This window comes from Pseudomonas endophytica (assembly GCF_001411475.1).
GTDB lineage: Bacteria > Pseudomonadota > Gammaproteobacteria > Pseudomonadales > Pseudomonadaceae > Aquipseudomonas > Aquipseudomonas endophytica.
The window spans coordinates 55,334-100,778 of the sequence record NZ_LLWH01000209.1; the positions used below are offsets into that span (position 1 = coordinate 55,334).

43 protein-coding genes (1 of these 43 only partly in view) are annotated in these 45,445 nt (G+C 54.6%); 26 read left to right on the top strand and 17 right to left on the bottom strand.

What is annotated here, in order from left to right:
- The 3 genes from AQS70_RS19590 to AQS70_RS19600 all read left to right on the top strand — a co-directional run.
- On the top strand, positions 1-356 hold the 3' end of the coding sequence (locus AQS70_RS19590; RefSeq protein ID WP_055104400.1) for an alpha/beta hydrolase. 499 nt of this gene lie to the left of the window's left edge; only the last 356 of its 855 coding nucleotides appear in the window; its start codon lies beyond the left edge, outside the window; its stop codon occupies positions 354-356.
- A 112-nt stretch (positions 357-468) separates the two neighbouring features.
- Positions 469-1,287: a DUF4892 domain-containing protein gene (locus tag AQS70_RS19595; protein ID WP_055104401.1), complete on the top strand. Its 819-nt coding sequence runs from the start codon at positions 469-471 to the stop codon at positions 1,285-1,287.
- Between the two features lie 119 nt (positions 1,288-1,406).
- The gene (locus tag AQS70_RS19600) at positions 1,407-2,456 is read left to right on the top strand and encodes an AI-2E family transporter (protein WP_055104402.1); all 1,050 of its coding nucleotides are present in this window, start codon (positions 1,407-1,409) and stop codon (positions 2,454-2,456) included.
- On the opposite strand, the gene AQS70_RS19605 is transcribed toward AQS70_RS19600, so the two are convergent.
- The 3 genes from AQS70_RS19605 to AQS70_RS19615 all read right to left on the bottom strand — a co-directional run bounded on the left by AQS70_RS19605 (position 2,453) and on the right by AQS70_RS19615 (position 3,911).
- Entirely contained in the window at positions 2,453-2,923 is a 471-nt protein-coding gene (locus AQS70_RS19605; protein WP_055104439.1) for an RNA methyltransferase, read from the bottom strand. The two genes, AQS70_RS19600 and AQS70_RS19605, sit on opposite strands and share 4 nt — an antisense overlap.
- A 130-nt stretch (positions 2,924-3,053) precedes the next feature.
- Entirely contained in the window at positions 3,054-3,428 is a 375-nt protein-coding gene (locus tag AQS70_RS19610; RefSeq protein WP_055104403.1) for a YajD family HNH nuclease, read from the bottom strand.
- A 201-nt stretch (positions 3,429-3,629) separates the two neighbouring features.
- Positions 3,630-3,911 carry a hypothetical protein gene (locus AQS70_RS19615; protein ID WP_055104404.1) on the bottom strand — a complete coding sequence of 94 codons (282 nt, stop codon included), beginning with the start codon at positions 3,909-3,911 and terminating at the stop codon, positions 3,630-3,632.
- 400 nt (positions 3,912-4,311) lie between these two features.
- Between AQS70_RS19615 and AQS70_RS19620 the strand changes: the two genes are divergently transcribed.
- Positions 4,312-4,608, top strand: a complete 297-nt coding sequence (locus tag AQS70_RS19620; RefSeq protein WP_055104405.1) for a hypothetical protein — start codon at positions 4,312-4,314, stop codon at positions 4,606-4,608.
- A gap of 33 nt (positions 4,609-4,641) precedes the next feature.
- On the opposite strand, the gene AQS70_RS19625 is transcribed toward AQS70_RS19620, so the two are convergent.
- Positions 4,642-6,687 carry a S9 family peptidase gene (locus AQS70_RS19625; RefSeq protein WP_055104406.1) on the bottom strand — a complete coding sequence of 682 codons (2,046 nt, stop codon included), beginning with the start codon at positions 6,685-6,687 and terminating at the stop codon, positions 4,642-4,644.
- Positions 6,688-6,787: 100 nt separating this feature from the next.
- Here AQS70_RS19625 and AQS70_RS19630 point away from each other — a divergent pair, with 100 nt between their 5' ends.
- The 6 genes from AQS70_RS19630 (at position 6,788) to AQS70_RS19655 (ending at position 11,157) form a co-directional block, all read left to right on the top strand.
- Complete coding sequence (locus AQS70_RS19630; protein ID WP_055104440.1) at positions 6,788-7,282, top strand: hypothetical protein; 495 nt, start codon at positions 6,788-6,790, stop codon at positions 7,280-7,282.
- A gap of 34 nt (positions 7,283-7,316) precedes the next feature.
- A complete protein-coding gene (locus tag AQS70_RS19635) occupies positions 7,317-8,093 on the top strand; it encodes a class II glutamine amidotransferase (RefSeq protein WP_055104407.1) in 777 nt (258 codons plus the stop codon).
- 12 nt (positions 8,094-8,105) lie between these two features.
- Positions 8,106-8,639 (top strand): DUF2937 family protein, encoded by a 534-nt coding sequence (locus AQS70_RS19640; RefSeq protein ID WP_055104408.1) that lies wholly within the window; start codon positions 8,106-8,108, stop codon positions 8,637-8,639.
- Positions 8,640-8,765: 126 nt separating this feature from the next.
- Positions 8,766-9,518: a 5-oxoprolinase subunit PxpA gene (locus AQS70_RS19645; protein ID WP_055104409.1), complete on the top strand. Its 753-nt coding sequence runs from the start codon at positions 8,766-8,768 to the stop codon at positions 9,516-9,518.
- On the top strand, positions 9,515-10,219 hold the full coding sequence (gene pxpB / locus AQS70_RS19650) for a 5-oxoprolinase subunit PxpB (RefSeq protein ID WP_055104410.1): 705 nt from the start codon (positions 9,515-9,517) through the stop codon (positions 10,217-10,219). The genes AQS70_RS19645 and pxpB overlap by 4 nt, the downstream gene beginning before the upstream one ends.
- Positions 10,216-11,157: a 5-oxoprolinase subunit C family protein gene (locus AQS70_RS19655; RefSeq protein ID WP_055104411.1), complete on the top strand. Its 942-nt coding sequence runs from the start codon at positions 10,216-10,218 to the stop codon at positions 11,155-11,157. Before pxpB ends, AQS70_RS19655 begins: the two co-directional genes overlap by 4 nt.
- Before the next feature lie 90 nt (positions 11,158-11,247).
- On the opposite strand, the gene AQS70_RS19660 is transcribed toward AQS70_RS19655, so the two are convergent.
- Both AQS70_RS19660 and AQS70_RS19665 read right to left on the bottom strand, forming a co-directional pair.
- A complete protein-coding gene (locus tag AQS70_RS19660; RefSeq protein ID WP_055104412.1) occupies positions 11,248-12,426 on the bottom strand; it encodes a vWA domain-containing protein in 1,179 nt (392 codons plus the stop codon).
- A 21-nt stretch (positions 12,427-12,447) separates the two neighbouring features.
- Positions 12,448-13,293 (bottom strand): AAA family ATPase, encoded by an 846-nt coding sequence (locus AQS70_RS19665; RefSeq protein WP_055104413.1) that lies wholly within the window; start codon positions 13,291-13,293, stop codon positions 12,448-12,450.
- Between the two features lie 203 nt (positions 13,294-13,496).
- Here AQS70_RS19665 and cysK point away from each other — a divergent pair, with 203 nt between their 5' ends.
- Both cysK and AQS70_RS19675 read left to right on the top strand, forming a co-directional pair.
- Positions 13,497-14,471: a cysteine synthase A gene (gene cysK, locus AQS70_RS19670; RefSeq protein ID WP_055104414.1), complete on the top strand. Its 975-nt coding sequence runs from the start codon at positions 13,497-13,499 to the stop codon at positions 14,469-14,471.
- Between the two features lie 237 nt (positions 14,472-14,708).
- Positions 14,709-15,647 (top strand): aspartyl/asparaginyl beta-hydroxylase domain-containing protein, encoded by a 939-nt coding sequence (locus AQS70_RS19675; RefSeq protein WP_055104415.1) that lies wholly within the window; start codon positions 14,709-14,711, stop codon positions 15,645-15,647.
- 161 nt (positions 15,648-15,808) lie between these two features.
- On the opposite strand, the gene AQS70_RS19680 is transcribed toward AQS70_RS19675, so the two are convergent.
- A complete protein-coding gene (locus AQS70_RS19680; protein ID WP_187331829.1) occupies positions 15,809-16,675 on the bottom strand; it encodes a DMT family transporter in 867 nt (288 codons plus the stop codon).
- A 516-nt stretch (positions 16,676-17,191) separates the two neighbouring features.
- Between AQS70_RS19680 and AQS70_RS19685 the strand changes: the two genes are divergently transcribed.
- From AQS70_RS19685 to AQS70_RS23455, 5 genes are all read left to right on the top strand, one after another.
- Complete coding sequence (locus AQS70_RS19685; protein ID WP_055104417.1) at positions 17,192-17,908, top strand: SDR family oxidoreductase; 717 nt, start codon at positions 17,192-17,194, stop codon at positions 17,906-17,908.
- 143 nt (positions 17,909-18,051) lie between these two features.
- Positions 18,052-21,963, top strand: coding sequence for an ATP-dependent RNA helicase HrpA (hrpA, locus tag AQS70_RS19690; RefSeq protein ID WP_055104418.1), 3,912 nt, complete (start codon positions 18,052-18,054; stop codon positions 21,961-21,963).
- A 188-nt stretch (positions 21,964-22,151) separates the two neighbouring features.
- The gene (locus tag AQS70_RS19695) at positions 22,152-23,273 is read left to right on the top strand and encodes a beta-ketoacyl-ACP synthase III (RefSeq protein WP_055104419.1); all 1,122 of its coding nucleotides are present in this window, start codon (positions 22,152-22,154) and stop codon (positions 23,271-23,273) included.
- A 130-nt stretch (positions 23,274-23,403) separates the two neighbouring features.
- Positions 23,404-24,015, top strand: a complete 612-nt coding sequence (locus AQS70_RS19700; protein ID WP_055104420.1) for an RNA polymerase sigma factor — start codon at positions 23,404-23,406, stop codon at positions 24,013-24,015.
- Positions 24,009-24,242 (top strand): anti-sigma factor family protein, encoded by a 234-nt coding sequence (locus AQS70_RS23455; RefSeq protein WP_082428161.1) that lies wholly within the window; start codon positions 24,009-24,011, stop codon positions 24,240-24,242. The genes AQS70_RS19700 and AQS70_RS23455 overlap by 7 nt, the downstream gene beginning before the upstream one ends.
- A 114-nt stretch (positions 24,243-24,356) precedes the next feature.
- On the opposite strand, the gene AQS70_RS19705 is transcribed toward AQS70_RS23455, so the two are convergent.
- Positions 24,357-25,649 carry a putative porin gene (locus tag AQS70_RS19705; protein ID WP_055104421.1) on the bottom strand — a complete coding sequence of 431 codons (1,293 nt, stop codon included), beginning with the start codon at positions 25,647-25,649 and terminating at the stop codon, positions 24,357-24,359.
- A 324-nt stretch (positions 25,650-25,973) separates the two neighbouring features.
- Between AQS70_RS19705 and AQS70_RS19710 the strand changes: the two genes are divergently transcribed.
- Complete coding sequence (locus AQS70_RS19710; protein ID WP_055104422.1) at positions 25,974-27,098, top strand: GNAT family N-acetyltransferase; 1,125 nt, start codon at positions 25,974-25,976, stop codon at positions 27,096-27,098.
- Positions 27,099-27,392: 294 nt separating this feature from the next.
- On the opposite strand, the gene AQS70_RS19715 is transcribed toward AQS70_RS19710, so the two are convergent.
- The 3 genes from AQS70_RS19715 to AQS70_RS19725 all read right to left on the bottom strand — a co-directional run bounded on the left by AQS70_RS19715 (position 27,393) and on the right by AQS70_RS19725 (position 30,953).
- Positions 27,393-29,225: an ABC transporter ATP-binding protein gene (locus AQS70_RS19715; protein WP_055104423.1), complete on the bottom strand. Its 1,833-nt coding sequence runs from the start codon at positions 29,223-29,225 to the stop codon at positions 27,393-27,395.
- Between the two features lie 84 nt (positions 29,226-29,309).
- Entirely contained in the window at positions 29,310-29,879 is a 570-nt protein-coding gene (locus AQS70_RS19720; protein WP_055104424.1) for a peptidylprolyl isomerase, read from the bottom strand.
- 150 nt (positions 29,880-30,029) lie between these two features.
- Entirely contained in the window at positions 30,030-30,953 is a 924-nt protein-coding gene (locus AQS70_RS19725; protein WP_055104425.1) for a LysR family transcriptional regulator, read from the bottom strand.
- A 474-nt stretch (positions 30,954-31,427) separates the two neighbouring features.
- Between AQS70_RS19725 and AQS70_RS19730 the strand changes: the two genes are divergently transcribed.
- Both AQS70_RS19730 and AQS70_RS19735 read left to right on the top strand, forming a co-directional pair.
- Entirely contained in the window at positions 31,428-32,288 is an 861-nt protein-coding gene (locus tag AQS70_RS19730; RefSeq protein WP_055104426.1) for a carboxylate/amino acid/amine transporter, read from the top strand.
- 40 nt (positions 32,289-32,328) lie between these two features.
- Complete coding sequence (locus AQS70_RS19735) at positions 32,329-32,892, top strand: RBBP9/YdeN family alpha/beta hydrolase (protein WP_055104427.1); 564 nt, start codon at positions 32,329-32,331, stop codon at positions 32,890-32,892.
- A 60-nt stretch (positions 32,893-32,952) separates the two neighbouring features.
- On the opposite strand, the gene AQS70_RS19740 is transcribed toward AQS70_RS19735, so the two are convergent.
- Positions 32,953-34,236 carry a mechanosensitive ion channel family protein gene (locus AQS70_RS19740; protein ID WP_055104428.1) on the bottom strand — a complete coding sequence of 428 codons (1,284 nt, stop codon included), beginning with the start codon at positions 34,234-34,236 and terminating at the stop codon, positions 32,953-32,955.
- A gap of 192 nt (positions 34,237-34,428) precedes the next feature.
- On the opposite strand from AQS70_RS19740, the gene AQS70_RS19745 reads away from it, so the two are divergent.
- A complete protein-coding gene (locus AQS70_RS19745) occupies positions 34,429-35,775 on the top strand; it encodes a DEAD/DEAH box helicase (protein ID WP_055104429.1) in 1,347 nt (448 codons plus the stop codon).
- Positions 35,776-36,261: 486 nt separating this feature from the next.
- Here AQS70_RS19745 and AQS70_RS19750 read toward each other — a convergent pair whose 3' ends face one another.
- Both AQS70_RS19750 and AQS70_RS19755 read right to left on the bottom strand, forming a co-directional pair.
- Entirely contained in the window at positions 36,262-36,984 is a 723-nt protein-coding gene (locus AQS70_RS19750; RefSeq protein WP_055104430.1) for a TorF family putative porin, read from the bottom strand.
- A 184-nt stretch (positions 36,985-37,168) separates the two neighbouring features.
- On the bottom strand, positions 37,169-37,348 hold the full coding sequence (locus tag AQS70_RS19755) for a hypothetical protein (protein ID WP_055104431.1): 180 nt from the start codon (positions 37,346-37,348) through the stop codon (positions 37,169-37,171).
- 344 nt (positions 37,349-37,692) lie between these two features.
- Here AQS70_RS19755 and AQS70_RS19760 point away from each other — a divergent pair, with 344 nt between their 5' ends.
- Positions 37,693-38,529, top strand: a complete 837-nt coding sequence (locus AQS70_RS19760; RefSeq protein WP_055104432.1) for a CvfB family protein — start codon at positions 37,693-37,695, stop codon at positions 38,527-38,529.
- 7 nt (positions 38,530-38,536) lie between these two features.
- Here AQS70_RS19760 and AQS70_RS19765 read toward each other — a convergent pair whose 3' ends face one another.
- Complete coding sequence (locus AQS70_RS19765) at positions 38,537-39,727, bottom strand: MFS transporter (RefSeq protein WP_055104433.1); 1,191 nt, start codon at positions 39,725-39,727, stop codon at positions 38,537-38,539.
- A 103-nt stretch (positions 39,728-39,830) separates the two neighbouring features.
- Between AQS70_RS19765 and ptrR the strand changes: the two genes are divergently transcribed.
- Both ptrR and AQS70_RS24230 read left to right on the top strand, forming a co-directional pair.
- Positions 39,831-40,733 (top strand): putrescine utilization regulator PtrR, encoded by a 903-nt coding sequence (gene ptrR / locus AQS70_RS19770; RefSeq protein WP_055104434.1) that lies wholly within the window; start codon positions 39,831-39,833, stop codon positions 40,731-40,733.
- 125 nt (positions 40,734-40,858) lie between these two features.
- Positions 40,859-40,984, top strand: coding sequence for a PA1414 family protein (locus tag AQS70_RS24230; protein ID WP_262200485.1), 126 nt, complete (start codon positions 40,859-40,861; stop codon positions 40,982-40,984).
- A 153-nt stretch (positions 40,985-41,137) separates the two neighbouring features.
- On the opposite strand, the gene AQS70_RS19775 is transcribed toward AQS70_RS24230, so the two are convergent.
- Positions 41,138-42,517: a sodium:solute symporter family protein gene (locus tag AQS70_RS19775; RefSeq protein ID WP_055104435.1), complete on the bottom strand. Its 1,380-nt coding sequence runs from the start codon at positions 42,515-42,517 to the stop codon at positions 41,138-41,140.
- Positions 42,518-42,707: 190 nt separating this feature from the next.
- Complete coding sequence (speB, locus tag AQS70_RS19780) at positions 42,708-43,658, bottom strand: agmatinase (RefSeq protein ID WP_055104436.1); 951 nt, start codon at positions 43,656-43,658, stop codon at positions 42,708-42,710.
- A gap of 178 nt (positions 43,659-43,836) precedes the next feature.
- Between speB and AQS70_RS19785 the strand changes: the two genes are divergently transcribed.
- The gene (locus AQS70_RS19785; RefSeq protein ID WP_055104437.1) at positions 43,837-44,730 is read left to right on the top strand and encodes a LysR family transcriptional regulator; all 894 of its coding nucleotides are present in this window, start codon (positions 43,837-43,839) and stop codon (positions 44,728-44,730) included.
- Positions 44,731-44,747: 17 nt separating this feature from the next.
- Positions 44,748-45,347: a tRNA-uridine aminocarboxypropyltransferase gene (locus AQS70_RS19790; RefSeq protein ID WP_055104438.1), complete on the top strand. Its 600-nt coding sequence runs from the start codon at positions 44,748-44,750 to the stop codon at positions 45,345-45,347.
- Positions 45,348-45,445: the final 98 nt, after the last annotated feature.

A 45,445-nucleotide genomic window follows, 5' to 3' on the forward strand; every position in this document is an offset into this window, starting at 1 on the left:
TTCAAGCGCGCATGAAGGGGCTGGTGGCCGTTAGCCGAGAAGCGGCTGAGTTACTCGCACAGCGCGGGTTGATGCCTGTGCCGGGGGGCTACAGCTGGCGCAGTGACAGCCGTTTGACGTTGCCGTCGCCGCTGCGCCTGAGTGATACGCAGGCCATGTCTTTTGTGCGTCAGATAAGCTGCCCGACGACTCTGGTGGTCGCTGAAGAGGGCATGCTGGCCAGTCATCCGCAACTGCTGGATCGTCTACCCTTTACTTTGAAACGGCTAGCAGGAGGGCATCATTTGCACCTGAATGACGAGGCTGGGGCAGCCCTTGTTGCAGACTGTTTCAATCGCTTCTTCGCCGCTCCTTGACTTGCGCAGGTCAACTGTCGAGGCTTGGCAAGTTGAAATGGGAGACAACTATCATGGATCACTACACCGCTGCGCCGTCTAAAGGTTATCCGGTCTCAATCGTGAGACGCCGATGAACATACCCAATCGTTTTATCTGGGCGCTGGGCCTGAGTTGCATTAGCTCGTGGGCATGGGCTGCCGATGTACCGGGCAGTCACGACCTGCAGGGTATACCTCGACTGGCCGACGCGCAGATTGTGGATTACAGCGTAAAGCCTGATATCGAACGCATTTACCCAATGGGCAGACTCCGTAAAATCAGTGGCCGCCTACGTTTCGAAGAGCAAGTCACCAGCCGTGGGCAGACCATGGCCATCACTTACGAACTGCCTGCTGAGCATTCAGGTTTTGAAGCATTAACCGCCGCTCGTGAGGCGTTGCAAGCGCAAGGCGCCGAATTACTGTTCTGGTGCGAAGGTCGAGATTGCGGCGAAAGCAGCTTATGGGCCAATGAAGTATTTGGAAACTCTAAGCTGGTGGGTGCCGATGATCGACAATCCTACTTGCTAATGCGTCGAGCCGCGCCAGATCACAACCAGTTGATCACCTTTTACGGTATCAACCGCGGTGGCCGTAAAGCGTATCTGCACGTCGAGCAACTTCAGGCGAATACCGATTTGGGCCAACTGCTCCCCACCTCGGCAACCTTACAACGTCAATTGAAAAGCGCAGGTGAGTTGGCCTTCCCTAAATTGACGGGCGAGCCGGATGCGCAATGGGTCACCTTAATCGCCAGGGCTTTGAACCTTGATGCTGCATCCAGAGTCAATTTGACCGGCACTGACGCATCCGCTTGGCGAGACGCATTGATCAAAAGTGGTGTTGGGGCTGCTCGTATAGAGCTGGGCACTAAACCCGCCCAAGGTTTGCATCTCAAGCTGTTGCGCTAAACTTTTTTAAGCGACGGCTACACTTAAGGTCTGTTGATGTCCATTGCGACTGCAATGAAACGTCAACAGACCTTAAGTTGTCATCTCATTTTTATCTCTATCTTTTCTGCGGAATCTACATGCTCAATAACGATCGCCTGTTGGTGCAGATCCTGTTGGTGGCGCTGTTCGGCGCCAGCCTATGGGTGATGGCTCCTTTTTGGTCGGCTCTGTTTTGGGGCGCGGTACTGGCTTACGCCAGTTGGCCCCTGATGCGACTCCTAACACGCTGGCTCAACGGTCGCGAATCGTTGGCCGCGAGTATCCTGACCTTGGGTTGGATGCTACTGGTGGCCGGGCCGCTGGTATGGCTGGGGTTTAACCTGGCAGATCACATACGCGATGCCACCACGTTTGTTAAAGATGTGCAGCTTGAAGGCTTGCCTGAGGCCCCGAGTTGGCTGGCAGGGATCCCTCTGGTCGGCGAGCGATTGGTCGGCATGTGGGACACCATAGATCAGCAAGGCGCTGCCCTGATTGTGGCGGCCAAGCCTTATCTGGGGCAGGTGGGCAACTGGTTGTTGGCCCGCAGTGCGCAGATCGGTGGCGGCGTACTTGAGCTGTCCCTGAGCATTGTCTTTGTATTCTTTTTCTATCGAGACGGTCCACGTCTGGCGACGTTTGTGCACAGCCTACTGGAGCGGCTGATTGGTGAGCGTGCTGATTACTATCAAGAGTTGGTCGCGGGCACCGTGCAACGGGTGGTCAACGGTGTAATTGGCACTGCAGCTGCGCAAGCGTTGTTGGCGTTGATCGGTTTTCTGATTGCCGGTGTGCCGGGTGCGTTGGTACTAGGGCTGGCCACCTTTCTGCTCAGCTTGATCCCCATGGGGCCGCCCTTGGTCTGGATCCCGGCCACCGCGTGGTTGGTCTGGAAGGGCGAATACGGTATGGCGATTTTCCTAGGCATTTGGGGCACGCTGATTATCAGCGGGGTCGATAACGTACTAAAGCCGTACTTGATCAGTCGAGGGGGCAATTTGCCGTTAGTGATTGTGCTGCTTGGGGTGTTTGGTGGGTTGATCGCTTTCGGTTTTATTGGTCTGTTTATTGGGCCGACCTTGCTTGCGATTGCTTACAGCCTGCTGGTCGATTGGAGTACCGGCCAGCAGCACGGTAAAAAGCCTTAACCGAACTTGGGGCCGGAGCGGGTGTTCTTACCCTTGGCCAGTCGGTCGTACAACACCACATTGACCGTGGCTGCGAGGTTCATGCAGCCAGTGGTCGGTATGTAGATCACATCCTCACACCAGTCCAGCACCTCTTTATCCAGAGAGCCGTCCTCGGGGCCGAAGATATAGATCGCGCGGTCTGGGTGAGTGTATTCAGGCAGAGAGCGTGCGCCCTCGACCAGCTCAACGGCGACCGGAATACAGCCTAGCGGAATAATTTTTTTAAGATCGTCGATACCAATCAGTGGAATATCCTGATGGATCTTCTTGGTATCGGTAATGAAATCGCGGGCGCGCTCATAACGTTTGCCGGTATAAAACACCGACGCCACGTTATAGCAACCAGCCGCACGCATCACCGAGCCGACGTTTTCCGGTGATTTTGGGTTATACAAACCTATGCAGCTGTACCGTTTATCTGCCACGTGCCAGTGCCTTTCAGAAAAAAGACGCGAGTATACCAGCACAGGCACCACTCCTTCGTCGGAGCTGCCGCCGCTGTAATTTTTTGCAGTTACGTTCAAAAAATGACAGCGTGGGCGCTGTATCGTTGACTTATTCGTCTTTCTTCATCAGCCCTGCTAGCGCCGCAAACGGGTTATGGGTTGCTTTGGCGGCTTTTGGGCTGCTGAGTGAGCTGTCCGAAAAGTACTGTTGGTCGGTGTAGCGCGAGTGTTCGTTATCGTGACAATACAAACACAGTAACTCCCAGTTGGAGCCATCCTGTGGGTTGTTGTCGTGGTTATGATCGCGGTGGTGAACCGTCAGCTCGCTCAGGCGCTTGCCCGAGAACTCACGGGTACAGCGACCACACACATGGGGGTACATTTTTAGGGCTTTATCGCGATAGCCCATTTCACGGTCACGCTGGGCATCGGCCAGAATGCGGTCCAGCTTAGCAGTGTGGGAGGGTGGGTTCGCTGAACTCATGGGGTCACCTGTTTCGGATGCTGAAGTGGAGCTTTATCGAGTGTTGGCAAGTTTAGCGCTGAATGGCGGGCGTTTCCTGATTTTCTGCTGTGTCGCCCCGACAACGTTAAAAATCCCAACACCTGATATTTGCACCTTTCAAGGCCCCTTCTGGAATCGTTTAACGCTAAGTGTTTAAAGTCTTGTGTTAATGAGTGAGAGTCAAAACCAACGTACAAATTCTAGGTCGGCTAAACCAGCGGGAAGTCCTGGAACTCGCACGCTGATAACGCTTACTTTTATCAGGTCATATACTTTTATGTAATCTCCTATTTTTGCAACGCTCAGGGTGTTTTCTGTTTCATGTTCTGGATAAACGCCGTGCTGCTTAAGCGTTTTAAATCTGAGCAGCCCCAGTTGGCCCTCAGCCATTGTCACGGTTACACCACCGCCATTAACAACTCCGCTAACGGAGGCCATATATTCTTTGCCAACTTCAAGCATGATAAGTCTCTCAATCCATGAGGATAATTAAAAAGTGATAAACCACTTTAAATAATAAGTTTGAAGTTAAAAATATTAGGGGCTTAAGCCGATTCTGGCTATGTGTTATTTGTAGGGAGGTTCGGTTTTATAGGGAGATAAAGTGCTTTTTAAAAGCTAGGTATTGGCCTTGGCTGGGGCTGTTTTAACCCCACATAAACGAGCGCAAATATATTTCGTACAGAGCCTAGGTCAAGCAGCGTAGGTGCTACTTGATGAGGCGTTAGGCTCCCAGCGTTGTTGAGGCGGTGTCGGGCGAGTAAGGCAAAAACGTTTCATGAGCGTCTTACAGAAGGGGACAACAACAGCCGGTTGCGAGTAGCCTGATGGCCGATAAGCCGATCTGGCAACGGAGCAATTGATGAAACGCACTATTCTAACGGCCATTGCGTGGGGCGCGCTTTCGATAAGTGCGGTTCAAGCGGCTGAATTAACGACTATTCCCAGCGTTCCCGTGGCGTCGGCCCCCGGCTCGCCAGGCACTGCAACCCCCACACCTTACCCGCAGGTCACTCCGCGTGCGGCCCCTAACCCGGCCCCTGGCAACAGCAGTCTGGTGCCGCTGCCACCCATAGACTTGCCACAGCCTCCCCCCAAAGATCAGCCGCTACCGGGGCTTGAGCCCAAAGACTTGAAAGCTAAACACCCGGCGGAGTAACCGCCGGCTGATCGTTATGTGAAAACGTTGGGATCAGATTCCCAGCACCTTAAATACAAACGCGTATTCCAATGCCACGTCGCGCAGCCCCTGATAGCGCCCGCTCATGCCGCCATGCCCAGCCTCCAGCTCGGTCTTGAGCAATAGCCAATGGTCGTCAGTTTTGGTCGCGCGCAATTTGGCCACCCATTTGGCAGCTTCCCAATATTGCACGCGGCTGTCGTTGTAGCCCGCGATCACCAACATCGCCGGGTAGGTCTGTGCGGCTATATTTTCATAGGGTGCGTACGCCTTGATTCGCTCGTAGACGTCAGGCTCTTGTGGGTTGCCCCACTCATCGTATTCGGTCACGGTCAATGGCAAATCAGGGTCGAGCATGGTGTTTAGCACGTCGACAAACGGCACTTCGGCAATTGCCGCCTTGAACAACTCTGGACGCTGATTGAGCACTGCACCGATCAACAAGCCGCCCGCACTGCCACCGCTGATTACCAACTGCTCGCTGCTGGTGAACCCTTGGTTGACCAAATGCTCGGCGCAAGCAATAAAGTCGCTGAACGTGTTGTGTTTATGTTCCTGCTTGCCAGCGCGATACCACGCTTCGCCCAGCTCACCGCCGCCGCGCACATGAGCAATGGCAAACGCCACGCCGCGTTCAAGCAAGCTGAGACGCGCATGGGAAAACCAAGGGTCGAGGCTTTCGCCATAAGCGCCATAGCCATACAGATACAGTGGCGTCGGTTTGCCCAAAGCATCTCGTTTGACGACTAGGCTGATGGGCACCTGCGTTCCATCTGGTGCAGTGGCCCATAAACGTTGGCTAACATAGTCATCGGCGTTGAACGAGCCGAGTACCGGCGTTTCCTTGAGGACTTTTTGCTCGCCATCGGTGAGCGTCAATTGTCGAACCTGCGCAGGGCGATTCAGCGATTCGTAACGCAGACGAATGTGCGCACCCTGAAACTCAAGGCTGTCTTGCACATACAGGCTGTAGGCCGCGTCAGGTAACTGCACGCGATAAGACGGCAAACCGTTCGGACGAATCTCGATAATCGGCAAGCCGCCCTCACGCAGGCTCAGGCATAGCGCCTTGGCGTTCAGCGTCAAACCTTCAAGCATGACGTTGTCGTCATGGTCGATCAGGCGTTGCCACTCATTGCGTTGCGGAGCGTCACCGAGCGCGTAATACAGCGCAAAGTTGATACCGTCCTGATTGGTGCGAATAAACCACGCCCATTGCTCCTCGTGCAGGCCGTGATCGACGCTGTAATCGTGGCCTTCCACCCGCGGCGCTAGGCATTTAAAAACCTGTTGCGGCTGATCGGCGTTAAGCACCCAAGTTTCACTGGTGGTTTTGCTGTTGAGCAGCAGAATCAGTTGGCGCTCGGAGCTTGAGCGATAGCAATGCAAGAAAAAACGCCCATCGTCCTCATGAAACACTTCATCAGCGCCGGCCGCACCTAACGTATGACGAAACAGCTTATGCGGGCGATGAGTTTCGTCCAGCTCAGCGAAAAACAGCGTCTGGCTGTCATTGGCCCACGTCATGCTGCCATCGCAATCCTCAAAAGGCAGCTCAGTCACTGTGCCTGTGGTGAGCTCTTTTACAAACAGGCGATAGGTTTCCTCGCCACTGGTGTCTAGGCTGTAGGCCAAGCGCTGGTGGTCCGGGCTGATACTGAACGCGCCCAATGAGATAAAGCCTCCATCGGCCAGCGCGTTAGGGTCTAACAGCAACTGCTCGGTACCTTCGTCGACCGCTTGGTTGTCATCGGTCGAGCGTTGGCAGCGGTAATGGCGGGCGTATTCGTCACCTGCCTGGGTGCGCGTGTAGTACACATACGGCCCCCAAGGGGAGGGGAGCGATAAGTCAGTCTCGCGAATTCGCCCTTTGATCTCTTGAAACAGCGTCTCACGCAATGCGGCCTGATCGGCGAGTTGTGCTTCCTGATACTCGTTTTCCGCTATTAGGTAGTCCAAAACCTCTTTGCTGTCGCGATTTTGTAACCATGAATAGGGGTCTAAACCCTCGACCTTATGTGCGATTGGGGCGCTTTTTGCGTAGGCTGATTCGGTCATTGAGCGTTCTCAGAAATCTTGATGAATAGAAGTGACGCTGACAGCGGTGCAGCCGCACTCTCGAAAAGCCGTTATCATAGCGCTTCATTGCCTGCCGACCATGGATACCATGACCGAGAACGACTATCTGATCGCCTGGGGCTTATATGCCTTCGCCGCTTTAGGCTGCCTGCTCGTGTGGTGCCGCCTGACCCGCTTTATGTGGCGTTGGTTGCGTGAGCCATTACGTATCCTGATGGCGGTGCTGTTGTTCAGCCCGACCATAATTGACCCTGTCAAAGAAACATTTGCGCCAGCAGTAGCCGTCTCGGCTTTGGATCTTGCCTTCAAGGTGGGTGACAACCTGTTGCGTGCAGTATCTGACCTGTTGATGTACACCCTCTTAGCGTTTTGTTTATATGCGGTGTTTGTATTAGTCCGCTGGCCTATTGAGCGTGCCCGTAAAGCGCGTGTGGCGCAAAACGCGGCCGCTGAGCAAACCCGTAGCATTGACCCTGAAGACGATCAGCCTTTCGGCTCGGCGGGCGATGATCGCTACAGTCGCCCGTCAGCGCCGCGTCCAGCAGGCTCGACGCGGGTTGAGCCGCGGGTCTAATTTTTTCGTTGAGCTTGAATGCGAGAGTGCGAGCGTGTGTGAATTATTGGGCATGAGCGCCAATGTCCCGACCGATATTGTGTTCAGTTTTACCGGCTTGATGCAGCGAGGCGGGCGTACCGGGCCGCATCGTGATGGCTGGGGTATCGCCTTTTATGAAGGCCGCGGTCTGCGCTTGTTCCAAGATCCGGCCGCCAGTTGCGACTCAGAAGTTGCGTTGCTGGTGCAACGCTATCCCATCAAAAGTGAAGTGGTGATTGGCCATATTCGTCAGGCCAATGTCGGTAAAGTCTGCTTGTCCAACACCCATCCCTTTGTGCGTGAGCTATGGGGGCATAACTGGTGCTTCGCGCACAACGGCCAATTGGCTGATTTTTCACCTCGCGCAAGCTTTTACCGGCCGATTGGCGACACTGACAGCGAAGCGGCGTTCTGTGATTTGCTCAACCGCGTTCGCGAGGCGTTTCCTGAACCCGTTGAGGTTGAACAGCTTATTCCGGTGCTGACTCAGGCCTGCGCCGAATTTCGCAGCAAAGGCGTGTTTAATTGCATGCTCAGTAATGGCGATTGGCTGTTCTGTTACTGCTCTACCAAGCTGGTACACATTACCCGGCGTGCCCCGTTTGGTCCGGCCAGATTGAAAGATGTCGACGTTATCGTCGATTTTCAGTCAGAAACCACCCCCAATGACGTAGTAACAGTGATTGCCACCGAGCCACTCACTGAAAACGAAACCTGGTCTCGCTATGAGCCTGGCCACTGGAGCCTGTGGCGACGCGGTGAATGCGTCAGCCAAGGCAAAACCGATTAAGGAAAGGCATCTATGTGGTTGAGCTACCTGCGGTTGGTGCTGTTCACGTTGGGACTGCTCATTGGCGTGCAAGTGCCTGGGTTTATCAACGATTACGCTAACCGCGTGCAAGCTCATCTAATCGAAGCCCAGACCGGGTTGGCGGGTTTTCAAAACACCGCCAATCAGTTTTTTAAAGGTGACTTGAGCGCACTGGTGGCGCATTACCAAGCCAGTGACGACCCGGTGTTTCGCAGCGATGCCAACAGCCTTGGGGCTCTACTAAGCCGCCAGCGTCTGCTCGACGAACAGTACCAGGCCATGCAAGGGCCTTGGTACATCCGAGCCTTGCAAGTTGCTTACGCCGCTGACCCAGACATCCGACAAGAAACCCTCAACGCCTACACCTATCAAGTACTGCTATCGCCTACGGCGATTGGCTGGGCGATGGCAGGTGCATTGCTATTTTCTTTCATCATCGAAGGCTTCTTGCGGTTGGTAGATTGGGTTGTTCTGGGCGGTAAACGTCAGCGCGAGCGCATTGCCCGCCGCGAACGCCACAGCTAAGTCTCTACATAAGCTGCTATCAACTTTTCTTATCCCTAGATCCAGCTTTTATTAGTTGGACGAGTGAGCTGTTGCTGTCGAAAAATGCCGATACTTACTTTCTAAGCAGACCACAGGAGCATCATCGTGAGCCGGCTGTTATTGAACTGCGACATTGGAGAAAGTTTTGGCAGCTGGACGATGGGTCTGGATGCCGAAGTCATGCCATTTATTGATTGCGCAAATATCGCGTGCGGCTTTCATGCCGGTGATCCGGGGATCATGCGCAAGACCGTAAGCTTGGCGCTGTCGAACAACGTACAGATCGGCGCGCACCCGGCTTATCAAGACTTGGCCGGTTTTGGTCGGCGCTCCATGGCTTACTCGGCGCAAGAGCTGCAAGATCTGCTGCATTATCAGATCGGCGCTTTGGACGGAATGTGTCGCGCTCAAGGCACCCGTGTCAGCTACGTTAAACCCCACGGCGCGATGTACAACGACATGATGGCCAACCCCGCGCAACTGCGCGCCGTGGTGCAGGCGGTCGCTGCCTACGAGATCACGCTGCCCTTGATGCTGATGGCGACGCGTGACAATAGCGCCGCTCAAGCCATTGGCGATGAGTTTGGCGTAACGCTGTGGTTTGAAGCGTTCGCTGATCGTGCCTACGATAACGCGGGGCGGTTGGTTGCGCGTCAATTGCCTGGTGCCGTCCACCACGACGCCGAGGTCATCGTGCAGCAAGCGCTGACGATTGCCGCAGGTCAGCCTCTAACCGCCAGCGACGGTAGCGCCTTGCATCTACAAGCCAATACATTGTGCGTCCATGGCGACAACGCCAGCTCGATCGCAGCGGTGCAGCGCATCCGTGAAGCCTTTAATCGGCAGTCGTCCTTATGAACCCGCGTATCGAAGTGGTGGCCATCGACTGCCTGATGCTGCGTTTATTCGATGAAATTGCCGAAAGCAACATGCCGTGGATGCTGGCGGCCAGCGAGCGCTTGCGTGCTATTTTTGCCGACGACCTGATTGATTTAGTGCCGTCCTACACCACCTTGATGGTGCACTACGACGGGTTAGCGCTGACGCCGCCTCAAGCACGCGAGCGGATCGACCAAGCCTTGACCGATCTGCGCCCGGAAACACAGCGCCATGGTCAGCGTCATGTCGTGCCGGTGTGGTACGACCTCAGTGTCGGCCCGGAGCTCGCATTACTGGCGACGCGCATTGGCGCAGACGTGAAGGAGGTCATTCGTCGTCACAGCGAGCATGAATATCAAGTCTTTGCGCTGGGTTTTGCGCCAGGTTTTGCCTTTATGGGCCTGGTCGAAGAGGCCTTGGCCGCGCCACGTCTGAGCACCCCGCGCAAACGCGTGGCGGCTGGAAGTGTAGGGATTGCTGAGCGCCAAACGGCTGCGTATCCGGCTCAATCGCCGGGTGGCTGGAATCTCATTGGTCGTACCCCAAGTGCGCTGTTTGATCGTGACCGAGAAGGCTACAGCTTGATGCAGCCCGGCGACACGGTTCTGTTCGAGGCTGTTTCCCACGCAGAATTCATTCGATTAGGCGGTGACGACACACCTCAGGAGGCAGTTGTATGAGCCGTTTACTGATTAAAGCGAGTAACCCAATGTGCCTTTTGCAAGATGCCGGGCGTTTTGGTGTACGACATTTGGGCGTGACCCAAGGCGGAGCGGCGGATTGGTTGTCGATGACGTGGGCCAACTGGCTATTGGGCAACCCGGCAAGTACGGCGGTCATCGAAATTACCTTGGGAGGCTTGGCCGTGATCGCCCAAGACGATTGCACGCTGGCACTGGCGGGTGCTGACTTAGCGGCGAGCGTGGAGGGGCAGGCGCTGAAACCCTGGCATCATTTCCAGTTAAAAAAAGGTCAAACGCTGACTTTTAGTCATCCCTTAGCAGGCGCGCGCGCCTACTTAGCTGCCCCTGGTGGCTTTGTCGCCCCGCAGGTGTTGGGCAGTTGCGCCACCGTAGTGCGTGAGCAATTGGGTGGGCCTGATGGCTTTGGCCGCGCCTTGGCGGTTGGCGATGAACTGAGCTTCGCCACTGATTCGTCAGCAGTGCGTGAAATACCTTTACCTATGCAGCCTGTGTTTAAACCCAACCCTTCATTGGATGTCGTACTGGGTGCTCAGATCGGCGCGTTTAGCGGGCAAAGCACCTTCGATGCTTTCAACCAGCCATGGACCCTCGATAGCCGCGCAGACCGCATGGGTATTCGACTGCAAGGTCCGGCGCTGGTGTATCAAGGCGCGCCGATGATCTCGGAGGGGATCCCCTTAGGCGCGATTCAAGTACCGCCCGATGGTCAGCCAATCGTGCTGCTTAATGATCGGCAAACCATTGGCGGCTACCCGCGGCTTGGTGCGTTAAGCCCGTTGGCCTTGGCGCGTTTAGCGCAATGCCTGCCGGGAGAGACAGTGCACTTACGGCCCATCACACAAGATGCCGCGCAGCGTCAGCATCAAGCGTTTATGCAGTGTAATTTTGGTCGACCTGATCTTGTGCTTAGCTGACAGGATTCTGTAGGAGCGAGCTTGCTCGCGATCTTTTGATCTTTAAAAACAACAGATCGCAGCCTGCGGCAGCTCCTACAAAAAAGCCGCTTACTTCGCTAAAAATCGCATGGCTTCTTCCAGCCCGTCCAAGGTCAGCGGGTACATGCGGTCTTCAACCAAATCACGCACGATCCCGGTCGATGCCGTGTATTTCCATGTGTCTTTGGGGTACGGGTTAATCCAGATCAGTTTTTTGTATTTCTCCATAAACCGCTGCATCCACTTGTAACCTGGCTCTTCGTTCCAGTGTTCGACACTGCCGCCGGCATGCGTAATTTCATACGGTCCCATCGCGGCGTCGCCGATAAAAATCACTTTGTAGTCGGCGCCGTAGGTGTTCAACACATCCTGAGTGGCGATGCGTTCGACGTTGCGTCGCTGATTGTTTTTCCACATCGACTCGTAAATGAAGTTGTGGAAGTAGTAGTACTCCAAGTGCTTAAACTCGGTCTTGCAGGCCGAAAATAACTCCTCGCACGTCTTCACGTGAGAATCCATCGAGCCGCCAATATCAAACAGCAACAGCAGTTTAATGTTGTTGCGTCGTTCTGGCCGCATCTGAATATTTAACAAACCTGCATCGCGGGCGGTGTGGTCGATGGTGCCGTCAATATCCAGTTCATCGGCTGCCCCTTGGCGGGCGAATTTGCGCAGACGGCGCAGCGCAACCTTGATATTGCGTGTGCCCAACTCGACCTGATCGTCGAGGTTCTTATATTCGCGCTGCTCCCAAACTTTTGCGGCCTTGCCCTGGCGTAAACCGGCATCGCCAACCCGAATACCTTCGGGGTGATAGCCGCCCGAGCCGAATGGGCTGGTGCCGCCGGTGCCAATCCATTTGTTGCCACCGGCATGGCGTTCTTTCTGCTCTTGCAAGCGCTGTTTGAACGCCTCGATTAGTTTGTCCAGGCCGCCCAGCGATTGCAGTTGCGCGCGGTCTTCATCGCTCAGTGAGCGCTCAAATTCTTTACGCAACCAGTCTTCTGGAATCAGCGCCTCAAGGTGTTCATCGAGGTTTTGCAGGCCATTGAAATAGGCACCAAAGGCGCGATCAAATTTGTCGAAATGGCGCTCGTCCTTTACCAAAATCGTGCGCGCAAGGAAGTAAAACTCGTCCATGTCGGCGAAGGTCACGCGTTTTTTCAGCGCGTTGATCAAGTCCAGCAGCTCACGCACTGACACTGGCACCTTGGCTGCGCGCATTTCATTGAACAGATTCAGCAGCATGCTTATCGCCTTCTTAAAAAATCAGCGATTACCGCGACGGCTCATAAACGCCAGACGCTCCAGCAAGTGCACGTCTTGCTCGTTTTTAACCAGTGCACCCGCCAGTGGCGGGATCGCCTTAGTTGGATCGCGCTCACGCAATACTGCTTCGCCAATGTTGTCGGCCATCAGCAGTTTGAGCCAGTCCACCAGTTCGGAGGTCGAAGGTTTTTTCTTCAAGCCGGGCACTTTGCGCACGTCGAAAAAGACGTCCAGTGCCTCACTGACCAGCGTTTGTTTGATATTCGGAAAGTGCACATCGACGATCTTTTGCAGCGTCGTGCGATCCGGGAAGTTGATGTAGTGAAAGAAGCAGCGACGCAAAAACGCATCGGGCAGTTCTTTTTCGTTATTGGAGGTAATGATGATGATTGGCCGTACCTTGGCTTTAATCGTTTCATCAGTTTCGTAAACGTAGAACTCCATCTTGTCGAGTTCTTGCAACAGGTCGTTGGGGAACTCGATGTCTGCTTTGTCGATTTCGTCGATCAGCAGAATCACTCGCTCTTGGGCTTCAAAGGCTTCCCATAACTTGCCTTTTTTAAGGTAGTTGCGCACATCGTGCACTTTGTCTACGCCCAGTTGCGAGTCTCGCAGGCGGCTTACCGCGTCATATTCGTACAAGCCTTGATGAGCCTTAGTGGTGGACTTGATGTGCCAAGTAATCAGCTTGCAGCCAAACGATTCAGCCAATTGCTCTGCCAACATGGTTTTGCCGGTGCCGGGCTCGCCTTTGACCAACAGCGGGCGCTCCAAGGTGATCGCTGCGTTGACCGCCAGTTTCAGGTCGTCAGTAGCCACATAGGCGCGAGTGCCTTCAAACTTCATCTGCAATTCCTCAAACCATAATCCGAGCCTGCTAGGGCGGGGTGGTGGACAAAAACGTATGTCCGACTATAACGCGGCGTTCGCTTGAGGTGAACGCAGACGCGGTATTCAGTCTCTGAATGGGGCGTCACGCCATGACTGGACGCCAAGAGGTGTGAAGCCTACCCTTGGGGCCTTCCCAAAAGGTGCATAAGGACCTCGTCATGAGCCGCATTTTTGCAGATAACGCGCACTCCATCGGCAACACCCCTCTGATTCAGATCAACAGTATTGCGCCGCGTGGCGTGACTATTCTGGCCAAGATTGAAGGGCGTAACCCTGGTTATTCGGTGAAATGCCGGATTGGCGCCAACATGATCTGGGACGCAGAGAGCCGCGGTGTCCTCAAGCCTGGCATGACTATCATCGAACCCACCTCCGGCAATACCGGAATCGGCCTCGCTTTCGTTGCAGCGGCTCGCGGTTACAAATTGATGCTGACTATGCCGTCCTCCATGAGCCTAGAACGGCGTAAGGTGCTCAAGGCACTGGGCGCTGAACTGATACTGACAGAACCGGCCAAAGGCATGAAGGGCGCAATTGAAAAGGCGGCTGAAATTCAGGCCAGCGACCCTGAACAGTATTTTATGCCGCAACAATTTGATAACCCGGCCAACCCGGCCATTCATGAAAAAACCACCGGCCCAGAAATCTGGAATGACACCGATGGCAGCGTCGATGTGTTAGTCGCGGGCGTGGGCACTGGCGGAACTATTACCGGGGTATCGCGTTATATCAAACACACTCAGGGCAAGCCGATTCTGTCGGTGGCCGTTGAGCCCATTACCTCGCCCGTGATCACTCAGGCGCTGGCGGGAGAGGAGATCAAGCCTTCGCCGCATAAAATCCAAGGGATTGGTGCGGGTTTTGTGCCGAAAAATCTCGATTTGTCGATTGTCGACAAAGTTGAGCTGGTCAGCGATGACGAATCCAAGGCTATGGCGCTGCGCCTGATGCAAGAAGAGGGCATTATGAGCGGCATCTCATGCGGCGCGGCCATGGCTGCGGCGGCACGCTTGGCGGAAACCCCCGAGATGCAAGGCAAGACCATCGTGGTAATCCTGCCAGACTCTGGCGAACGCTACTTGTCGAGCTTCTTGTTCAGCGACATGTTCAACGAGCAAGAATTGCAGCAGTAACGCTAAACCCCTGTGGGAGCGGGCTTGTCCGCCCCACAGAGACGTACCAAACAGGCTAGTCTCTGACCCAAATCAAACGATTTACCGTCCTGTCTCTGCATAATTGATGGATGAATTAGTAGTACCTAAGACCTAATGTTGGAACACGCGGGTTTTGTCCTGCGTCGCGAGTGTTTATCATGGCCGGCTGCCACAGCAGGCTTTTGGTGCCGCACGGTATTTTCGAGGAGTTGTTGCATGACCTTATCCTTCGCCATCAAGGCAGGGCTCATACTGCTGTTTGTCGGCAGCATCCTGTACGTGCATTTGCGCGGCAAGGCGCGTTTGCCGGTGTTGCGTCAGTTCGTCAACCACTCCGCGTTCTTTGCGCCCTACAACGCCTTGATGTATTTGTTCTCAGGTGTACCGTCCAAGCCTTACTTGGACCGCAGCAAATTCCCTGAGTTGGATGTGCTTAAAGACAACTGGCAAGCCATTCGCGAAGAAGCGATGCACTTGTTCGATGAGGGCTACATTCGTGCCGCCGAAAAGAACAACGACGCAGGCTTTGGTTCGTTCTTCAAAAAAGGCTGGAAGCGTTTTTACCTAAAGTGGTACGACAAACCGCTGCCGTCGGCCGAATTGCTGTGCCCTAAAACCGTTGAATTGGTGAACAGCATTCCTAACGTCAAGGGGGCGATGTTTGCCCTGTTACCCGGTGGCAGCCACCTAAACCCGCACCGCGACCCGTTTGCGGGGTCGTTGCGTTATCACTTGGGCCTGTCGACACCGAACTCCGACGCCTGCCGTATCTTCGTCGATGGCGAAGAGTACGCATGGCGCGATGGACAAGACGTTATGTTCGACGAGACTTACGTGCACTGGGTTAAAAACGAAACCGACATCACCCGCGTGATCTTGTTTTGTGACGTTGAACGTCCGCTCACCAGCCGCCTCATGACCCGTATCAATCGCTGGGTCAGCGCGCAGCTGGGCAAAGCCACAGCCCCGCAAAACCTTGATGACGAGCGCGTCGGCGGGATCAACAAAGCTTACGCTTGGAGCAAAACCTTCAGCGACCGCTTTAGTGGCGTGGTTAAACAATGGAAGCGCCGTCATCCCAAGCTGTACCGCGTAGCGCGCCCTGTGCTGGCGGTTATTGTGCTGCTATTGCTGTGGCGCTGGTTATTCGGTTGAGTCAGCCTTGCTTGCGATCTTTTAGGCTCAAAAGATCGCAGCCTGCGGCAGCTCCTACGGGAGGGGGCGCTTTTGGAGCAGTCCAACCTGTAGTAGCGAGCTTGCTCGCGATCTTTTGATCTTTGGCAGATCGCGAGTAATCTAGCGTCGATCGGCGGCTCCTACACGGGCTTGCTATTCGGTTTCAGCACCAGCCATAACGCTGCGCCAATCAGTAATCCGCCGTACACATGCGCAATCGACAGCGGCTCATCCAAGAACAGGGCGCCCCACAAGATACCGAATGGCGGGGTCATAAAGGTCACGGTCATCGACTTGACTGGCCCAATGTTGGTCAGCAATCGAAAGAACAAAATGTAAGCAAAAGCTGTGCATACCAACCCGAGCCCCAGCAACGACAGCCATACGCGTGCTCCGCCCCAGTCGGCTGGCGGTTGATTGAGCAGGCTCAGCCCAAACAGCGGCAACAAAAATAAAGTGGCCCCCAACATGCTGCCCATGGCCGAAAGGCGCGGGTCAAGGCCGCCTTGTTGGTCCAGCCAGCGGCGTGCCAAGAAGCCTGCAAAGCCATAGCAGACCGTAGCCATCAAGCAGGCAAGGGCACCTATCAATAAGTCCATATCAAAGGCGACCGGCCCTGCACGGGTCAAAACACCTACGCCGAGTAATCCGAGAAAGACCCCAGCCAACTTGGTCAGCGTGAGTTGCTCACTGAAAAACAAGCCGCCAATTAAGACCCCCATCAGCGGCGTAGTCGCGTTAAAAATAGCCGAATACCCCGCGGGTAGCACTTGCGCAGCGACTGAATACAGCGTGGCGGGTAGCCCGGAGTTGATGACGCCGAGGATCAACACTACCTTGAACTTACCGCCGAAGTTCCAGTTAACGCGCATCAGCGCCAGCATCACCAGCAAGCCGGTAGCGGCAATCGAAACTCTAAAAAAAGCAGTAGGAACCGAGCCGAGTACGGGCGAGATAATTCGCATAAATAGAAAACTGGCGCCCCAAATGCCAGCCAGCGACAGCATGCGTACAAAGTCGGCGAGTCTCACGGATCTTCTCTTACAAGGATTAAGGCGGGCAGTGTAGGGGATGTAGGCCGCAAGGCAATAACGGAGCGCATCCGATGCGGCGCATTGGCATCCGCGACAAATCTACAAACTCCTCAAAGACCAGACGTTTGGAGCTATATTTTGAGTCGGAGCAAGGCCGGGTGAACAATTGATGTAGCTTCATAATCGTTCAGGATTAAGAGCTCAACTATAGCTTTTATAAAGTTTGAAAAATTCGTTAACAGCGTTAGTTTTTTTATCTTGATAGAAGTTATGAGTTGACGGATTTTTATTTTTTATGATCTTAAAAACTGTCAAATTTGACAGTTTATCTTCCTCTGACTTTGCGTGAATAATCTGCGCCTTGGCTTTTAGAGTGTGTGACGGAAAGTTCCGGCGCTTTAATTTTGTCGTGTCAATAGCTGGCGTTCTTGCAGGGCTCTATGGGTAGAAGACTTTTCCAATATCGTAACCATCAAGTGCATCGTCGAAATGCTGATATCGACAATTTCTGTGTATAGCTGGGGTCATCGTTATACCCACAAAGCGCGAGTGTATGAAAACGACAGCATTGACGAGAACCTGGAGTCTATCCGCCATGACTTAGGGAACGTGCAAAGCAAATGGGTGATGAAGAAGTTGGCTGATCTTGCAGCCTCGGCAGGTTTACCGGTGATGACTTTTCGCTTGGGCTACGCCACCTGTCACCGCCGCACAGGTGTGTGTGCCAACTATCAATGGTGGGGCCGCTTTATTCGCACGTGCCTTAAATACAACGCCGTCCCCGATTTGCAAAACCTTCTGGAAGGGCTGACTACCGTTGACTATATGGTCGAGGCAGTGGCTAGTATTTCGCGTATTCCAGAGGCCCTCGGGCAAAAATTCAATCTCATACAGAGCGAATCGACCAACCTAGATCTTCAGACCTTTTGTCAGCGAGTCGGTAGTTATTACGGGCGTCAATTTGAGTTGTTGCCGTACAAACAATGGGTTGACCGTTGGAGTCATGATACTCAGGCGTTTCTTTATCCTTTACGCGGCATGTTCGCCAACGATATGCATAACGGTGAGTCCGTACTGGAGCTTTATCAAAATACATACCGGTGGGATTGCAGTCGTGCGAAGTCTTTTTTAATGCGCGGTACGGTTCGCGAATCCGAGCGCACCGATGAGGTGCTGCATCGGTATCTACAGCACTTGAATATATAAAGCATCAAGGGTGATACCCGGGGCACGATAAGGGGCCATTGCTTGGCCCCGGCGTAAAAGGCCAATCTATTACAGATTCGTGCATCAGGCATTAAATCTGCGACAATTCGCACCCTGCCTTCACCAAGACTTTTGCGCACCTGATGACTGACGAATCGCCTGCAATCAACTCGCTGTTGAAAAATCTCGATCAAACCATGATCGCCGACCGCCACAAGCTACGTCGGCAGTTGCATGAGCTACGCAAAAAACCGGATGACGCCAAGCTGGCGGCGTGGGCCGAGCGTGTGCAGGCCTCGTGCGCGCAAGTCACGGCGCGGGCGGCAAGCGTGCCGTTAATACGTTATGACGAGAATCTGCCGATTGCCGCCAAGCGCGATGAAATCAAAGCGGCATTGCTCAAGCATCAAGTGTTGATCCTGGCCGGTGAAACAGGCTCGGGTAAAACCACCCAGTTGCCGAAAATCTGCCTCGAAATTGGCCGTGGACAGCACGGCTTGATCGGCCATACCCAGCCGCGCCGAATTGCTGCGCGCAGTGTCGCCACCCGGGTCGCTGAAGAGCTAGGGACTCCGCTGGGAGCGCTAGTCGGGTATCAAGTGCGGTTTGAGGATCAAAGTGATTCCAACACCCTGATCAAGCTGATGACCGACGGGATTTTGCTGGCTGAAACCCAGCATGACCGTTTCCTTGAGCGCTATGACACGATCATCGTCGACGAAGCTCACGAGCGCAGCTTGAACATCGACTTTTTGCTGGGTTATCTGAAGGTTCTGCTACCAAGGCGCCCGGATCTTAAAGTCATCATCACCTCTGCCACCATCGACCTTGAACGTTTCTCCAAACACTTTAACGATGCGCCGATTGTTGAAGTGTCAGGTCGAACCTATCCAGTCGAGACGTGGTATCGCCCGCTGACGTCGGAGCAGGACGAAGAGGGCAACAGTGTCGAAGAAGATCTAAGTGTCGACCAAGCGATCATCGCCACCTTGGATGAGATCGCCGCCCATGAGCGCAGCGAGCGCAAAAGCCCGGGTGACGTGTTGGTGTTTCTACCCGGCGAACGCGAGATTCGCGATGCCGCCGAAATACTGCGCAAGGCGCAACTCAAACACACCGAAATTTTGCCGTTGTATGCACGGCTATCACCGGCTGAGCAACAACGGATATTCCAGTCGCACCCAGGGCGTCGTGTGGTACTGGCGACCAACGTCGCTGAAACCTCGCTGACGGTGCCGGGTATTCGCTATGTAATCGACAGTGGCACTGCGCGTATCAGCCGCTACAGCTACCGAGCCAAGGTTCAGCGCTTGCCAATTGAGGCCATTTCCCAGGCCAGCGCCAATCAGCGCAAAGGTCGCTGCGGTCGTGTTGAGCCGGGGATTTGCGTGCGTTTGTACGCTGAAGAAGATTTCAACGGTCGTCCGGAATTTACCGACCCTGAGATTCTGCGTACCAACCTTGCGGCCGTTATCTTGCAGATGCTGCACCTGCGCTTGGGCGAAATTACCGCATTCCCGTTTATCGAACCGCCGGATGGCAAGGCCATCACTGACGGTTTTAACCTGCTGCAAGAGCTGTCGGCGGTTAACCGTGAGAACCAGCTGACGCCGTTGGGCCGCCAGTTGGCGCGCTTGCCGGTTGACCCGCGCATGGGCCGCATGTTGCTCGAGGCGGCGAAGCTGGGCAGTTTGCAAGAAGTGTTGATCGTCGCCAGTGCAATGTCGGTGCAAGACCCGCGAGAACGTCCACCAGAACGTCAACAGGCGGCCGATCAAGCTCACGCGCAATGGAAGGATGTGGACTCGGACTTTGCTGCGCTGATCAATGTGTGGCGCGGTTTTGAAGAACAACGCCAAGCGCTGACCGCGAGCCCATTGCGCAACTGGTGCCGCAAGAACTTCCTAAATTACTTGCGATTGCGCGAATGGCGGGACTCTCATCGCCAATTGAGCCTGATCTGCCGAGACATGCAGCTTAGCGTGAATAAAGAGCCTGCTGACTATCCCAAACTGCACAAAGCGGTGCTGTCAGGGTTGCTGAGCCAAATCGGGCAAAAAACCGAAGACGGTGATTACTTAGGTGCGCGTCAGCGCCGGTTCTGGATTCACCCCTCGTCAGGCTTGGGCAAAAAACGTCCGCAGTGGCTGATGACCGCCGAGTTAGTTGAAACCACCAAGCTGTATGCACGGATGGTTGCCAAAATTGACTCGGACTGGATTGAGCCGCTGGCGGGGCATCTGATTAAAAAGAACTACTTTGAGCCGCACTGGGAAAAGAAACGTGGCCAAGTAGTGGCTTATGAGCAGATCACGCTGTATGGCCTGATTGTGGTCGGTCGTCGCGCGGTGCATTACGGCCCGATTGACCCCGTGCTGTCGCGCGAAGTGTTCATCCGTGAAGGGCTGGTGCGCGGCGAGATTCAGTCTCGAGCCAAGTGCTTGACGGCCAATGCGCAATTGCTTGAGCAACTCGATGAGCTAGAAGCCAAGGCGCGGCGCCGCGACATCTTGGCCGACGAAGAAACGCTTTATGCGTTCTATGACGCTCGTCTGCCCGCTGAAATCCATCAGACCGCGACCTTTGACAGCTGGTACCGGGTGAATAGCCAGAAAGACCCGCAGTTGTTGATCATGCGCGAAGAGGACGTGCTGGCGCGCGAAGCCACCGAAATCACCGCCAAGCACTACCCGAACACCCTGCACCTAGGGGATTTGACCCTAGAGTTGAGTTATCACTTCGAGCCCAACCACCCGCGTGATGGCGTCACGGTTAAAGTGCCTGCTCCTTTATTGTCTGTACTGCCGCCCGAGCGGCTGGAATGGCTAGTGCCGGGCATGATCGAAGCCAAGTGCATTGCGTTAGTGCGCAGTCTGCCCAAGGCGCTTCGGAAAAACTTTGTCCCCGTGCCGGACTTCGTCAAAGCGGCCTTGCAGCGGATGGCGTTTGGCGAGGGTTCATTGCCACAGGTATTGGGGCGCGAACTCTTACGCATGACAGGCGCACGGGTGAGTGACGAGGCGTGGGCCGAAGCCGCACAGCAGGTCGAGAACCATCTGAAGATGAACCTCGAAATTGTCGATGGCGAAGGTCAGTTTCTGGGGGAGGGTCGCGACCTTGCCGAATTGACCGCTCGCTTTGCCCAAGCCAGCCAAGCTGCGCTCGCGGTGCCGCAAACTGCAAAAAGCCAGCAGCCTGTTGAGGCAAAAGTATTTGCGCCGGTGGCTGAAAAAGCCCAGCAAAAAATCGCCGGGCTATCGATGACGGTTTACCCGGCTTTGGTGGAAGAAGGCAACTCGGTCAAAGAGGGGCGTTTTTCGACACCGGCCGAGGCCGAGTATCAACATCGTCGAGCCTTGCAGCGTTTGCTGATGCAACAGTTGGCCGAACCGACCAAGTATTTGCGCAGCAAATTACCGGGGCAGACGGAGCTGGGCTTGTTGTATCGCGAACTGGGTCGGGTTGAGAGTTTACTCGAAGACATCCTACTGGCCAGCCTCGACAGTTGCATCCTTGAGGGCGAGACGACATTGCCGCGTGACGGTGCAGGCTTGGCCTCGTTGGCTGAGCGCAAGCGCGGTGCTTTGACCGAGCAGACCGAAAAGCTGGCCAACGTGACGCTGGACATTCTCAAACTGTGGCACGGGCTGCAAAAGCGCTTTAAAGGCAAGATCGACTTGGCGCAGGCCGTGGCCTTAAACGACATCAAACAGCAACTCAGCCATTTGGTGTACCCGGGCTTTGTTCGTGAAACGCCTGCGCTGTGGCTCAAAGAGTTGCCGCGTTACCTCAAGGCCATTGAAATGCGCCTTGAAAAACTGCCAGCTCAAGTGCAGAAAGACCGAGTGTGGAGTGGCGAGCTGAGTGGTTTGTGGGCGCAGTACCAAGCGCGGGCCACCAAGCACGCCCAAGAAGGCAAGCGCGATCCGCAGTTGGAGGTTTACCGTTGGTGGTTGGAGGAATACCGCGTGTCGTTATTCGGCCAGCAACTGGGCACCAAAGTGCCGATTTCTGATAAGCGATTGAGCAAGCAGTGGAGCTTGGTAGATGCTTGACTCTGCTGACGAATAACTGAGTAGACACTGCCGCAGGCTGCGATCTTTTGATCTTTAAAGATCGCAGCCTGCGCCAGCGCCTACGAAAAAACAGGTCGCACGCAACATGTTGCCTTTTATGGCAAACTTCGCGGCTATAAGTACCTGACGCGATTATTTTCTGCTTGAACAAAATAAGAGGAACGACCGTGAATAACGTCGTCATCAGTGGCACCGGCCTGTTCACCCCGGCCAACAGCATTTCCAACGAAGAGTTGGTGCAGTCTTACAATGCTTATGTCCAACAGTTCAACGCCGACAATGCTAGCGCTATCGAGGCCGGTGATATTGAACCTCTGGCTGAGTCCAACGCCGCCTTTATCGAAAAAGCCTCAGGTATTAAAAGCCGTTTTGTGATGGACAAGGAGGGCATCCTTGACCCACAACGCATGCGCCCACGTTTGCCTCAGCGTTCCAACGACGAGATGTCGGTGCTTTGCGAGATGGCGGTAGGCGCCGCCAAACAAGCGTTGGAGCGTGCTGGCAAGACCGCTGCTGATATCGACGGGGTGATCGTTGCCTGCTCAAACCTGCAACGCCCTTACCCGGCAATTGCCATTGAAGTGCAACAGGCTTTGGGTATCCAAGGCTTTGGCTTTGACATGAACGTCGCTTGCTCTTCGGCAACCTTCGGTTTGCAGACCGCCAGCAACAGTGTGCAACTGGGGCAGGCACGCGCAGTGCTGTTAGTCAGCCCTGAGGTGTGCACCGGTCATTTGAACTTCCGTGACCGTGACAGCCACTTTATTTTTGGCGATGCGGCGACCGCCATTGTGGTTGAGCGCGCTGACCTTGCGACCTCCGCGCATCAGTTCGACATCGTCAGCACCAAACTGCTGACCACATTCTCGAACAACATCCGCAATAACTTTGGCTTCCTTAATCGGGCATCTGACGAAAACCCCGACAGCCCGGACAAACTATTCGTGCAGGAAGGTCGCAAAGTATTCCGTGATGTATGCCCAATGGTGGCCGAATTGATTGGTCAGCACTTGGAAGAAAACAAGCTTGAAGTGACCGATGTAAAACGCTTCTGGCTGCACCAAGCCAACCTGAGCATGAACCACCTGATCGTCAAGCGCCTGTTAGGCCGCGAAGCGTCAGTTGAAGAAGCGCCGGTGATTCTCGATACCTATGCCAATACCAGCTCGGCCGGCTCAGTGATTGCCTTCCACACCTACCAAGATGACTTGGCCAGTGGTTCGCTAGCAGTGCTCAGCTCGTTCGGTGCAGGTTACTCGATTGGCAGTGTGATCCTGCGCAAACGCTAAGCCAAGCTCGCTCCTACAGGGCTGGGTGTACACACAGCCCTGGAGGAGCTGCCGAAGGCTGCGATCTTTTGATCTTCAACTAGCCGCGAGCAAGCTCGCGCCTACAGTGTTTATAAGCAGAGGAGCGTGAATGGCCGCCACTGACGACGTTCTCATGCTCCAACGCCTGCTTGCGGGTGAGCAGCAGGCTTTCAGGCAGTTGGTCAGTACCTATCAAGGAGCGATGCTCGCCGTAGCGTATGCGATTGTCGGCAACCGCCATGCCGATGAAGTGGTGCAAGATGCCTGGTTGTCAGTGGTGCGTAACCTTCAGGGTTTTGAAGCACGCTCCAGCCTCAAAACTTGGCTCCTGACGATCACCGCCAACGCCGCTAAAACCCGTTTGAAACATACCCGCCGTGAAGTCTTGCTCGACGACCTGCCGTCGCCCCACGGCACAGTTGATGATGGGCGTTTCGCCAGCGATGGTCATTGGTTGCTGGCGCCTTATGCCTGGCACGATGACACACCACAAGCGTTGCTCACTGAAGAAGAGTTGCGAGAGTGCCTTGAACACACGCTGCTCAGCCTGCCGCTGTTGCAACGCTCGGTGCTGATTCTACGAGAGCGCCAAGGGCTGGAGTTGCAACAGATTTGTAATCTTCTCGACCTCTCGCTCTCTAATGTCCGAGTGCTGGTGCATCGTGCCCGGCTTAAAGTATTTGCGACTGTGGAGCACTTCGGGGAGACGGGTGAATGTTGAGCTGTAAGCACTATGTTGCGCGATCAAGTGACCACATGGACCAGCAGTTGAGTGTTCGTGAGCATTTACAGGTACGGTATCACCTGCTGTTTTGTCCGAGTTGTCGGCGCTTTGTCAGGCAGATGCGTTTGATGCGGGTAATGGTGAAGGCGATGCCCGAACCGTTACCCAGTGATCTGGATACGACGGTTGAGCGAATGATGCGTGAGCAGTCGCGTCAGCGATAGAGCGCAGGCAAGACTTGCGTCGGTGGATGTGATGGGGGCCGACGACAGCCATGCTCTGCGGGAAAACACACACCACTGAATAGCTTCAGCGGTGTGTTTGTTGCGTGAAACGATTTAGAACTTGGCTTCTACGTCCAGTTGCAGCGTGTTGACCTTCGCGTCTTTCTGAGTCGACGTAGCGTAGTCAGCTTTGGTCAGGAAGTAAGTCACACCGACACCAAAGTTTTTGTCGATTTCGTAACCCAGTTTGACCTTGTGACCTCGAGAGCCGGTAGTTCCGTTAGCAAAGTCAGAATCGGTGAAGGCGCCGACCACTGCGTTACGCTGAACATCGCGGTAGTTGTAGTCCAAGCTAAACGCGTTGAGCTTGCTCTTGAAGCCCACCAGCCATGCGTCGTCTTGGTCGCTGTCGGTTTCGGAGTTATGCACATATTGGCCATACAAGGACAGCGGTAGCGGCAGGTTAGCGATATCGACCTGACCGAAACCTTCCCACAGACGGAACTCGCTGGTGCTGTTGCCGTTAACGGCCAAGGCACACGGAGTGGTTTTAGTGCCAGTGGTTGGGCAGCGGCTGTCCTCGTCGTTTTTGAAGCCGTAAACGCTACCCCCCAAGGTCACTTTCAAGCTGTCGGTTGGGGTGAAGCGAGCACCTAACTGACCGGCGTACATGCTCAAGTCATTTTTAAATTGCACGCCATCGCCGTTAACGTTGTCTTTGAGCGTGTAATAGCCGGTGCTACCGAACATCTCGACGCCACTGCTGCCCAAGTTGGTCTTGTAGGACGCCGACACACCTTCTGGGTTGATGTCGCTGTCCCAGATCACGTCGCCCATGTTGACCCACTGTTGTGGCATTTTGCCGCCGACCAAGTGCAGGTTCTTGATCGCTGTTGGATGGTAGTCCACATAAGCCATGTCCAGCCACAGCTGCTTCTTGTCGAAGTAGTTGTCCAAGTCTTGGTTGGTGGAGCGCGCGTCGTCGCTGCTGCCGGTGGCGATACGAATACCGGTGTTCACTTGCGGGTTGATTTCGGTGAAAGCGCCTAGACGCGCACGGATACGTTGACGGTCACGGTTTTTACCGTCGGATTCACCGTCAATTTTCACGGTTTCATGACGCACGCGAACGTCGCCTTTGAATTCGGTTTTGGCAGCCCATGCCACTTTCTGTTCGAAAGCGCTGAGGTCAGATTTTTTGACCTGTTGAGCCGCCGCCTCTTGCTGAGCTTGTTTCTCGCTGGTCAACTCGGTTTGCAGTTCGGCGTACTGTGAAGCGGATATAGAGCCGTTTGCTTTGAGCATTTCAAGCAGTTTTGCATCCACGGCAGCGCTCGCCGGAACACTCATGCCTAATACCAGCCCGCCACACAGTCCCGCCGCAATCCGTGTAGAAACAAGACGCATATGAATCTCCCAGTAGTGAGATGGCCCCAGCCACCCCAAGCACAATCGGTCCTTATGGACTCGTAAATATGATGTTTAGATGGAGTGACAAGCGGCTGGCTCATAACCCCGACTTCTAAGAAGCGGCGCCAGTATCGCGGCTGGATATGACAGAAAAGTGGCACGTTGATAGCAACTATGTGACATCGCACCTGAACGCTGAAACGAGTCACCTGAGGGCGTGTATTTTTGGCAAGGGCAGTCAGTGCAGTCACAGGTAAAAAAGCAGCGTCATGGACCAAGTGCTAAGATCGCCGCTCAATTGCACAGGTCAGGGGGCTTTGAATGCCGTTACAACGACTGGACAGCCTGTCCGCCATCTCGGCTCAGCAGTGGGATTCACTGGTGCCCGTGGCGCAACCGTTCCTTCGTCACGGGTTTCTCAGCGCACTGCAAGACAGCGGGAGTTTGGGGCCGCATTCCGGTTGGCAGTCTGAACACTTGGTGCTAGTGGAAAACGGTCAATACCTAGCGGCACTGCCCAGTTACAGAAAATGGCATTCCTATGGCGAGTACGTGTTTGATCACGAATGGGCGAATGCGTGCGAACGAGCCGGGATCGAGTACTACCCCAAACTGTTGAGCGCAGTGCCCTTCAGCCCGGTCACTGGCCCGCGATTGCTGGCTGCGCGGGTTGAAGACGGCCTTGAGTTATTGGCTGCATTGCCCGGCTATCTGGAACTCGAAGGGCTGTCCAGTGCGCACATCAACTTCACAGATGCTCAGGCGGATATCGTGCTGGGGCAACAGCCCGGTTGGTTGCAGCGCTTGGGTTGCCAGTTTCATTGGCAAAATCGTGAGTACCGGGACTTTCAGGACTTTCTCGATGCATTGAGTTCGCGCAAGCGCAAGCAAATGCGCAAAGAGCGTGAGCAAGTGGCAGGGCAGGGTGTTGAGTTTGAATGGCTAGAGGGGCAACAGGTCACTGAGGCCCAGTGGGACTTTGTCTACGCCTGTTACGCCAACACCTATGCCGTAAGACGGCAAACACCGTACCTGACCCGAGATTTTTTCAGTGTGTTGGCCGAGCGTATGCCCGAGTCGATTCGCGTCGTTCTGGCCAAGCAAGGTTCAACGCCGGTCGCTATGGCCTTTAGCTTGATCGGTGGCGGCAGTTTGTATGGCCGTTACTGGGGCTGTTTGGCGGAGTTTGACCGCTTGCACTTCGAGACGTGTTTTTACCAAGGTATGGAGTACGCCATCGCTCAAGGCATTCAGCGTTTTGATGCGGGCGCCCAAGGTGAGCACAAGCTAATACGCGGCTTTGAACCGGTGATTACCCATTCCTGGCATTACTTGCGCCATCAGGGTCTAAAAGCTGCCGTCAGTGATTTTCTGAACCGTGAGCGGGTCGGGGTCTTGGCCTATGCGCAAGAGGCGAGGGCAGCACTGCCTTACCGGCAAGCCTGACAGAGGCAGTGCTGATTTCAATCAAAAGCCAAAGAAGGATCAATGGTGTTTTTTGTAGGAGCTGCCGCAGGCTGCGATCTTTGCTTTTGAAGATCTATAGATCGCAGCCTGCGGCAGCTCCTACAGGAAAGTCGTTAGACGCTGGCTGTTGCTAGTGTTTGCAAGCTTGGCACTCTAAGTGGGCCTCCTAAATCAAAAGCTAAAACAAGATCAATGGCGTTTTTTCGTAGGAGCTGCCGCAGGCTGCGATCTTTGCTTTTGCAGATCACCAGATCGCAGCCTGATAGGGCGTGATCAGTCGATACCCACAAATCCCCCCGTTTGGTGCTGCCATAGACGGGCATACAACCCCTTGTGCGCGAGCAGTTCGGCGTGGGTGCCGGACTCGGCAATCTGGCCTTTTTCGAGCACCACCAAGCGGTCCATTCGGGCGATGGTTGAAAGCCGGTGAGCGATGGCAATCACGGTTTTACCTTGCATCAAGGTTTCGAGACTCTCTTGGATAGCAGCTTCGACTTCGGAATCCAGCGCTGAAGTGGCTTCGTCCATGATCAGGATCGGCGCATTCTTGAGTAAGACCCGCGCAATTGCGATGCGCTGGCGCTGGCCGCCAGACAGCTTGACCCCTCGCTCACCCACATGCGCGTCAAACCCAGTCCGACCCTGAGCGTCGGAAAGAGCCGGGATAAACTCGTCAGCCCGAGCTTTACGCACGGCTGCCCAAAGCTCTTCATCCGTGGCGTCCGGTTTGCCGTACAGCAAGTTATCGCGGATTGAGCGGTGCAGCAGAGACGTGTCCTGAGTGATCATGCCGATCTGCTCGCGCAAGCTTTCTTGCGTCACATCGGCGATGTTCTGATCGTCAATCAGGATTTTCCCGCCTTGCAGGTCGTACAGGCGTAGAAGCAGGTTAACCATCGTCGACTTCCCTGCGCCCGATGGCCCGATTAAACCGATTTTTTCGCCGGGTTTGATCACCAGGTTCAGGTCGCTGATGATTCCGCTGCGCTTACCGTAGTGAAAGTCCACGTGCTCAAAGCGCACTTCGCCACGGTCGACTTTAAGCCGTGGAGCGTTCTCTCGATCATTGACCGCAACGGGTTGTGCAATAGTTTGCAAACCGTCCTGAACGATACCGATGTTCTCGAAAATACCGTTGACCACCCACATGATCCAGCCAGACATATTGACGATACGGATCACCAAGCCGGTCGCCAGAGCAATGGCGCCGACGCTGATCAACGACTGGCTCCATAACCACAGCGCAAGACCGCTGGTGCTGACAATCAGCAGCCCGTTCATGGTGGTGATGGTGACGTCCATGCCGGTAACGAGGCGGCTGGCCAATTGGGTTTTTTCAGTTTGCTCGACGATCGCCTCGCGGGCGTACTGCTGCTCGTAGTTGGTGTGTGCAAACAGCTTGAGGGTGGTGATGTTGGTGTAGCCATCGACGATACGGCCCATCAGTTTGGAGCGCGCATCTGAAGACACCACCGAGCGCTCTTTGACCCGAGGCACGAAGTAATACAAGGCACCGATGTAGCACACAATCCAAGTCAACAGCGGAATCATCAGACGCCAGTCGGCTTCGGCAAATAGCACCAGTGAGCTGATGGCGTAGATCAGCACATGCCACAAGGCATCTACGGCCTGCACCGCCGAGTCACGCAGCGAGTTACCGGTTTGCATGATGCGTTGGGCAATCCGCCCAGCGAAATCGTTCTGGAAAAAATTGAGGCTTTGTTTCAGCACATAGTTGTGATTTTGCCAGCGAATCATGCTGGTCATACCTGGGCTCAACGCTTGATGAACGAGCAGATCATGCAGCCCAAAAAAAACTGGGCGAATGATTAGCGCGACCACTGCCATCCAGATCAACTCGCCACTGTGCAGGCTAAAAAAGTCGGTGTTGGGTGTGCCTTGGGCCAAGTCAATCAGGGTACTCAAGTAACTGAATAGCGAGACTTCAATCAACGAGGCGACTAGCCCGACCACCAGCAAGGCCGCGAATATCGGCCAGACTTGGCGCAGGTAGTAAAAGTAAAACGCCCAAACCGTATTGGGAGGTGCAGCGCTGGGAGCTTCGCGAAAGATATCGATCAGTTTTTCAAAACGACGGTAAAGCATGGTCACTGACGCCCGCTTTGCGGACTCTCCTTTAGTGATGTGACCGGCCTAGGCCGGTCAGGCTGCCCGCAGCGTTCTTAGCGGTTAGTCGATGCGTTTGGCGGACTTGATAAGAATTGGATCAGCAGGCACATCGCGCATACCAGATTTGGTCGTGGTCTGGGTGTTGACGATGTTGTCTACGACGTCCATGCCTTTTACGACTTTGGCAAATACGGCGTAACCGGTATCACGGCCCGGATCCAAGGCCGGGTTATCGGCCACATTGATAAAGAACTGGCTGGTCGCAGAGTCTGGGTTAGAAGTGCGCGCCATGGACAAGGTGCCGCGTACGTTGTGCAAGCCGTTGCTGGCTTCGTTTTTAATCGGGTCACGGGTTGGTTTTTGCGTCATCTGCGCTGTGAACCCGCCACCTTGCGCCATAAAGCCCGGAATCACGCGGTGGAAGATGGTGTTGTTGTAAAAGCCGCTGTCAACGTAGTCCAAAAAGTTCTTACTGCTGATAGGCGCATGCACCGGATCCAGTTCGACTTCGATTTGGCCGAAGCTTGTGTCTAGCAGCACGTGGGGTGCTTTGTTTGCCGCCGGTGTGGCGGCCATCAGGTTGGCAGCGAAGAGCAGGGCGCTAGCGGCAAAGGCGATTTTTTTCAACATAGATTAATAGTCCTGATAGGTGGAGCAACTGCGTCAGTCATTGCACGCGTTGGGTATGGAATGAGTGAGGTGAAGAGCTCGGGCTGCAATAAACGGCCAAACGCGAACCTTGGACAGGATATTCGTCAACGATGTTCCTGCCCATCGCTGTCATGCCTGTTCTGGCGCGGTAAATACAACGTCTAACGGTGCCGTATCAAAGGTGCGTAATAATTCGACCAGTATTTGCGTCGCCGGGCCAAGCGGTTTGTCTTTGTTGGCGTACAGGTAAAACACCGGATGACGATCTCCACCCTGATCCATCGGCAAGGGTTTGAGCAGGCCCTCGTTGAGTTCGCGCTCAATCATGTGCCGTGGTAACCAAGCAAACCCCAGACCGCTGGCAACAAACGCTGCCGCTGTGGCCAAGCTGCCGACTGTCCAGCGCTGTTCAGACCCCAGCCAGCCGACATCGCGTGGTTGCTGGCGGCCTGAGTCACGAATCACCACTTGTAACTGACTTTCAAGGTCTTGAAAGTGCAGCGCGCGTTGCATGCGATGCAAAGCATGCTCGGGATGCGCGACGGCTATGAATTCTACGGTGCTTAATTCAGTCCCCAAGTAGCCGGGAATATTGAAGCTACTTATAGCCAAGTCGGCCACACCTTCAAGTAGCACCTCCTCGACGCCGGACAACACCTCTTCACGCAGCCGTACGCGGCAGCCACGGCTTTGCGGCATAAAGGCAGTCAGGGCGCGCACCAGACGTGCATTTGGGTAAGCGGCGTCGACTACCAACCGGACTTCGGCCTCCCAGCCTTGTTCCATATGATGTGCAAGGTCTTCGAGCTGGCTGGCTTGTTTGACTAACTGGCGAGAGCGGCGCAATAACACACCACCCGCCTCAGTGAGCACGGCTTTACGTCCATCTATGCGCAGTAACGGAACGCCGAGTTGATCTTGCATGCGAGCGACGGTGTAGCTGACAGACGACTGTGAGCGGTGCAGAACTTCAGCAGCTTGCGCAAAGCCACCATGGTCGACTACCGCTTGCAGCGTGCGCCATTGATCAAGGGTCACGCGGGGCGCTTTCACGTTCTATTCCTTTGGTATTGAGTCAGTGTGTGGCCGCGGCCTAGCACAGCTGTTATAGAGTACTCATTAATAAACAAATTTATAGATAGGTTGTAGCAGATATTTACGCTTTTTTATCAGAAAAATACCCTCTAACATTTGCTCCATCGTCTTACAGAATTTTCAGATCGAGCCTACTTCTCATGGCTAAATGTTCTGATTGTAAAAAGTAGCTTTCAGAGATGACCTGAATCAGGTTTGTTAATCGACACATAATCGTCACATGGCTTACTTCACCTCATTGCTCCTTCAAGCAACCGGTTCGCGCATCGAACCTCCCTTGGCGCTTTCTTTGAGTGCCTTCGCCCGATCAGTCACTGAGCTGGATCGGGTTTTTTTTGTCCGGGTTTTACCGGCGGATAGCACAGCGTTGTGGAAAACCGCTAAGGTCGCGTCCATTCGATAGGCTGATGCTAAATTCCGGGCGAGAGATTTATGGGTTACTTGTTAATTGTGACGCTGATTCAGGCGTTTTCCTTCAGCTTGATTGGCGAGTATCTGGCAGGGCACGTCGACAGTTACTTCGCAGTGCTGGTGCGCGTAGTGCTGGCCGGGCTGGTGTTTATCCCGCTAACCCGCTGGAGCAAGGTAGAACCCGGTTTTATGCGGGGCATGCTGTTGATCGGCGCTCTGCAATTTGGGATTACCTATGTCTGTCTATACCTGAGCTTTCGGGTACTGACGGTGCCTGAAGTGTTGTTGTTTACCATTTTGACGCCGCTGCACGTGACCTTGATTGAGGACGCGCTCAACCGGCGTTTCAATCCGTGGGCATTGGTCGCTGCGCTAGTGGCTGTCTCGGGGGCTGCGGTCATTCGTTTCGACAGCATCAACCCGGACTTCTTCAAGGGCTTCCTGTTGTTGCAACTGGCCAACTTCACCTATGCCGCCGGTCAGGTGTTGTACCGGCGCTTGGTGGTGCGCTACCCGAGTGAGCTTCCAGATTACCGACGCTTCGGCTACTTCTATATCGGCGCTTTGGTGGTGGTTTTGCCGGCTTTTATGCTCTTCGGCAAAGAGCACTTCTGGCCCGACGCGCCTTTGCAGTGGGGCGTACTGCTGTTTTTGGGCCTAGTGTCTACAGCGCTGGGTATGTACTGGTGGAACAAAGGCGCGTGTTTGGTGAGTGGCGGGACTTTGGCGGTGATGAACAATCTGCATGTACCCGTGGGGCTGCTGCTCAACCTGTTGATATGGAATCAGCATGAACCGTTGGGCCGTTTGCTGCTGGGCGGGACGGTCATTCTTCTAGCCGTTTGGATCAGCCGGCTAGACCGTAGGCCTATCAGGGGCTAAGGTCTCTAAGGCCTAACTAACGCCTTAAAGGGGAGTGGGAATGACAGTCAAAGTGTTGATCTTGCCGGGCCTGAATAACTCGGGGGAAGATCATTGGCAAACGCGCTGGGAGAAGAACTACAGCGGTCTGAAACGGGTCCGTCAAGAAGATTGGAAAACCCCAGAATGCGCCGACTGGGTGCAGGAATTGCACAAAAAAGTGACTTCCAGCCAGCGCCCGGTGGTTCTCGTGGGCCACAGTTTGGCGTGTAACCTGATTGCTGCGTGGTCGCAACAGTATCCGGAGCAAGCCGAGAGGCAAATCCGTGGAGCGCTGCTGGTGGCCCCGATTGACACCGAAGCGCCGAGTTACCCAGCAGGTACTTCGGGGTTCACTCCCATGCGCTTAAGCAAGCTGCCCTTTAATTCGATTACGGTGGCCAGTACCGACGATCCATATGTCAGCGTCGAGCGCGCCGCCGCCTTCAGTCAGGCGTGGGGCAGTGAGTTGGTTTGGTTGCAGCAGGCCAAACACATTAATGACCAAAGCGGCCTAGGCGCTTGGCCCGAGGGTATCGAGTTGTTGTTCAAGCTCACAGGGGACCCGCAGTTCAAGCAAACCTGACACACCGTGCAGGAATAAGGCTGCGATCAACGCTATTACTGTTGATCGCAGCCTTTTTATTTATTGCTCTTCTATCGCCTGCGGCGCATTGATTTTGTTTAACAGCCCATTGCGCAAGTCGTTGCCGCTCGGCTGTTGATACAAGCTCAATCCGAACTCAGGCAGTACCGAGATCAAATAATCAAAAATATCGCCTTGGATTTGCTCGTATTCATCCCACGCCGTCGTCCGCGTAAAGCAGTAAATCTCAAGGGGAACGCCCTGAGGCGTTGCTTGAAGCTGGCGCACCATGCAGGTCATATTCGGTTGGATCTGGGCGTGGCTCTTCAAGTAGGCCAGGGCGTAGGCGCGGAAAGTGCCAATGTTGGTCATGCGTCGACGGTTGGCGGCTAATGCGGCTACTTCGCCCTGCGCCTCGTTCCAACTGGCAAGCTCGGCTTTTTTGCGCACTAAGTAATCGCTTAGCAAACGCACCTTTTCTAGGCGCAGCTCCTGCTCATCGCTCAAGAAGCTGATTTCTCCCGCATCAATAAATAAGCTGCGCTTGATCCGACGGCCACCGGACTGTTGCATTCCGCGCCAGTTTTTGAACGACTCGGACATCAGGCGCCAAGTCGGAATCGAAACGATGGTCTTATCGAAGTTCTGAACCTTGACCGTGTGTAAGGTGATGTCCATGACGTCGCCGTCGGCACCCACCTGTGGCATTTCGATCCAGTCACCTACGCGCAGTAGGTCGTTGCTGGTCAACTGAACGCTGGCTACAAATGACAACAGCGTGTCTTTGTAAACCAGTAAGAGAACCGCAGACATGGCGCCCAAGCCCGAGAGCAAGAGCATTGGTGAGCGGTCGATCAGGATCGAGACAATGATGATCGCGGAGAACACGAACAGCAGCATTTTACCCAGTTGAATATAGCCCTTGATGGGCCGGGTCTTGGCGTAATTGGTGCGCGAGTAGATGTCGAGCAGTGCGTCGAGCAATGCGCTGATCACTCGGGTCAGCACAAAAATGGTGATGGCTAACGCTAGGTTGCCAAGGAAGTTGCGACCGGCATCGGTCAGCTCGGGCACAAAATTGCGTCCGAATTGGATAACGAGTGAGGGCGTCATTTGCGCGATACGGTGAAACACCTTGTGCTCACGTAAATCGCTTACCCAATGCAGCGCGGGCTGGCGAGCCAGCATCTTGGTTACGCGCAAAATAATGATGCGGGCAATGTATCCAGCAAGCAGGGCGACGCTCACCAAAATAATCAGACCGACAATAGCTGACAGCCAAGGGTTTTGTTCGAGGCTGGCCCAAAAGCCTTGCATATAGCTCCAGAGTGTTTGCGTATCCATAAGTTAAAGCGTTATCCCAAAAAGAAATGGCGACGTAATTAGAGCATTTCAAACCTGTTTTTGGGCTGTCTTTGAAGCAAACACCCTAAAAATGCATTTGTTTCACCTAGTTGATGCAAAGAAACTCGGCCTGAGCGCTCGAAACCGTTACTCTATGCCGCTGATTTTTTGTATTTCTTCGAGGTAGCACCCGTGTTTTCCGATTTCGCCCTGCACGAACGCCTGCTTAAAGCTGTGGCCGAGCTTAAATTTGTCGAGCCTACACCTGTGCAGGCAGCGGCTATCCCGCTCGCGCTCGAAGGGCGTGACCTGCGGGTTACAGCTCAAACCGGGAGTGGCAAAACCGCTGCTTTCGTTCTGCCGATCCTCAATCGTCTGATTGGCCCCGCCAAAATTCGTGTCAGCATCAAAGCGTTGATTTTGCTGCCGACCCGCGAACTGGCCCAGCAAACACTGAAAGAAGTTGAACGCTTTGCGCAGTTCACGTTCATCAAGTCCGGGCTGATTACCGGCGGTGAAGACTTCAAGGTGCAGGCTGCCATGTTGCGCAAAGTGCCGGATATCCTGATCGGCACGCCGGGCCGTATGCTGGAGCAACTCAATGCTGGCAACCTGCAACTGAACGACGTCGAAGTCTTGGTACTCGACGAAGCGGACCGCATGCTGGATATGGGTTTCGCCGAAGACGTTCAGCGCTTGGTTGATGAGTGCCCAAATCGTCAGCAAACCATGCTGTTCTCGGCCACCACCGGTGGTTCGGGCCTGCGTGACATGATCGGCAAAGTGCTGAATAATCCGGAGCACTTGCAACTCAACCAAGTTAGCCAGCTTAACGCCACCACTCGTCAACAAGTGATCACCGCGGATCACAATCAGCACAAAGAGCAAATTGTGAACTGGTTGCTGGCGAACGAGACTTATCAAAAAGCCATCGTCTTCACCAATACCCGCGCCATGGCCGACCGTATCTACGGTCGTTTAGTGGCTCAGGAATACAAGGCGTTTGTCTTGCATGGCGAGAAGGATCAAAAAGATCGCAAGCTGGCCATTGATCGACTGAAGCAGGGCGGCGTAAAAATCCTGGTTGCCACAGACGTTGCGGCTCGTGGTTTGGACGTTGAGGGGCTGGATCTGGTTATCAACTTTGATATGCCACGTAGCGGTGATGAATATGTTCACCGTATTGGCCGTACAGGTCGTGCGGGTAACGATGGCTTGGCAATCTCGCTGATTTGCCATGGTGACTGGAACCTCATGTCCAGCATTGAGCGTTATCTGAAACAAAGCTTCGAGCGTCGTACCATCAAAGAAGTCAAAGGCACCTACAGCGGGCCTAAAAAGGTCAAGGCTTCAGGTAAGGCGGTCGGCGTTAAGAAGAAAAAAACCGATGCCAAAGGCGACAAGAAAAAGACCGGTGCCAAGGCGCCGACCAAGCGCAAAATTGCCAATCGTCCTAAGACTGACGCCTTGTCGTTGGTGAGCAAAGATGGCATGGCGCCGCTTAAGCGTCGCAAGCCAGAAGCGCCGGCGGCTGAGTAGTATTTACGGCTTAAGACTGCTGATGATCCGCCGATCGGTTCATCCTCCTTCTGAGAAGAGGCTTCGGTAACGGCCACTTAGGGTTACGCCCTTACGGCGTTTCACTTTGCAAAAGCGGCAAAGTAACCAAAACGCTTTTGCCCCAACCACTCGGTGCCTCGCTGTGGCTTGGCATGCCCTCACACAGGCATTGCTCCGTGGGCCTGCCGCGATCGGCCATCCTTGGCCGTGTCGCGGCTAACCCGGCGTCCTGCCGGGTTACCCACTGCGCAAAGCCTGTGTGGGGCCAGCGTGGTTTAACGGGGCCTCTAAGATCAAAAACCAAATCAAAAGCTACGCAACCAGCTTCTCGTAGGCGCTGTCGCAGGCTGCGATCTTAGCGATTGTGCAAGGATTTTGTAGCTGCTGAGGAACGAAGCGAGGCTGGGCAGCAGACGTAAAACGGCGTACAGAACCTGTACTGCACTAGAGAAGGCCAAAGCCCCCTCAATAAAACGTACGTTCTGCCTTGAACGTCAGCAAACCATCGCACTGTGGATTTTGCCCCGAGTAGGCAGAGCAATCACCGCCATCGAGGCTGGAGTCACTGTAAATCACGTTCAGATCTAAGCCTTTCCAAGGGCGCGAGAGGGTGATCGACCAATCATTGAAGGTGCTTACGCTCCCTCCATCGGCGATGGACACCGGCGTACCTAACTGATGAGTGGTGTATTTCAAGCGCACCCCAATGCCGAGGGGGCGATTGGCTCCTAAATCGGCAAATACCGTGCTGTCACGTCGATCTGGATCATTGCTGAACGCAGCGCCCAGGTGAGTGCCCAGCAAGCTTAGCCCTGCATAGAACTGGTGGCTGTCCATGGGGCTGACTTTGGGATAGCTGTACTGAATGACCCCCAGTTCATAACTTAAGGTCTGGTCAAAAGGGTGTTTGTAACCGAGGTAGGAATCGACTTCGAGGTTACTGCCCGGCTTGATACCCATGGTGGGCGCCCACTGGCCGATGTACCAGCCACTGTCGTGAGTCAGATCAAGGCCGCCGTGGAAGGTCGAGCCGGGGCTGGTCGGTTTGACCAAGCCTTGTGCCATGCTGCGGCTCGGCTGGGTGCCTAGCTTAAGGTCGAAGTCGCCCAGCTCGCGTGAAAACACCTGCGCGTTGATTGCCGCGCTAGACAGTAGTGTGCCAGTGAGCAGTAACGTCCGTGTGAGCATGGGCCACTCCCTTAACAGCTGGATGCAGTGATTGGCTCGAAGGCTTGATTTAGAGAGGTTCAAGAATACGGATGTCTGCACGCAGATGGGTGCCGTTCGTCGATTTCTTAATTGTGCGGTGAGGAGAGTGCCCTAGCGCTTTGAAAGGCAAAGCGCACAGGACCCTATAAAGCGAGGAGGTGTATTACTTCTTGCCCAGCGAAATTTGCTTGGATGCGCCGAAAGTTTGGCCGCTGACACCTTTATCAATTTGTTGAATCTCGCCGCCGGACTTCAGGAATGCGGCAATTTGCGCATTGATTGAATCACTGGTTTCAACAGCGGGAGCTGGCTTTGCTTTGCTGGCGGATGCTTTTACACGCATGGCGACTATTCACCTGTAGAAAATAACTTGGCCAGCGATAATAACTGAAATGCTTGACAAATGCTTGTTAAATATCCTTCTACAATATTAGACGACCATAATGCTGAACATAATAAACAGGATAATAGTCCGCTAACTCGCTGTTTTAATTCATATCATCAGGCTAATTTTGGGCTGAGCAAGCAGGCTTAAGGCGTGCGTTGGGTGACGAGTGGTTCCCTGATTTCGACAAAAATCCCTGATAAATCATAGCTTTTTGAAAAAATTCAACCCTGTGCCGCGCTGAATCCATGTGATCGCGCAAACTCGGGTAGAATGCCGCTCACGTAATGAGGGTAATGCACATGGCTTTAATCGGTCGCTATAACAGCTTGCAAGTGGTCAAACACACTAACTTTGGTTTGTATTTAGACGGTGGCGCGGACGGTGAGATTCTGTTGCCCAACCGTTATATTCCTAAAGATATTCCCAGTGAAGATGAAGATTGGCTCAATGTATTTATTTATTTGGACAGTGATGACAAGTTAATTGCCACTACTGAAAAACCAAAAGTACAAGTCGGTGAGTTTGCCAGTCTTAAAGTCGTCGAAATCAATAGCATCGGCGTCTTCCTTGATTGGGGGCTCCCTAAAGATTTGCTGTTGCCGTATTCCGAAGAAAAACGCCAGATGACCGCAGGCGAATATGCCGTGGTACACGTTTATCTCGACAAGCACACTCGGCGCATCACCGCCACGGCACGCTTGGACCGCTACCTTGATAAAACCCCGGCCAACTATGAGGTGGGTCAGGAAGTTGATTTGTTGGTGGCAGAAGCCACGGACATGGGCTTCAAAGCTGTCATCAACAATAAACACTGGGGTTTGATCCACAAGAATGAAGTCTTCAAGTTCTTGCGCGCGGGTAAGCAAGAAAAAGGCTACATCAAAGAGGTGCGTGCCGACGGCAAAATCAGCCTTAGTTTGCAGCCGGTTGGGCAGCAGGCTGCCAGCAGCCTTAACTCTAAAATCCTCAGCAAGTTGCGCGACAACGATGGCGTACTGGCAGTGAGTGATAAGAGTGCACCTGAGTTGATTAGCAGCCTGTTTGGGGTCAGCAAGGGCAACTTTAAAAAGGCCATTGGCGCGCTCTACAAAGAGGGCAAAATTGTCATCCACGCTGATCGTATCGAGCTGGTGTAAACCAACGCTAGACGCCGAGCCTGTTGGTTTCTTCAGGCTTATCAGTGGGCAACTCTAACGTCGTTGGTGAGAGCTGCAAAGCCAGCACTCCGGCCAGAAGTAAACCGCTGGCCGCGATGACCAGCGCCGGGTGCAGGTCGCCGCTGAAGTGGCTGCTCATGGCTGCCAATAAAGGGCCGCCCAGTTGTCCAATAGCGAAGCAGGCGGTCAGTAAGGCGGCGTTACGCTGGGTGGCGTGCGGGGCGATGTCTCGCGAGCTTTGCATCACCAGCGTCATACAGGCCAGAAAAGGTGTGCCGCACAAGATCACGCCCAGTGCCAAGCCCGTGCTGCTGGGCAGCAAGCAAGCTAAAACGCCTACAGCCTGAATCCAAAGTGCCGCCATCAACCACAGGCGAGTGGTACGGGGCGAAGGCCGGCGCAGGCTGATCAAAACTACGCCAATGGCGGCGCACAGTCCAAAAGCCGGCCAAAACAGATCGGCTTGCCATTGGCCATGAAATTGAGCGTTAGCCATCTGCGACAAAAAAGTTGCCGGGATGATGTATCCCAAACCATATAGGCCATAAATCGCCCCTAGACGGGTTATTCCTGGGTGGCGCTGACTGGCTGGCGCAGCAGGCTGATGGGGGGCAAGCATGTCCGATCGCGGCAGAATCGGCATGATCAGCAAGAGCATGAGTAGGGCGGCCATCGCGTAAATCAGCCATAGCGTCGACGAATTTTGCCCGTGGGCGTTGGCAAACAGAGCCAGTAACCCAGTGAGAACCACGCCAGCGCCGGGGCCGGCAAACACCAGTGCGCCCAGCCGTGGGCGGTTGGTGCTGACGGCTATTTGCTGACTAAGGGCGGTGATCATCACCATCACCCAAGCACTGGCCACCCCGGCACCCAAGCGCAGTAGTAAATGCGGCCAGAAACCTTGAGCCCAATACGAAACCAGCGTCAGTAGCACGCATAGCCAAAGCCCAGTGTACAGGCGTGCGCGAACTTGCTCCGGGCGTCTGGCGCGAATGGCGTCCAGTGCGCCGATTAAATAGCCCAGATAGTTGGCGGCGGCGATTAGCCCTGCGTCCGTCAAGTTGATCTGACCTTCGCTGATCAAGTGCGGCAATTGCGGCGTGAGTGAAAAACGACCAATACCCATGGCCATCATGAGTGCGATAAAACTGGCGAGTATCCGAGTCACGGGGGACATGTTGTTGATTCCAGAGTGAAGACAATGACCGTTAGGCTAGAGATCATTGACTTTCTTTAAAATTGAATAATAGTGATCTACTTATTCAGTTTTGGAGAATGCTGTGGAGTTCAGTCAGTTACGTATTTTCCAAGCCGTGGCCGAAGAAGGCTCGATTACCCGTGCCGCTGAACGTTTGCATCGCGTGCCCTCTAATCTGTCGACTCGGCTCAAACAGTTAGAGGAACAGATGGGTGTTGAGTTGTTTATGCGCGAGCGCCAACGCCTGCAATTGTCCCCGGCTGGCAAAGTGCTGCTGGATTACACAAGTCGTCTGTTTGCTCTGCACGATGAAGCGCTAGGCGCGGTGCAAGGCGGTGTGCCCTCTGGCAAATTCACTCTGGGGACGATGTACAGCACCGCGGCGATCCACTTACCTAGCCTTTTGGCGCAGTACCACCGTGCCCACCCAGCGGTGAGCTTGCACGTACAGTCGGCCCCGAGTGGAGAACTACTCGAAGGTTTGCTAACGGGGCGTCTGGACGCAGCACTGGTGGACGGCCCGCTAGAGTTGGCTGGGCTTGATGGGGTTGAGTTCTGTGAAGAACAACTGGTCATGATTAGCGACTTGGACCATCCGCCAATCACTCGCGCTCAGGATGTACAAGGCCGCGAAGTGTTTACGTTTCGTCAAGGGTGCTCTTATCGAACGCGGCTGGAGGCTTGGTACGCCAGTGATCGAGCAGCGATGGGGCGGGTCATGGAGATCGAGTCTTATCAGGGGATGTTGGCGTGCGTCGTGGCCGGGTCGGGTGTCGCATTGATGCCGGCTTCGATGTTAGCCAGCTTGCCGGGTCGTGAAAGTGTCGGTGTACATCCTTTGAAACAACCTTTTGACTCAGCCACGACATGGTTGATGTGGCGTAAGGGCATGCTAGGCGCCAATTTGAATGCGTGGATAACCTTGCAGCAGACGCACTCTCAGAGAAGCAACGTTATTACGGCGTCGAAACGGGCATCTGCATAACTGAAAAAGACAAGAAGTAACCTAAAGATCATTGACCTACGGCAAGCATCTTGTAGGAGTTCGGACTATTATCTGTACGAAGCGGCCACGGAACCCGGTCGCACGTGTGGCCCCAAGGGGGATTTATGAAAGACAAACTGAAAACTTGGCTACATGACGTCGGCGTTGCACTGGGCCTGATTGAGCCTCCTCTGCAACCGATCCCGATTCCCGTCGAAGATCCACGTCGCCGTCCGCAACGTCGCCGTTAAGATCACTGTCAAGACGGGTGCTTGGCGCTATCGCCTGACGATTTTGAAGTCTGCTACCCCTGTCGTTTAACAAGGCGCAGGCTGAGGAATCTGGGCTGCACTGAAAAAAACGGGCACGACCTCCGACGTCGCGCCCGCTGAAGAAAGTGCCTATCAGGCGACGCTGCCTACGGTAGCCGGGCGCCGATCCAGCAAGCTCACCACGATAAAGCTGATAAGCCCGACGCCCAAGCTGTAATAGATAGGCGTATTCGCGTCCAAGCCATCTTTGAACATAAAGACCAGCGCCGTGATAAAGCCCAAGCTCATGCTACTAATAGCGCCTGCGGTGGTTGCGCGCTTCCAGTAAATGGCCCCGATCAATGGCACTAGCATGCCGCCAACCAACAGGTTGTAGGCCAGTGTGAGGGCGCTGATCACATCGTTAACCACCAATGCGATAGCCAGTACCACAAAGCCCGTGAGCAGGGTGAACAGGCGGTTAATCTTCAAGCTCGACTGCTTGCCACCGCGCAGCTTAGGTAGCAGATCTTCGGTGAGTACGGTGGATGCGGCGAGCAAGCCCGCGCTGGCAGTCGACATCATGGCGGCTAGGGCCGCTGCAATCACCAGCCCATGGATGCCGTCCGGCAGCGAGGCTTTTACGATGGCGGCGAACGCATTGTTCACGTTGCCCAAATCCGGGATCAATACATGCGCAGCCATACCGATTAGGGCGCAAGTTAGGCCGTAGACGATGCAGTAAACACCTGCGAACGTACCGGCGTACTTAGCCACCTTGTCAGTTTTTGCAGTAAACACACGCTGCCAAATATCTTGACCGATCAAAATGCCAAAGAAATAAATCATGAAATAGGTGACGATGGTTTCCCAGCCAATGCTGGTGAAGTTGAAGTTCGACGCTGGCAGTTTGCTCACCAACTCATCCCAACCTCCGACCCGATAAAGGCAAATCGGCAACAGGACGAACATCAAGCCCACGGTCTTGATCACGAACTGCACGATGTCAGTCAGGGTTAGCGACCACATGCCGCCAATGGTTGAGTACACAACCACCACACCGCCGCCGAGCACCACGGACACCCAGAACGGTAAGCCGAATAACACCTCAAGCACGGTGCCGATGGCCAAAATGGAGGTCACCCCGATCATCAACGCGTAAGCCAACATAATCACGGCGCTGGCTTGGCGTGCCATTGGGTTGTAACGCTTCTCCAAGACTTGGGTCACGGTGAAGATTTTTAGCTTGAGCAACGGTTTAGCCAAGAACAGGTTGAGCGCGATGATCCCGCAGCCCAGTGCTGCACACAGCCAGAAACCCGAAATTCCGTGCACATAGCCCAGGCGAACAGTGCCGACGGTCGATGCGCCGCCCAGTACGGTGGCGGCCATAGTGCCCATGTACAGAGTTGGCCCGAGATTGCGCCCGGCGACCAAATAGTCTTCGTGGGTTTTGGCCTTGCGCATGCCGTAGTAACCCAGCACCAGCATTGCCGCAGCGTAGATAAGGACGACTAATAAATCTAAAGCCATGATGGCGAGTCTCCGATTATTTTTTTTATAAGGCGATCAGGCGATTGAGGGCATCATCGGCCTTTATTTCTTGTGTGCAGGCGCTTGTTTTATGACACAAGAACCACTGCCATCCTGGCTAACCACATGCTCCGCTTGCGTTCACCGCTCAAGGTGCTTCACAGCACCTCGATGCTTTCTAATCACGGGTTTAGCGATGGACGACGCCGGGCAATACGCAGAGCATTTCGTACAGCAAGTTCGCACCCAGCAGTGAGGTATTACCCGTGGTGTCGTAGGGCGGCGAAACCTCCACCAGATCGCAACCGATCAAATCGAGGCCTTGGCAGCCGCGAATGATTTCTATGGCTTGAATGGTCGTCAGGCCGCCGATTTCGGGTGTCCCGGTGCCAGGTGCCCAAGCCGGGTCAATCCCGTCGATATCAAAACTGAGATAGACCGGGCCATTGCCGACTTTTTTACGGACTTCTGCCATCAGAGGGGCCAGTGACCGATGCCAGCACTCTTCGGCCTGAACCACGCGAAAACCTTGTTTGCGGCTCCAGTTGAAGTCCTCGGCGGTATAACCCTGGGCGCGCAGACCAATTTGTACAACGCGATCACAGTCCAGCAAGCCTTCTTCAGCTGCGCGGCGGAAGGTGGTGCCGTGGGCGATTTTTTCGCCAAACATGTGGTCGTTCACATCGGCGTGTGCGTCGATGTGCACCAGGCCAACCTTGCCGTACTTTTTGTGAATTGCGCGCAATATCGGCAGGGTGATGGTGTGGTCGCCACCCAGTGTCAGCGGGATCACATTGTGTTCAAGAATGTCATCGTAGGCTTGCTCGATGATGCGCACAGCGTCCAACAGGTTGAAGGTGTTGATCGCCACATCACCGATGTCCGCAACCGACAGCGAGTCGAAAGGGGCGGCGCCAGTGGCCATGTTGTACGGGCGGATCATCACCGACTCGGCGCGAATCTCGCGTGGACCGAAGCGGGTGCCTGCGCGCAACGACGTCCCGATATCCAAAGGAACGCCAATAAAGGCGGCATCCAGACCGGCGGCAGATTGCAGGTGGGGTAGGCGCATCATGGTTGCAATGCCGGCGAAGCGTGGCATTTCATTGCCGCCCAGTGGTTGGTGAAGAATTTTTTCCACGGGAAAGACCTCGTCGTTTGTTGTGGTTATGGCGCTCGATTCTGCGAAAGGCCGGTCAGAGGAAGAATCCCTGTGGGCAAATACTTACTTCAGGTTTTTCTAAACTAATGGCAACGCTCGCGTTAGACTCCAGACCCAAACATCAACCTCGCATCCACAGGTAGAAAGTGAGTCCTGCATGGCCAACGCTTTACCCGATCTGAAACTACTGCGAATTTTTGCCAGCGTGGTCAGACACCAAGGGTTCGCTACGGCTCAGCAGGAACTCAACCTGTCGACCTCGGCCATCAGCACTTACATGAGCCAGTTGGAGGCCAATCTGGGGCTGGTGCTGTGCCATCGCGGTCGTGGCGGATTCAGCCTCACCAGCAAAGGCGAATTGTTCCATCAAGAAACCCTACGTCTGCTCGGCGAACTGGAAGGGTTTGAACAATATGCGGCGGCGTTAAAAGGCGAGCTGCGCGGCACTTTAAACGTGGGCGTAATCGACTCCACAGTCAGCGATAAAGCTTTGCCGTTTGCCGAAGCCATTGGCGCTTACAGCCAAGAGCACCCTGCGGTGCACTTGCATCTGTCGGTCTTGAGCCCTTACGAGTTGCAGCTTGGCGTGCAGGATAATCGGCTGGATCTGGCCATCGGAGCGTTTTCTTCGCGCATGAGCGGTCTGGTGTATCAGCCGTTGTACCGTGAGCAACACTGGCTGTATTGCAGCACCCGACACCCATTATTCGGTGAGCGTCGGATTCATGAGTCCGTGATTACCCAGCAACGTATGGTCGGGCGAGGTTATTGGAGCCAAGCCGAGCTGGCGCGGCACGGTTTTAAACATAGCGCCGCGACGGTCGACAGCATGGAAGCCCAATTGATTCTGGTGCTATCAGGCGCCTACATTGGCTACTTGCCCGAGCATTACGCTGAGTCGTGGGTCGAGAAAGGAGACTTGCGCGTACTACTGCCAGCCACTTTCGGCTATCAGGCACCGTTTTCGATGATTGTGCGCCGCGGACGTAGCCGTGAGCCGTTGATTCAAACCTTCCGTGACCTGCTCAAAGCGCAGCTTAATCACCCTTGAACCAGAGCATTACCGCCATGTCTCGTGCCCAATGTCCTCGCTGCATGCGTCCGCAAACGCACTGCTTATGTGACTTGATCCCACAGTTGGATAGCCAGACGCGAATCTTACTGTTACAGCACCCCAGTGAGGTCAACCATGCGTTGAATACTGCCCGCTTGGCCGCCTTGGGTTTGACCCATGCAGAGCTGCGTGTGGGCGAAGTGTTTGAGGATTTACACGGCTTACTCAACCTGCCGGGGTATCAAGCGCGTTTGTTGTTTCCGGGGGAGGGCGCACAGTTGCTTCAGTCGGGGGCTGTGACGGATGACAAGCTGTTACTGGTAGTGCCGGATGGAACGTGGCGCAAGGCACGCAAACTGCTGCACCTCAATCCATTGCTGGCACAGTTACCACGGGTGACCTTGCCCGAAGGCGCAGTGTCGCGTTATCGGCTGCGCAAGGCACCTGGGCCTGGGGCGTTGTCGACCGTGGAGGCCATCGTCCAAGCGTTGGAAATCGTTGAGGCGCCGCGTTCATATGCAGCCTTGCTGCGACCATTTGAAGCGCTAATAGAAGGGCAAATTGAAGCCATGGGCGCCGACACCTATCAACGGAACCACAGCACTCAATCCTGACACGCCTTTGCGGGCAGTCCAGACTGTAGGAGCTGCCGAAGGCTGCGATCTTTGTTTTTAACGATCGAAAGATCGCAGCCTTCGCCAGCGCCTACCAC

Excerpts from the sequence above, each read along its gene's own strand:
- AQS70_RS19595 (WP_055104401.1), top strand. The coding sequence starts at position 469 with ATGAACATACCCAATCGTTTTATCTGGGCGCTGGGCCTGAGTTGCATT.
- AQS70_RS19600 (WP_055104402.1), top strand. The coding sequence starts at position 1,407 with ATGCTCAATAACGATCGCCTGTTGGTGCAGATCCTGTTGGTGGCGCTG.
- AQS70_RS19610 (WP_055104403.1), bottom strand. The coding sequence starts at position 3,428 with ATGAGTTCAGCGAACCCACCCTCCCACACTGCTAAGCTGGACCGCATT.
- AQS70_RS19615 (WP_055104404.1), bottom strand. The coding sequence starts at position 3,911 with ATGCTTGAAGTTGGCAAAGAATATATGGCCTCCGTTAGCGGAGTTGTT.
- AQS70_RS19620 (WP_055104405.1), top strand. The coding sequence starts at position 4,312 with ATGAAACGCACTATTCTAACGGCCATTGCGTGGGGCGCGCTTTCGATA.
- AQS70_RS19625 (WP_055104406.1), bottom strand. The coding sequence starts at position 6,687 with ATGACCGAATCAGCCTACGCAAAAAGCGCCCCAATCGCACATAAGGTC.
- AQS70_RS19630 (WP_055104440.1), top strand. The coding sequence starts at position 6,788 with ATGGATACCATGACCGAGAACGACTATCTGATCGCCTGGGGCTTATAT.
- AQS70_RS19640 (WP_055104408.1), top strand. The coding sequence starts at position 8,106 with ATGTGGTTGAGCTACCTGCGGTTGGTGCTGTTCACGTTGGGACTGCTC.
- pxpB (WP_055104410.1), top strand. The coding sequence starts at position 9,515 with ATGAACCCGCGTATCGAAGTGGTGGCCATCGACTGCCTGATGCTGCGT.
- AQS70_RS19655 (WP_055104411.1), top strand. The coding sequence starts at position 10,216 with ATGAGCCGTTTACTGATTAAAGCGAGTAACCCAATGTGCCTTTTGCAA.
- AQS70_RS19660 (WP_055104412.1), bottom strand. The coding sequence starts at position 12,426 with ATGCTGCTGAATCTGTTCAATGAAATGCGCGCAGCCAAGGTGCCAGTG.
- AQS70_RS19665 (WP_055104413.1), bottom strand. The coding sequence starts at position 13,293 with ATGAAGTTTGAAGGCACTCGCGCCTATGTGGCTACTGACGACCTGAAA.
- cysK (WP_055104414.1), top strand. The coding sequence starts at position 13,497 with ATGAGCCGCATTTTTGCAGATAACGCGCACTCCATCGGCAACACCCCT.
- AQS70_RS19675 (WP_055104415.1), top strand. The coding sequence starts at position 14,709 with ATGACCTTATCCTTCGCCATCAAGGCAGGGCTCATACTGCTGTTTGTC.
- AQS70_RS19680 (WP_187331829.1), bottom strand. The coding sequence starts at position 16,675 with ATGCTGTCGCTGGCTGGCATTTGGGGCGCCAGTTTTCTATTTATGCGA.
- AQS70_RS19685 (WP_055104417.1), top strand. The coding sequence starts at position 17,192 with ATGCTGATATCGACAATTTCTGTGTATAGCTGGGGTCATCGTTATACC.
- hrpA (WP_055104418.1), top strand. The coding sequence starts at position 18,052 with ATGACTGACGAATCGCCTGCAATCAACTCGCTGTTGAAAAATCTCGAT.
- AQS70_RS19700 (WP_055104420.1), top strand. The coding sequence starts at position 23,404 with ATGGCCGCCACTGACGACGTTCTCATGCTCCAACGCCTGCTTGCGGGT.
- AQS70_RS23455 (WP_082428161.1), top strand. The coding sequence starts at position 24,009 with ATGTTGAGCTGTAAGCACTATGTTGCGCGATCAAGTGACCACATGGAC.
- AQS70_RS19705 (WP_055104421.1), bottom strand. The coding sequence starts at position 25,649 with ATGCGTCTTGTTTCTACACGGATTGCGGCGGGACTGTGTGGCGGGCTG.
- AQS70_RS19710 (WP_055104422.1), top strand. The coding sequence starts at position 25,974 with ATGCCGTTACAACGACTGGACAGCCTGTCCGCCATCTCGGCTCAGCAG.
- AQS70_RS19715 (WP_055104423.1), bottom strand. The coding sequence starts at position 29,225 with ATGCTTTACCGTCGTTTTGAAAAACTGATCGATATCTTTCGCGAAGCT.
- AQS70_RS19720 (WP_055104424.1), bottom strand. The coding sequence starts at position 29,879 with ATGTTGAAAAAAATCGCCTTTGCCGCTAGCGCCCTGCTCTTCGCTGCC.
- AQS70_RS19730 (WP_055104426.1), top strand. The coding sequence starts at position 31,428 with ATGGGTTACTTGTTAATTGTGACGCTGATTCAGGCGTTTTCCTTCAGC.
- AQS70_RS19735 (WP_055104427.1), top strand. The coding sequence starts at position 32,329 with ATGACAGTCAAAGTGTTGATCTTGCCGGGCCTGAATAACTCGGGGGAA.
- AQS70_RS19740 (WP_055104428.1), bottom strand. The coding sequence starts at position 34,236 with ATGGATACGCAAACACTCTGGAGCTATATGCAAGGCTTTTGGGCCAGC.
- AQS70_RS19750 (WP_055104430.1), bottom strand. The coding sequence starts at position 36,984 with ATGCTCACACGGACGTTACTGCTCACTGGCACACTACTGTCTAGCGCG.
- AQS70_RS19755 (WP_055104431.1), bottom strand. The coding sequence starts at position 37,348 with ATGCGTGTAAAAGCATCCGCCAGCAAAGCAAAGCCAGCTCCCGCTGTT.
- AQS70_RS19760 (WP_055104432.1), top strand. The coding sequence starts at position 37,693 with ATGGCTTTAATCGGTCGCTATAACAGCTTGCAAGTGGTCAAACACACT.
- AQS70_RS19765 (WP_055104433.1), bottom strand. The coding sequence starts at position 39,727 with ATGTCCCCCGTGACTCGGATACTCGCCAGTTTTATCGCACTCATGATG.
- AQS70_RS24230 (WP_262200485.1), top strand. The coding sequence starts at position 40,859 with ATGAAAGACAAACTGAAAACTTGGCTACATGACGTCGGCGTTGCACTG.
- AQS70_RS19775 (WP_055104435.1), bottom strand. The coding sequence starts at position 42,517 with ATGGCTTTAGATTTATTAGTCGTCCTTATCTACGCTGCGGCAATGCTG.
- AQS70_RS19785 (WP_055104437.1), top strand. The coding sequence starts at position 43,837 with ATGGCCAACGCTTTACCCGATCTGAAACTACTGCGAATTTTTGCCAGC.
- AQS70_RS19790 (WP_055104438.1), top strand. The coding sequence starts at position 44,748 with ATGTCTCGTGCCCAATGTCCTCGCTGCATGCGTCCGCAAACGCACTGC.